The sequence below is a fragment of the Bacillus proteolyticus genome (genome assembly GCF_001884065.1).
GTDB classification, from domain to species: Bacteria; Bacillota; Bacilli; order Bacillales; family Bacillaceae_G; genus Bacillus_A; species Bacillus_A proteolyticus.
The window spans coordinates 1-57,671 of the sequence record NZ_MACH01000002.1 but is presented as its reverse complement, the minus strand read 5'-3'; the positions used below and the strand labels follow the sequence as shown (position 1 = coordinate 57,671).

Here is a 57,671-nt window from a genome sequence, read left to right as displayed (position 1 = left end):
AAAAGAAAGCAAAAGATAGCGGCATTGAATTAATTGCTGTTGATGCACAAAATGATGCAGCGAAGCAAACAAACGATGTTGAAGATTTAATTCAAAAAGGTGTCGATGTAGTTGTTATTAATCCAACCGATTCAGATGCTGTTGCTTCAGCGGTAAGTGCAGCTAATGCAGCCAATGTTCCTGTTATTACAGTAGACCGAGTTGCGAATTCAGGTAAAGTTGTTTCTCATATTGCTTCCAACAATGTAGAAGGTGGTCAAATGGCTAGTGATTACATTCGGGAATTAGTTGGTGAAGGAACAAATGTTGCTGAGTTAGAAGGAATCCCTGGATCGTCTGCTGCTCGTGAGCGTGGGAAAGGATTCCATAACGTAGCTGATAAGTCTTTAAAAGTAGTAGCAAAACAAGCAGCTGATTTCGATCGTGCAAAAGGATTATCCGTTATGGAAAATATTTTGCAAGCAAATAGCGATATAAAAGCAGTGTTTGCTCATAACGATGAAATGGCATTAGGCGCACTTGAGGCATTGAAATCTGCTGGTAAAACAGATGTGGTTGTTGTTGGATTTGATGCAACAGACGATGCTGTAAAAGCGGTTAAAGATGGGCGCATGGCAGCAACAGTCGCTCAAAAACCGGAATTAATCGGAGAGAAGGCGATGGAAACAGCGAAAGAGATAACACAAGGTAAAAAGGTGGACAAATTTATTCCGATTGAATTAGAGCTTATTAAGAAAAAATAAATAAATATAAAATGAAAATTAGGAAGGAAGAATAACAAATGAAATTTTTTATTGATACAGCAAACATTAACGAAATTAAAGAGGCAAATGCATTAGGTGTAGTAGCTGGAGTAACGACAAATCCATCACTTGTAGCAAAAGAAGGCGTAGATTTCCATGAGCGTATTCGTGAAATTTGCAGCTTTATTGAAGGACCTGTAAGCGCAGAAGTAATTAGCTTAGAAGCTGATAAAATGATTGAAGAAGGAAAAGAATTAGCAAAAATCGCTCCAAATGTAGTCGTAAAAGTTCCAATGACAACAGAAGGCTTAAAAGCAGTAAAAGCATTCTCAGATTTAGGAATTCGTACAAACGTTACATTAGTATTCTCAGCAGTGCAAGCATTACTTGCAGCTCGCGCTGGTGCGACATACGTTTCACCGTTCTTAGGTCGCCTAGATGATATCGGTCATAACGGTATGGACTTAATTCGCCAAATCGCAGAAATCTTTGAAATTCACGGCATTGAAACAGAAATCATTGCAGCATCTGTACGTCACAGTGTTCACGTAACAGAAGCAGCATTAAACGGTTCACATATTGCAACAATCCCAGCAAACGTAATCGCTTCATTAGTGAAGCATCCATTAACAGATCAAGGAATTGAGAAATTCTTAGCTGATTGGGAAAAAACACAAGAGAAATAATAGAAAATCGAGAATCCTAGTTTAATTGACTAGGATTCTTTTTGTTTTAAAGAATTTTCATGCAATTTTGCATATTGTCTTTTAAATTTGTTATATAAGCTATTTAATATATATCAAATCACTTTTTATTTTTCATATTTCGACATAAAGTGAAACTTTAATCAGTGGAGGGTTTGTTCATCCCCCACTGATTATCAGCCCTCACCAATCGGGCTTTTACGGGCAGTTACCTCCCTCTTAACTTCCTTGCATTCGCTGAATTTTGAGATGGGAGTCTTACTGCCCAGCAAATAGAGGGATAAAAAAATAGAGGGTCTGACCAGAAAACTGGAGGGCATGATTCTATAACAGAAGGTTTATCGTTTATAGAATTATGTCTTTTTTATATAAGGGAGGATAGCGGTTAGTTTATGTTCAATTATCAGAATTTTAAGATTTGTAAAAGGAGAGAAATACAATGAGAAGAAAAACACCATTTAAAGTGTTGTCGTCATTAGCAATTGCGACAATCATCGGATGCACTGCTGTAATGAGTGCTCCGTTAGCATATGCAGAAACGCCAGCGGGAGCAAAAGAAAATATGTCTACAACTCCAATTGATCATAATTTAATTCAAGAGGATCGTTTAGCGGAAGCATTGAAAGAAAGAGGAACAATTAATCCAGCTTCGTCTAAAGAAGAGACGAAAAAAGCTGTAGAGCAATATATTGAAAAGAAACAAGGGGATCAGGCAAATAAAGAAATTTTTCCAGAGGATACTGCTAAAGAAGCATCTGACTTCGTAAAAAAGGTAAAAGAGAAAAAGATGGAGGAAAAAGAGAAGGTAAAGAAAGCTGAAAAAAATGTGGGCCCTGATCAAAAGCCGGAGCCAAATAAAAAGCAATTAGATGGGAAAGTTCCAACTTCTAAGGCGAAACAAGCTCCATATAGTGGACCTGTCCGTAATGATAAAGTGTTAGTGTTACTCGTTGAGTTTAGTGATTATAAACATAATAATATTGAGCAAACACCGGGTTATATGTACTCGAAAGATTTTAGTAGGGAACATTATCAAAAAATGTTATTTGGTAATGAGCCTTACACATTATTTGATGGTTCAAAAGTAAAAACATTTAAGCAATATTATGAAGAACAGTCTGGTGGCAGTTATACGACAGATGGGTATGTAACAGAGTGGTTAACTGTTCCAGGTAAAGCTGCTGATTACGGTGCTGATGGTAGTAGCGGTCACGATAATAAAGGACCAAAAGGTGCGCGTGATTTAGTGAAAGAAGCATTAAAAGCTGCAGCGGATAAAGGATTAGATTTATCACAATTCGATCAGTTCGACCGCTATGATACAAATGGCGATGGCAATCTTAATGAACCGGACGGTGTAATTGATCATTTAATGGTAATTCATGCCGGTGTTGGTCAAGAAGCTGGCGGTGGTAAATTAGGAGATGATGCAATTTGGTCACATCGATCTAAATTAGCAAGGGATCCAGTAGCGATTGAAGGAACAACATCTAAAGTACCTTATTGGGGTGGAAAAGTAGCGGCTCATGATTACACAATTGAACCAGAAGACGGTGCAGTAGGTGTGTTTGCACATGAATTTGGACATGACCTTGGTTTACCAGATGAGTATGATACGAATTATACTGGAAATGGATCACCTGTTGAAGCTTGGTCATTAATGAGTGGAGGTAGCTGGACAGGAAAAATCGCAGGAACAGAGCCAACTAGTTTTTCACCACAAAATAAAGACTTCTTACAAAAGAATATGGGTGGAAACTGGGCGAAAATTTTAGAAGTAGATTACGATAAAATTAAGCGTGGTGTAGGCGTTCCTACATATATTGATCAAAGTGTTACAAAATCAAATCGTCCAGGTGTCGTACGTGTCAACTTACCAGGTAAGAGTATTGAAACAATTAAGCCTGGATTTGGAAAGCATGCATACTATAGTACAAGAGGCGATGATATTCATACGACATTAGAAACACCATTCTTCGATTTAACAAAAGGAACAAATGCAAAATTTGATTATAAAGCGAATTATGAACTAGAAGCAGAGTGTGATTTCATCGAAGTACATGCTGTAACTGAAGATGGAACGAAAACATTAATTGATAGATTGGGAGAAAACATAGTCCAAGAAGATAAAGATACAACAGATGGAAAATGGATTGATAAATCATACGATTTAAGTCAATTTAAAGGGAAGAAAGTTAAACTACAATTCGACTATATTACAGATCCAGCTTTAACATATAAAGGTTTTGCAATGGATAATGTAAATGTAACAGTTGATGGACAAGTAGTATTTTCAGATGACGCAGAAGGACAGTCTAAAATGAAGTTAAATGGATTCGTTGTTTCTGATGGGACAGAACAGAAACCTCATTATTATTATCTAGAGTGGAGAAACTATGCCGGATCAGATAATGGATTAAAAGCGGGAAGAGGTCCAGTGTATAATACAGGTCTTGTCGTTTGGTATGCAGATGATAGCTTCAAAGATAACTGGGTTGGGTTACATCCAGGTGAAGGCTTCCTTGGTGTTGTAGATTCTCATCCAGAAGCGATTGTTGGAAATTTAGGCGGGAAACCAGCATACGGTAATACTGGAATTCAAATTGCAGATGCTGCATTTTCATTTGATCAAACACCTTCATGGAGTGTAAATTCATTTACACGAGGACAGTTTAATTATACTGGATTACAAGGTATTACAACGTTCGATGATTCAAAGGTATACAGTAATAAGCAAATTGCTGACGCGGGACGAAAAGTTCCAAACCTTGGACTTAAATTCCAAGTTGTTGGACAAGCAGAGGATAAGTCAGCAGGCGCTGTTTGGATTAAGCGTTAATAAAATAAAAGCACATTCTTCATATGAAGAGTGTGCTTTTTAATTTGTACAGTAAGTTATTATTTTAGCTCGTGTAATACAACTGTTAATTCATGTATAGTGTATCAAATTATGTGGGGAAAGGAAATATTTCCGAGGAAATTGTCGAAGTATCGTCAGTATTTATTTAGTTTATTTTTTTAAGGGAGAAAGTAGTATTGCTTTTATACATAAGTTTATTTACAGTATTACTTGGTTATATGCAAAAGTAATATATATTAGGCGAAAAAAATCTCTATTCGATAGAGCTTTTTTTTTTGAGTAGAAAGGAGGAGTTATAAATGAAAGAAACAATTGTCTGCCCACAGTGTGAAGGAAATATTACTGCACAACATATTATCGATATCCCACATCTTTTTTCATTAAGGTGTCCACATTGTAAGGTGAAGCTGAAAGAAATAAGGATAACACCATGTTTAATATTAGCGGCAATTTGTATAATTCCACTGTTTATTATTATTGGTGAGAGTATTAAAGAATTGCTAGGAAAATATTTTTCTATTATAGACAATGTACCAACCGTACTTATTTTCTTCTTATTTTGTTATCCGTTGTATTATTTCTATGAAAAATATAATGCCAGATTGTTTATTAAGTATGGTTTATTGAAAGTGAAAAATTGAACAGGAGCTTATCATTATGTTGTGGAAAATTTATTTAGTCATTGTAGCGATATTAGCTATTACTTCATTAATAAGAGGGATGTTTCAAACACCAATTCAAAAGTTTGATTTTGTAGTGTCCATTATTACGTGGATAGGGCTATTTGGTTTTGTCTTCGATGTAGAAATATTAACCCCAATCGTTTGGCAATGCATCTTTGTGTTTAGCATTATTTGGACTTTGAGTGCAGTTTTTATTTTACGCTTATATGAAGAGAAGAATGAATCGTTGCCTTTTGTATTTAAATTAATTGGGATTATTCCAACGCTTCCGTTATATTACGGGTTATATCAATACGCATTTTAAAAAAAAGACAATGATGGAATTAACCCATCATTGTCTTTTTTACTTTGCTTCTTACAAAAATCATTCCAGCAAATGTTAACAAGAATGCAGTTCCGATAACGAAGCTAGCGCTAGGTGATGCTCCGATTGCTCCAACTGTAAAGGATCCAGCAACAACTCCTAACGAGAAGAATGCATAAAACAACCCGAATGCTTTCCCGCGATTATTATCTGTCGTATTTTCAACAAGTAGAGCATTAATTGCTGGGAAAAGGATAGCGAACCCAATTCCATAAATCATCATAACGATAAAGAGCATGCCTTTTGTTGCAAATAATCCGAGTAAAGATAATGCTAGTGCCATTACTGCAATCCCGATTAGCATTAGTTTTGAACGATTAAATCGATCGTAAATGCGATTTGTTGGCAGTAAGAAGAAGAGGATAGCGGTAATTCCGAATACACTTAACATCATGCCTGTTGTAGATGCTTTAAGTGCTAACGCCTCAACTTTTACAGGTAACATATAAGTGACAATCCCCTGTGAAAACATTAGTGTGAAAGCACCAATATATGCTTGTAATAACGGTTCGGATTTCAATAGTACAATCATATCTTCTTTGTTCATCATTTGAGTTCTTGATGTATCTTTTCTTGATACGTTATTTGGTAAGAAGAATAGAGATACGATTGTACCAAGGACCATTAAAATAGAAATAGTAATGAACACCCACTCTATACCAGCTGTTGCTTTCATAATACCGCTGAAAGCAGGTCCTACGATTGCAGCTGTTCCAACAGCAGCACCAGATAGAGCCATTGCCTTACCTTGCCTTGCTGAATTCGTTTGCTTTGATAAAAATGTAAAGGCAGCAGGAATTAAAAATCCGTCACTAAAACCGTGCATAAAGCGCACAACTAATAGTTGTTCACCACTTTGAACAACGGTGTATAACAAGACTATGAAACTCGTAATTCCCATGCTTATATAAAGGATTTTTTTTGCGCCAAATTTATCGACAGCGGCTCCAGCAATAATATTACCGATCATATTAGCGAATGAGTACATACCGACAACTAGTCCGATAACAAGAGGGGTTCCTCCAAGACTTTGAGCGAAAGTACTCATAATAGGTAATTGTGAAAATGTATCTAAAAACGCTACGATAACAATAAAGTAAATAAAATATTTCAAGCGATATTCACCTCTCCTATGCTATTATGGCATAATGCTAATTTCAACTGCAATGAAATTGAATTAACAGATGTGGAAAAAAGTACAAAGTGACAAAATATTGAACGTTATTTGTTAAAAATTAGTGGAAATGAGATTGTTTTTTTGAAATATATGGATAGAAGTACTATAATAGATTTGTAAACTTCACCAGGTTAAGTATATACATAGAGAGGGATGTTTAAAATGAAAGCATTACTTTGGCATAATCAACGTGATGTACGAGTAGAAGAAGTACCGGAACCAACTATACGACCAGGAGCAGTGAAAATTAAAGTTAAATGGTGTGGTATCTGCGGGACAGACTTGCATGAATATTTAGCAGGACCAATTTTTATTCCAACAGAAGAGCACCCATTAACACATGTGAAAGCACCAGTTATTTTAGGTCATGAGTTTAGCGGTGAGGTAGTAGAAATCGGTGAAGGCGTTACATCTCATAAAGTGGGAGACCGCGTTGTTGTAGAACCAATTTATTCTTGTGGTAAATGTGAAGCTTGTAAACATGGACATTACAATGTTTGTGAACAACTTGTTTTCCACGGTCTTGGTGGAGACGGTGGTGGTTTCTCTGAATATACAGTAGTACCAGAAGATATGGTTCATCATATTCCAGACGAAATGACGTATGAACAAGGTGCGCTTGTAGAACCAGCAGCAGTAGCAGTTCATGCAGTACGTCAAAGTAAATTAAAAGAAGGGAAAGCAGTAGCAGTATTTGGTTGTGGTCCAATTGGACTTCTTGTTATCCAAGCAGCAAAAGCAGCAGGAGCAACTCCTGTTATCGCAGTTGAACTTTCTAAAGAACGTCAAGAGTTAGCGAAATTAGCAGGTGCGGATTACGTATTAAACCCAGCAACTCAAGATGTACTAGCAGAAATTCGCAACTTAACCAATGGTTTAGGTGTAAATGTGAGCTTTGAAGTAACAGGTGTTGAAGTTGTACTTCGTCAAGCGATTGAAAGTACAAGCTTTGAAGGTCAAACAGTAATTGTTAGTGTGTGGGAAAAAGATGCGACAATTACTCCGAACAACCTTGTATTAAAAGAAAAAGAAGTTATCGGTATTCTTGGATATCGTCATATATTCCCAGCTGTTATTAAATTAATTAGCTCTGGCCAAATTCAAGCAGAGAAATTAATTACGAAAAAAATTACAGTGGACCAAGTTGTTGAAGAAGGCTTTGAAGCACTTGTAAAAGATAAAACACAAGTGAAAATTCTTGTTTCACCTAAATAATATATAATAGAAGAAAGTAGCTCTTTTCTAGAAATAGAAAAGGGCTACTTTTTTTCTATACTGAAAGGTGATAGACTTTCCTTTAACTAAAGGTATTTTTGTTTGGAAGGGGAAGTCCAATGCTTTCATTTATGTTGACATTGAAACGAATGTTAAGAGCCTGTTTACGAGCATGGAAAGATAAAGAGTTTCAAGTGTTATTCGTATTAACAATTTTGACATTAACATCGGGGACGATTTTTTATAGTACAGTTGAAGGATTACGTCCTCTTGACGCTCTATATTTTAGTGTGGTCACGTTGACGACTGTCGGTGATGGAAATTTTAGTCCGCAAACTGATTTTGGAAAGGTGTTTACGATCTTATACATATTTATCGGGATTGGATTAGTGTTTGGATTTATTCATAAATTGGCAGTTAATGTGCAACTGCCAAGTATATTATCGAAAAGAAAAAAAGAGTAAAGCGGTTAATCGCTTTACTCTTTTTTTACATTAGTTTAGACAAGTATTTGCAGTAGCTTAACAATAATTTATTACAATGTAAGTGCATTCATTCATTACGTTCACTATGTATAAAGTTATAGTGATATGAACATTTGCATATTTTGATTTAATAATAGAAATTCAATGAAAGGTGGGATATTCTAATCATAAGTTAACCGAAAGACATCGTAGGATCTTAACAAAATATTTACAATAACTTAATTATAAAATGGAGGATTTCAGATGAAAAAGAAAGTTCTTGCTTTAGCAGCAGCTATTACGTTAGCAGCTCCGTTACAAAATGTAGCTTTTGCACATGAAAATGATGGAGGGAATAGAGTACAGATTATTCAATATTGGTCCGCTGAAGATAAACACTCAGAAGGTGTAAACTCTCATTTATGGATCGTGAATCGTGCAATTGATATTATGTCCCGTAATACGACAATTGTAAAACAAGATCAAGTTGCACTATTAAATGAATGGCGCACAGATTTAGAAAATGGCATTTATTCTGCTGATTATGAAAATCCTTATTATGACAATAGTACATTTACGTCGCATTTCTATGATCCAGACAATGGAAGTACATACATTCCACTTGCAAAGCAAGCGAAGGAAACTGGAGCTAAGTATTTTAAATTAGCTGGTGAATCTTATAAAAATAAAGATATGAAACAAGCATTCTTCTATTTAGGGTTATCACTTCATTATTTAGGAGATGTAAATCAACCGATGCATGCAGCAAACTTTACGAATATTTCTTATCCACAAGGATTCCATTCTAAATATGAAAACTTTGTAGATACAATTAAAGATAATTACAAAGTAACGGACGGAAATGGATATTGGAACTGGAAAGGTACGAACCCTGAAGATTGGATTCATGGGGCGGCAGTGGCTGCGAAGCAAGATTACCCTGGCATTGTAAATAGTAATACGAAAAGTTGGTTTGTAAAAGCTGCTGTATCACAAAGTTATGCGGACAAATGGCGTGCTGAAGTTACACCAATGACCGGTAAGCGATTAACGGAAGCGCAACGTGTAACAGCTGGATATATTCAGCTTTGGTTTGATACGTACGGAAATCGTTAAGTATTGGAGAAAGGTCAAATCTCAGAATAGAGTATTTGGCCTTTTTATCACTATACAATACATGGAGGTATGACTCGTGAAAAGTAAATTGTTAAAAGGTGTACTTAGCTTTGGAATAAGTCTAGCAGCTTTATATAGTGGATCTTCCGTTCAAGCAGAAATGTCCACAAATCAAAATGATACGTTAAAAGTTATGACGCATAATGTGTACATGCTATCAACAAATCTATATCCCAACTGGGGACAAATTCAGCGTGCTGATTTAATTGGAGCGGCAGATTATATAAAGAATCAAGATGTTGTTATATTAAATGAAGTGTTTGATAATAGTGCTTCAAATCGCTTATTAGGAAATTTGAAGAAAGAATATCCAAATCAAACGGCAGTATTAGGTCGTAGTAGTGGAAGCGAGTGGGATAAGACGTTAGGAAACTATTCATCTTCGACTCCTGAAGATGGAGGTGTAGCGATTGTGAGTAAATGGCCAATTGTTGAAAAAATTCAATATGTATTCGAAAAAGGCTGTGGACCAGATAACTTATCAAATAAAGGGTTTGTATACACAAAAGTTAAGAAAAATGATCGTTTTGTACATGTGATTGGGACTCATTTACAAGCTGAAGATAGTATGTGTGGAAACACTTCGCCAGCATCTGTACGTACAAAACAGCTACAAGAAATTCAAGATTTTATTAAAAATAAAAATATACCAAATAACGAGTATGTGTTAATTGGTGGTGATATGAATGTGAATAAAATAAATGCTGAGAACAATAGTGACTCAGAGTACGCATCCATGTTCAAAACATTGCACGCTTCTATTCCATCTTATACTGGGCATACTACGACTTGGGATGCGACGACAAACAGTATTGCGAAATATAACTTCCCCGATAGCCTTGCCGAGTATTTAGATTATATTATTACAAGTAAGGACCATGCGAATCCATCGTATATAGAGAATAAGGTGTTACAGCCGAAATCGCCACAATGGACTGTTACGTCATGGTTCAAAAAATATACATATAATGATTACTCTGATCATTATCCAGTAGAGGCCACTATTTCTATGAAGTAGAGTAGTCTAAAAAAAGTTTCTTCGTGAAGAAGAAACTTTTTTTATTTGAAAACAGGAAAATCATTTTTTCTTTCCAATATGTATAAGACATATATAGAAGAGGAGAGAAAAATGTGGATAGAGGAATTTTTAAGGAAGTTCCATTACCGTGTGCATTTTTAGATGAACTGGCTTTAGAGAGAAATATTCAATCGATTATAGAGTTAAGTGGAGATAAGAAGATTCGTATAGCGAGTAAATCATTACGCTCTGTTCCAATTATGAAAAAGATTTTGGCTACAAATGATCGGTTTCAAGGTATTATGTGTTTTTCCCCTAGAGAAGCTTTGTTTTTAATTGAACAAGGATTTAATGATTTATTGCTCGGATATCCTGCTTATGATGAAAGAGCTTTATATGAAATTAGTTTGCTAACAAAGCAAGGACTCAGTATAACTTGTATGATGGATTGTGAAGAACATATTGTTTATTTAGAAAAAATTGCTGAGAAGTCTAAAGGTTGTTTTCGCGTTTGTTTGGATATTGATATGAGTAGTCGTTTTTTAAAATTTCATTTTGGTGTAAAAAGATCCCCGGTAAAAGACGTACAGAGTGCTTTGAAAATAGTAGGAAAGGTGAAGGGCTCATCATATTTAATACTAGATGGTGTAATGGGATATGAGGCCCAAATTGCTGGGGTGGGGGATCATATACCGAAGCAATGGATGAAAAGTAAAGTGGTTTCGTATTTAAAGAAGAAATCAGTATTAGAGGTTAAAGAAAGAAGAGGACGTATCGTAAAAGAAATACAAAACCTTGGTATTAAACTAAGATTTGTAAATGGGGGAGGAACAGGAAGTATAAAAACAACTGAGCAAGATAACTCAGTTTCAGAGATTACAATAGGTTCTGCTTTTTATTCCCCGAAACTATTTGATTATTATAAAGAAGTACAATTTCAGCCAGCTGTCGGATTTGCTTTACCCGTTGTGCGTAAACCAGCTCCGTGTATTTATACTTGCCTCGGTGGTGGATATATTGCTTCAGGCGCAGTTGGTAAAGATAAAGAGCCTGAGATTTGGAGGCCGGGTGGTGCAAGACTATTAGCGTTAGAAGGTGCTGGTGAAGTGCAAACGCCAATTTTTTATAACGGTGAGGAACGGGTGGATATAGGAGATTCTATCTTGTTTCGCCATAGTAAAGCTGGAGAGTTATGTGAACGCTTTCCTGTTTTGTATCGCGTTAAAAAAGGAGAGATTGCTGGGGAGTATTCAACATATCGGGGGGATGGACAATGCTTTCTATAAAGGGACAAAAATGGAGAAATTGGACAGGGAATGTAGAAGGAACGCCGCATTATACGATGTATCCAAAAAGTATACAAGATGTAGTGGAAGTTGTAGGGCTTGCACGAAAAAAGGGAAAGAAAATTCGTGTTGTCGGTTCAGGGCACTCTTTTACACCTCTCGTGCAAACGGAAGAAATTTTAGTTTCTTTAGATGAATTGAAGGGCATTGCAAATATCGATGCAGAGAAGATGGTTGCCGAAGTATGGGCAGGAACAAAGTTATATGATTTAGGGAAGTTACTTGAGGAAAAAGGTTATGCTCAAGAGAATTTAGGAGATATTGATTCACAATCTATTGCTGGAGCGATTAGTACGGGTACTCATGGGACGGGTGTTACATTTGGGAGTTTATCAACACAAGTTATAGAGATTACGGCAGTTTTATCAACAGGTGAGAGTATAGTTTGTTCAGAAACCGAAAACGTTGAATATTGGAAAGCATTTCAGGTGTCGCTTGGAATGCTAGGTATCATTGTAAAGATAAAATTGAAAGTTATCCCAGCGTATTCGCTCGTTTATGAAAGTGAAAAGCAGTCATTATCTGCTGTAATGAACAAGCTAGAAGAATATAAGAAGAATCGTCATTTTGAATTTTTCGTTTTTCCTTATTCAGATGAGGTGCAAGTGAAATTTACAAATGAAACAATGAGTAAAGAAAGTGATTTGAAATGGCATAAACTAAAGGTGGAGTTACTTGAAAATAGGATGTTCTCTTTGTTATCTAAAGGGTGTAAATGGTTTCCATCTATAAGTAAAGCAGTAAGTCGATTATCAGCTAAGGCTGTACCAAACACAAAAATAATAGGCCCGAGCTATGAAGTGTTCGCTACATCACGTACGGTTCCATTTTATGAAATGGAGTATAGTGTCCCTTCAAAGTATATGAGGGCTGTTGTAGAAGAAATTTCAAATCTTATTGAAAAGAAAAAGTATAAGGTACACTTCCCGATTGAATGCCGGTATGTGAGAGGTGATGATATATGGCTCAGTCCAGCGTACGGAAGAGATTCAGCGTATATTGCCGTTCATATGTATAAAGGTATGAAGTATGCCGCTTATTTTGGTGAGGTGGAGCAAATCTTTCGAAAGTATGAAGGACGCCCGCATTGGGGGAAAATGCATACTTTATCGTATGAGCAATTACAAGATATATATCCAGAGTTTCATTTGTTTTTACAAGTGAGGAAGTCACTAGATGAAACGGGAATGTTTTTAAATCCTTATGCAGAAAAGTTATTCATGAGTATGAAAAAAGCTGACAAATAATCATTTGTCAGCTTTTTTAAGTAGAATTGCATTTCTTGTATGACTGATATGCTCGTAAAATAGTAATTTATCCTGGCTAAATACATGCAATAAAACATGAATAATGAATAGGCCGTTAATTACGAATTGGAACAACAATGTAACCAGCAATACTAAAGGCTCTGTAATATTTAAGATAGAGCTACTAGAAAGAATATAATTGATTCCGCCTAAAATGAAATAGAATATACCGTAACGAATGAATAATTCCTTCATTGTAATACGATCTGACTTTCCTTTCACGTAAATGCGAAGCAATGCTTTCCCAATTGTTTTTCCATTCGTAAAGTATGGAATGATAATAAAGTAAATAAAAATTGAACACGTTATGAAAATGAGTTCGTATATGTTGGTGTAAGATTGAATATTAGAAATGAAGAAAGAATTTCCTTTGTTTTTAATGACAGGTACAACGATAGATAAGAAAATCCAATCAATTTGCATCGCGATAAGGCGACGAACGAATCCAACTGGTTTCGTTTCCAAATCAATATGACTATCTAACTCGCTCGCTTTTGGAAGGAAGTACGTAAATATTGGTGCAATGATAAAACCAATTACGCCACCTAGTGTGTTTAAAAACAAATCGTCGATATCGAATAAGCGATAGGCACAATTATATATACCGTACAATCCAGTCACCTGTGTTAGCTCGAAAAATAGTGAAAGACAAAAAGAAATACAAATAGTCTGTAAGAAACTACGTCGGAAATAATAACGTAAGTAAATACCGAATGGAACGGTTAGTAGAACGTTAAAAGCAACTTGTAAAAATGCAGATTCTTTTAATAACAAGAAATAAGTAGCTGGTTTTGTTAAAATTGCCGATGTATGATTACTAATCTCTTGTATGAAATAAAATGGTGATAGTTGCATGTGCTGTGTATTAGCAGGTTGTAGGCTACAAGTATCGTACGTTTGTGGTAACGGCAAAATAACAAGGAAATAGGCATTTAATAAGTAGAGTAATAATGAGTATAAAATAAATGAGCGCCATTTATTTAAGTAACCGTATTTTCGATAATTAAATATTAAAAAAGGAATTAAGAGAAACATTGCTAAAATAGGAAATAAAATAAATGCTGTTTTTACTGGAAATAAATATGCAGTCAAAATGAAGCTCCTTTCAATGAAATTTCGTTTATCATTATAGCGCTAAAAAGAATTGAAAACAAAGTTAAAATAGTTCGAAATAGAAAAAAGCAAGTCATCTCATTTGAATAGAATGACTTGCTTTAAAGAGTGTTAACTATCATTTTATAAGAAAATGATAGTTAGTACACCTACGATAATACAGTAGAAAGAGAAATATTTTAAATTTCCTTTTGCCATAATGTTCATAAACCATTTTAATGAAATATATGTCATGATGAATGTTGCGATGAAGGCAACAATATAAGGGACAAATAATGTATCTAAATTTGGATCGTTTGCAATGTCTGTAATACTTAACAATAAACCACCTAAGCTAACAGGAATGTATAGTAAGAATGAGAAGCGAAGAGCTGTTTCTTGCTTCATACCAAGTAACATTGCTGCTACGATTGTAGCACCTGATCGGCTTATACCAGGAATTAGTGCGCAAGCTTGTGCTAGACCGACAATGATTGCATCTTTCATAGAAAGATCGCCATCATTTTTACGTCCACGCAAGTTTCGAATAATCCAAAGACCGATAGCAGTAATAAGAAGAGAAATCCCAACCATTTTAACACCTTTTAAATATTGGTCGATATAATCTTTAAACAAAACTCCAATTACACCTGCTGGAATGGTTGCAATAACGAGGTAAATAATAAAGAAAAAATCTGATTTTGCATCTTCTGCTCTTGTAAATATATAAGATAGACCATTCTTTGTTAGACGAATTAAGTCATTTCTATAAATAAGTAATACAGCTAATAATGAAGCTGAATTAACAAGTAGCTCAAAGCTAAACCCTTCTATTTTTAGTCCTAGCAAATGCTGTGCTAAAACGAGGTGACCGCTTGAAGAAATCGGAATTGGTTCTGTTAGTCCTTGGAATAGACCAAGAATTAAATATTTTAAAATGTAATAAAATTGTTCCATAACATCCTCCTTGTGTATTAGTCGAAAGAAACAACTTTTTTATTATAACAAAAGAGAGAGCGAATATTGAGAAGAAAATAATATTCGAAATATATAAAAAATCCCCTACTACGTCATAGGGGATTTTTTATATTACTGAGAAATAACTATTTCTTGAATACTTTTTGATAATTGGACATCAACTTTTTCAGCATCATTAATATGATTCATAATAGTAGTATTTAACTTTTGGAACAGTAGTTGTGTATTTTCAAATTCTCGTAATATATCATCATTACAAGATTTTTGGTTCTCGATAGCTTTAATAACATTTGTAGCGCCACTTTGTAATGTTTGAATCATAATTAAAATATTTTCGATTCTAGCGTTAGTATCAGCGCTCATTTCTACACCTTCATCAACTAAATGTAAATTATCTTTTGTATTTTCATATGCTTTTTCAATTTCTTCTTGAATTTTTTTCGTTAAGTTACCGATGTTTTTTGTACTTTCAGCTGTGCTTTCTGCTAGTTTTCTTACTTCATTAGCAACAACAGCGAATCCTTTACCGTGTTCTCCAGCACGTGCAGCTTCAATACTTGCATTTAACGCTAGTAAATTTGTTTGTGCTGCAATGTTTTGAATCACTTCTACAATTTGTTCAATTTCTTTAGAGCGTTCACTTAAATGATTCATACTATTAGAAGTACGTTGAGATTGTTCACCTAACTTATTAATTACAATGAGTAAGCGATGAACGGATTCTTTTCCTTCATTAGAGCAATCGATAATTTCCTCAATAGCTTGAATTAAGTTTTTCTCTTTTTGTAGCATTTCTTTATTTAATTCGTTGGAATGTGTAGTACGCATAGAAACATTTTCAAAGCATGCGTTCAATTGTTGAATTAAATTTTGGAGTGTATGATGTTGGTTATTTACAAGTTCGTGCTCTTGCATAACGTTTTTTACACGATTATGGATATAAGATATAATTTCTTGTTTTTCCACATCTTTTTGTTTTAATTCTGTTTCTAGTTCATGTATATGAGTTTCTAGTTGATCAATTTTATGTTGGAGTGATTTCTTTTGAGTAAACATTTTATTTAATTCAACCACCTTTAGGGTTTTTAATTTTTCTATATTTGGATTCTAGCATCTTTTGTAATATTTAAATATAGTATTTTTTAAATATTTAAGAATCTATTACATTTTATTCATAATTCTCTCTTTTTTGTCATGAAAAATAAACTGTATTTAATGGTTTTGTAAACAAACTGTAAAATAAATCATGTATAACTGTATAAGAAGGGAGTCGGATTATGAACTATTTTAAGCGAATCAGTAGTCTAGTATTAGCAGGAATTATCGGTCTTTCTAGTACAGTCGCTGTAAAAGCAGAGTCAAACGACGAGAAACTTAACAACATGCAACAGCAATTGCAACAAAACGATGCAGAAATGCAAAAGAAAGAGCAAGAGAAGCAAGCTGTTAGTAAAGAAATTAAAGGTATCGAAAACGAACTACATAATTTAAATAATACAATTGCAAAAAATAAAGAGGATCAATCTGCTATTCAACGTAAAATCGATGAAACACATAAGCAGATTGAACAAAAAAAAGCAGATATTATCGTTTTAGAAGATAAAGTCCTTGCTCGTAAGGATATTATGAAAAAACGTATGGTTTCTGTTCAAAATAGCTCAAATACGAGTTTAGTAGTAGAAGTTGTTGTAGAATCAAAAAACTTTGCTGATTTCATACAACGTATGAACGCGGTATCTACAATTTTAGATGCAGATAAAGAAATTTTACGTCTACAAGAACAAGATCTTCGTCAAATTGAAGAAGATAAAAAAGCGATTGACGAAAAAGAAGCATCTTTAGTAGTAGATAAGCAAAAATTAGCAAAAGCACAAGCTGATTTGCAAGATAACTTGAAAAAACGTCAAGATAACTTACAAACGGTTCAAGCTAAATATAATGCGATTGCAAATCAAATTAATTTAGCAGCAGAAGAAAAAGCAAAAGTTGAAGCAAATATGAAAGCAGTACAAGAAACAATTGCTCGTGAACAAGAAGCAGCAAGAATTGCAGCAGAAGAGCGCGCAAAAGCGGAAGCAGCTGCAAAGGCTGAGCAAGAAGAGTTAGCAAAAGCGAAGGCAGCAGCAGCTAAGCAAAAAGAAGAACAGGCAGCTAAGCCGGCAGAGCCTGTAGCAAAAAATACAACACCAGAGTCTAAGCCAGACCCTAAACCAGCTCAAGGTGGAAAAGAATTTTATGTAACAGCAACTGCTTATACAGCTGATCCATCTGAAAATGGCTATAAACCGGGTGAAACTGTAAAATCTAAGTTAGGACATAATTTGACTGCAAATCCAAACATGAAACTAATTGCAGTAGATCCAGCTGTGATTCCATTAGGTTCTACTGTTTATGTAGAAGGCTATGGAACAGCGATTGCTGGAGATACTGGTAGTGCGATTAAAGGTCATATAATTGATTTATTAATGCCGGATTCAGCTGCAGCTAATAATTGGGGCAGAAGAAGTGTTAAAGTTACAATTTTAAACTAAAACGAAATCCAACTTTACAATACGTGAAGTTGGATTTTTTTACAAAAATAATGTTAAGTTGAGTTTACATTTTGTTAAGAGTTGCATACAATGATGGTAAGAGGTGGTAAATTTGACCATTTTAAACAGAGTGAAGGAATTAAGAGCACGCTTTAATTTTTCGCAAAGTGTATTAGCAGAAAAGGTTGGAGTAACGAGACAAACAATCGCGGCAATTGAAAAAGGAGATTACGTTCCTTCATTGTTACTAGCATTGATGATTTGTGATGTATTCGAGTTAAAGATGGAAGATGTGTTTGTTTTAAATAAGGAGGGGGAAGAGAATGAATAGAATTGGGGTTTCTTATATCTTAAATGTGCTGAGATTTATGATAGCTTTTTGGGCGTTTATTGAGCTCTATTATGCTTGGATAGAGCTAGCAAATATTATTGAAACTGAGAAATTACCGTTTGAAGTAACAATCAATATGATACCATTAGGAGTGTTAACAATTGTAGCTATTATAACGACGGTTTTTTATAAAATTCAAAAGAAGAAACATAAAGCACTTTCTTATTGGATGTACCCGTTATTATTTCCACAAGAAGACGAGCGGGAAAAGGCAATTACACAAAAGGCATGCCGGACAACATTTGTTTCATTCTGGTATGGAATAGTTATTGCTATTGGATTTTTAACACTTTCTCCTGTAGCTAATTTATATATTCCTGGATACCCATTATATATTTTATTTTTCATGCTTTTTATTCAAATGACAGTCTTTTACGTATCCCTGTACAGAAATAAATTAGTCTAAAAAAGAAACCTTCTTGCTGAAGCGAGAAGGTTTCTTTTCAGCTTACACTTGTACATATAGCAATATTGTCTTATCATTTTATATAGAGTAAGATTTTGTAACGGAAAGGAATCGTATATGAACAAGCAAAGAATTTATAGTATAGTAGCAATCCTGCTATTTGTTGTAGGTGGTGTGTTAATTGGAAAGCCGTTCTATGATGGATATAAGGCAGAAACGAAACAGACAGAAAATGTGCAAGCAGTTCAAAAGATGGCATATGAAAAGCATGAAACGGAATTTGTAGATGCTTCAAAAATTAATCAACCAGACTTGGCAGAAGTAGCGAATGCATCGTTAGATAAGACACAAGTAATCGGTCGTATTTCGATTCCAAGTGTTTCAGTAGAACTTCCCGTTTTAAAAGCTTCTACTGAGAAAAACCTATTGTCAGGTGCAGCGACAGTAAAAGAAAATCAAGTAATGGGAAAAGGGAATTACGCGCTAGCAGGACATAATATGTCTAAAAAAGGTGTTTTATTTAGTGATATAGCATCTTTGAAAAAAGGCGATAAAATTTATTTATATGATAATGAAAATGAATATGAGTACGCTGTTACTGGTGTATCTGAAGTAACTCCGGATAAATGGGAAGTTGTAGAAGATCATGGGAAAGATGAGATAACGCTTATTACATGTGTATCTGTAAAAGATAATTCTAAGCGTTATGTTGTAGCTGGTGATTTAGTAGGAACGAAGGCGAAGAAGTAAAAAAGAAGGTCAACTCTTTAAAGAGTTGACCTTCTTTTTTACTATTGTTGAGAAATAATAGAATATTTTAGTTGGTATTTAAAAATCCTTCTATTTATGTATAATAAAGTTAGAATTCTAGATTTTGGGAGGAACAAGAGTGAGACAACAGGTGAAGAAACTTCTTTTAACAACAAGTGTAGCGTTATTGGTAGCACCAATTTCTGCTTATGCACATCCAGGGCGTACAGATGCGAATGCTGGACATACGTGTCGTACAAATTGTGAAAAATGGGGATTACAGTACGGGGAATATCACTATCACAATAAACCAGCTTCTAGTAGTGGTGCAACGGATCCAGCCCCTAGTCAAAATAATAATGGTGCCGTAGAAGCTGAAAGACAAGCGGAAGTGCAGCGCAATGCTGAGGCTGAAAAACAACGTAAAGCAGAAGAAGCACGTAAAGCAGAGGAAGAGAGACAGCGTGCTGCAGAAGAACAGCGCAAAGCAGAGGAAGAGAGACAGCGAGTTGCAGAAGAACAACGCAAAGCAGAAGAACAACGCAAAGCAGAATCTGAAAAGGGACAAGCTGAAGGGCAAAAAAGCGGAGAGATAGATTTTAAAGCAGGAAAGAATAATGCAGAAGGACATGTAGCTGGAAAGTCAGATGCATATAAACAAGCATTTACAACTGCGTATGCTGCGGCATGGTCTTTAGAAGAACAGAAAAAAGCGCATTTTGAAAAAGGTAAAGAGCAAGGGTTAGCACAAGAGACAATGGACGATATTCAAATTATTCCTGAATTTAAGGTGAACTTTGCAGAAGGTTTCCAAGTAGGGAATAAAGAGAGAACAACAAAGATTGAAAAAGAGCAAGCAGAACTCGGTGAAAAGGGTGGTAAAGAGTTAGCTGAAAAGAAACCTGGGAATACTGAAAAGGATGTATATGTGAAAGCATATGAAGCTGCGTATGAAAAGGGATATAAGTCTGCTAAAAAGGCAGCGGAAAAAGCTGGATATACATATGCATTTGAAAACTACGACTTAAAAGTTCCTGCTAAATATGAAAAGAATGAAACATTAAAGAAATGGTTTACTGAAGGATTTAAATCAAATAAAAAGGCAGCGGAAATTCGAGAAGAAGGATATAAAAAAGGAGATAGCTGGCTTTCGTTCTTCTATAAGAGTTTCGTTCCAAGTGAATATAAAGAACACAAAGGCTTGTATGAACAAGCAATAGAAAAGGGAAAGAAAGCGTAAAAAAGATGAGGAAAATTCCTCATCTTTTTTTAATCCATCCATTTCACTAATTTCTTAGAAATTGATAATAAAACAAAACCTAAAATAATCGCTGCAGCTCCGATTACTGTAAATACTTCAGCATATCCAAGTGAAGTTGTGAAGCTTGCAAGTTGTCCGCCTAAAATGTTTGCGATTCCTGAGCTTGCTAGCCATACCCCCATTAATAAAGAAGCAAGTTTTACTGGAGCAAGTGCACTAACCATCGATAGTCCAACAGGCGATAAGAATAGCTCACCTAACGTATGGAAAAGATACGTAAAGACGATAAATAGTAGGTTTGCTTTTTCTGTAATGTTATGTTCATCGCTACCTGTTTTTAATGTAGCGATAACGAGAATGATATAACCGATACCGAGTAGGATCATACCAAGTCCCATTTTTGTTGGGATTTTTAAATCACCTTTTTTTCTAGTTGCAAGTTTTGCCCATAATGCTGAAATGATTGGAGCAAGTAAAATAATAAATAACGGATTGACCGATTGGAACCAAGATGTTGGAACTTCCCATCCGAACACAGAGCGGTCTACAAATTTGTTTGTATATAATGTTAACGAACTACCAGCTTGTTCAAAGCCAGCCCAGAAGAAGACAACAAAGCATGTTAAAATGACGATAACTGCGGTACGTTGTTTTTCTTTTTTTGTTAACGGTGTATTTCCTACTGTTTGTTGTCCATCTGTCGTTTGTAAATCGCGAGATGGCTTTTTACCGATATCACCAAGGAAGCGGTTAGATAGTGTTGTAAATAAAATTTGTCCAATGATCATTCCGATTGAAGCGGCTAGGAAACCGTAACGGAATCCGTAATGAACAACACCGTCCACTGTTGTTTTGAATAAATTTTCTGACAAAAATCCGCAAACGAGTGGAGCTAAAAATGAACCAACGTTAATACCCATATAGAAAATGGTAAATGCACTATCACGTTTTGGGTCGTGCTCTTCGTATAATTCTCCAACAAGTGTAGAGATATTTGGTTTGAAGAATCCATTACCGATAATAATAAGCGCTAATCCGAGGTATAGGCCGACTTGGTTTTGCAAGGCAAATAGTGTAAGGTTACCGAGCGCCATTGTGATACCACCAATTGTGATGGCTTTTCGTCTACCTAGAAAACGGTCTGTTAAGTATCCACCAATTAATGGTGTGAAATAACAAGCTCCAGTATAAAATCCGTAAATAGAGAGTGCCAAAGCTGGACTAAACCCAAGACCACCACTTACTAAAGCTGTTGTTAAATATAATGTTAATAATCCTCGTAATCCATAGTAACTAAATCTTTCCCACATTTCTGTAAAGAAGAGTAAGTACAAACCTGGAGGATGTTTCTTTTTTCTTTGTTGTTCTCTTTCTAGTTGTATCGTTGATTCCATGTGATTTTTCCTCCTGACACAAACAAAAAACAAAGTGAATAGTTTTGTATATTTAATATTTTACTTTATTAACTATTGGAAGTCAATAAAGGTTGATTTTTCAGAAGAAATTGGAAAAGGGAAGTAGCAATAGAATGGGTGTTTCTTTTATGGTAGACTATGGACTATGTTTTCTTTGTAAGGAAGCGGATTATCGCGTTTTTCCTATGTGTGGAATAGATTTCATACGAGATGGAATTGAAGAAGGAGAAAGAAATGAAATTGTTACAGAAAAAAGAAATTTTGCTTATTAGTCTTATGTTATTCTCTATGTTCTTTGGAGCGGGGAATCTTATATTTCCACCTTTCCTTGGATACGAAGCGGGAGAGCATGTGTGGATTTCATTGCTAGGTTTTATTATGTCAGCAACAGGACTTCCGATATTAGGTGTTATCGCTATTGCGAAAGCAGGGAGCTTTCAAACGTTAGCGGGCAGGGTTCATTCTTCATTTGCCATTATTTTTCCGTGTATTGTGTACGTATTTATTGGACCTGCTCTTGGTATACCGCGTGCAGGAAGTTTAGCTTTTGAAATGGGTCCAGGGCAGTTACTCCCAGAAGCGGGAAGCGTTGTATTATTGTTTTACACAGTTATTTTCTTTAGTATTGTATATTGGTTAAGTTTATCACCATCTAAATTAATGGGCTTGTTTGGAAAGGTTTTAACCCCTTTATTATTATGTATGATTGCCATTATATTTATAAAAAGTATGTTTACATCAGTAGGCAGTTTGAAAGAGCCTGCAGGAAATTATGGACAAGCTCCTATGTTCCAAGGTTTTTTAGATGGGTATTTAACGATGGATGCGCTAGCGGCTTTAATCTTTGGGATTGTGATTGCAAATGCCCTACGTGCAAAAGGTGTTGAAGATGATAAAGGTTTAGCGAAATATATGAGTATTGCTGGAATCGGGGCAGGACTATTACTATCTGTTATTTATGTCGTCCTCGGATATGTTGGTTCAATTAGTGGCTCGTTGGGGACATTTGATAACGGTGCGCAAGTGTTAGCGCAAGTTATGACGGCATTATTTGGACAAGGTGGAGTAGTTTTATTAGGTCTTATTTTTACTATCGCGTGTTTATGTGTTTCGATTGGACTCGTTACGTCTTGTAGTCAATTTTTCGCTAGTGTATTTACGAAAGTATCTTATAAAGTTTGGGCGTTTATATTAAGTCTTGTTAGTATGATCTTAGCTAATTTAGGATTAACACAAATTTTAAAAGTATCAGTACCAATTCTCGGATTTATTTATCCCGTTGCACTAACCCTTATTATTTTAGGGTTATTCCATAAGTATATTGGAAAGTATGTATATGTATATTCGGTATCGATTGGAATCGTAGCGTTATTTAGTGCGATTGATATTTTAAATAAAAATGTGATGATGAATAAGTGGACACCAGTATTGAAATACATTCCGTTTTATACAGAAGGTGTTGGATGGATTGTTCCAGCTATTTTCGGTGTTTGTATTGGTGTTATTGTTAGTATTGCTATAAATAAGAAGAAATAAGTAAGAGGTGTTTTCCTATTTCGGAAAACACCTTTCTTTTTTTGGAAAAATGGTATCGAACATGAATAGACTAATAGTATGATAAGGATAATTGGTAATATATAGGTTTAATAATGATCGGTAATGAGGGGGGAGCGTATGAAGGGAGATTTAAATAAGAAAATAGAAGCACTCGAAACGGCAATTGAAACGATGCAAGAGACACTTTATGATTTGAAAGCGAAGCAAAGGGAAATTGAAAAGGTTCAGCAAAATGTTAATAAGGAAAAGAAAGAATACATTGAGACGGTAAGTAATAAAAAGTTACAAGAAGATGTAGTTAAGACGAGGGAGCCCATACTAGAGCCAAAGGTGAAACAAGTAGATATATCTGCATTTAAGCCGGAACCATTTAATATTATAAAGTTTTGTCAAACATGGTTACCACGCATATTTGTCGGTATTATGTTACTCGGCGTTATTTGGTTATTTAAAGCAGGAGTAGATGCTGGATTATTAACACCAGCGATACGGGTTGTGTTTGGTATAGTACTATCTGCCGGTTTGTATTACGTAGGAGATATACAAATTAAAAGAGAGCGGCAAGCGTTAGGGTTAGTATTAGCTGGAGGAAGTATTACGGGAATTGTTTTAACAACGTTTGCGGCACATTATTTATATGAATTTATTCCTGCAAGTATTGCGTTTATCTGTAATATTGTATGGGTTATTTTAGGGATTTATTTAGCGAAAAGGTATAGATCGGAATACCTCGCTATTTTCGTCGCGGTAGGAGCTTTCTTCGTACCTTTCTTGTTAAATAGTACGACTCCTAATACGTATATTTTCTTTAGTTATGAGACGATATTAACAATTAGTTTATTATGGTATGCATTGAGAAACCGTTATAAGTACCTGTATATGATTTCTTATGTGGTTGCGGCAATTGTCCTATTTGTCTTCTTTGCTGTTATGTCAATATTAGTAGGAAACGTGCAAGTGCAGTTAACAGTTGTATACGGTGCCATTCATTTACTGTTATTTTGGCATATGTTTTCGGAAAGAACATTCATACAAGAAGCAAGATCGGCGATATTTAGTGCGAATGCAGTTTTCTTTATTTTAGCCATCTCCCAAATTCCTGAATTTACAACGTGGGGATTAGTTATAAGTGCATTTGTGCATGCTGTTATGTTCGTACTTGAATATAGGAAGAATAAGCAATCTATCTTTACAGATTTGTTATTTGGTTTTGCAATGGGATCATTTAGTTTAGCGATTTTATATGAGTATAGTTTGGTGAATGCAGCGATCGTATTATTGTTACAAGGTTTCCTCGGTATGGTGACTGCTATTAAAGTAAAGCAAAATATTAAATTGTATGTAAGTGCAACGATTTATGCGATTGGAATGGTACAGACGATTTTTAGCCCATTTGATGAGTTCATTTCAGCAGGGTTTGTTGCTCATATTATATTAATAGGAACGTTCTATTATTGCATGAGACAAGCGAAAGAAGTGTTAGTGAGTTTAGGTAAATATGTTTATTCTATAGCGCTCTACTCGTTAATGATCATTGTATTTATTACAATTACTAGAATCGGTGAAGTTCTTTCTACAGATGGAAGTATCATTAGCGTATCTGTATCATTATTATGGATGGTATATGCTTTATTTGCAGTTTGGTTTGGCCGTTATAGACAGATGAATGAAATATTATATGCGGGATTAGTCGTATTAGTAGTAACAGTAGGGAAGTTATTCCTTCTCGACTTACCAGAGGTGTCTATGATGATTAGGGCAGTATTATTCTTAATTGTCGGTAGTATAGGCATTGTTATCTCAAGAATGTTTTTCTCAAAAGAAGAGAAGTGAGAAGAAGGCAATCCATATGTGGATTGCCTTTTTCATTATTTTTTATTAATCGTTACAGTTTCACTAGATTTCGCTGTCGTGTTTTGACGTAGACGAAGTGTTGCTTGTCCAGTTGTATTTGGATCAAGTTGTACGTTCACAATTTTTTCAGCAGATCCTTGGTTATTTGTTATGAAAGAGAATGTACTGCTATATCCGAAAGAAGACGGCCAAGTGCCATTTGTATTTTGAACTTTTGCTACCTGTGTTCCGCCAGTTGTGAAAATACCTAAAGAATAATTATTGTACGTTGTATTTGGTAATAAGTTATTTACTTGAATCTTCATTTGGAACACTTCATTGTTTGGTAGAGTGCTAGGGTGTGTAATTACGTAATCACTCGTTGTCACTGCACCGTTATAGCCGTATGAACCTGGTTTAAAAGTATTTGTATTGAACCACTGGTAACCTTGATTTGGTGCGCTCCAAGGTTCTGGTTGTGGTTCTGTTGATAAACTTGGCTGTTCAAATGTTTGTAGAGCTGTAGGTGCATCAAGCTGTAAACCACTTACTTGATCTAAGCTTGTAAATGTTTCTTGCTTCGCTAACCAATTCACTATGTTTTTTAATAGAACAGCATCGTTTTCTTCTTTATAACCATCATAAGTTTTCTTCGTTTGACCGGAGTCTTCACGAACATATTTTGGCGATGCATCTTCAACAGGGGAAGAATCACCAATAAAGGCTGCTTTTCCAAGACCAACTTTTGAAATAGCAGCATAAGGCCCCTCTGCAACACCACCGCCGTTATAAACGCCGCTATCAACAGCGTTATTCCATTTTGATGGATTTTCTGGAAGATACACAAGACCTTTTGCTAGTTTTGGATTTGTAATCGCAAGAGTAGAGCCAGCATGCATTGCTACCGATGAAACGCCTTCTGTAATTCCGAATGATTGTGCAGGTGAGACGATATTTTTAGCTGAAACATCACCAAGTGCATTGTAACGGAAGCGAATGCCAAAATTATCGGATAGCCAATCAGAGCTTTCTACTCCTTGCATAGCTTGTGATGTTGTTTCTTCATTAGACATACCCTTTGCTGGATTATCCCATGCTCCGCGCCTATATCCATTGAACACCTCTGAGGAGTCCCAGCGGTTTTTATTACGATCTGCATTATAATGATCGGCAATGAAGAAAATACTGCCACCGTTTTTCACGTATTGTAACATTGCATCTTGCTCAGATTTTTTATAAGGAATATTTGCTTCTGGAACGATAAATACATTGTAATTTTTTAAATCGTCGTATGTAATAGATGTTGATTTACGAAGTTCTTTTACATAATATCCGTTTTGGGCAATGCCGTTTCCGAAATCAGAAAAACCGCCATCAATAACCCAGTCAGCTGTCCCAGCCGTTTGACCGTGCGTATTATCGAATAATACTTTCTTCCCATTGTTTTGGTTTACAACTTTTGCAGCAATTTCAGGAGCTGGGTCTACGGAGCTTTCGGCATAAGTAGACGGAATGTAGGAACTCCCTATACTAAGTGTGATTGCTGTTGCTAAAGAAAATTGAATCCATTTTTTATTCTTCATAGAAGAATCCCCCTAAAAATAAATATATGTGCTTTAATAATGTAATTGATTTTTCTATGGAAATAAAGATAGAAAATATTAAATAGTGCAAAGATAACGTTAATTTAATTGAGAAATATTTGCGCGAATAATGAAAAAATCTCTCCCTAGTAAATTAGGAAGAGATCGTGGACTTAACTAATTTTTGAATTAGATGATTGATCAATCTTATGAAACCCTTTCGTATAATACACGATAGCCAAGCCGATAAGCCAAATTGGACCGACGATTAATGCGATTCGTGTATCTTCTGAATAGGCCATTATACCTAGTACAAGTACAAGGAAGCCGAGTGAGAAATATGAACTTAATGGGTGTAAAGGCATTTTATATGCTAGCTTATCCTTTTTATTAGTCTGTAATCCTTTACGGAATTTAATTTGCGCGACTAATATAATTCCCCAAGTCCAAATTGCACCGAAAGTTGAAATACTAGTTAGCCATGTAAACACTTTTGCAGGAACAAGATAGTTTAATATAACGCCAACGAGTAAAACGATTGCTGTTGCGACGATTCCTTGACTTGGAATACCGTTTTTATTTAAACGGCCGAATCGTTCAGGAGCTTTCTTTTGTTGTGCTAATGTAAATAGCATACGGCCTGTACTAAACAAACCACCGTTACAAGAAGAAAGAGCAGCTGTTAAAACGACAAAGTTAATAATACCTGCTGCCTTTGCAATACCGATTTGCTCGAATGTTAATACGAATGGGCTTCCTTTCTCACCAAATTCGTTCCATGGATAAATTGCCATCATAACGAATAGAGCTCCAACGTAGAATAATAAGATTCTCCAAAATACGTTATCAATTGCTTTTGCAAGTGTTTTTTTCGGATTTTGAGCTTCACCAGCTGTAACCCCGATAAGTTCGACTCCTAAATAAGCGAATAATACCATCTGTAAGGAAAGTAGTAATCCAGAGAATCCATTTGGGAACCAGCCTCCGTGCTCCCAAAGATTTGAAATGCCAGTGGCAACGCCTCCGTTTCCAAATCCGAATAAAATAATCCCAGCACCGACTACTATCATACAGATAATTGTGACAATTTTAATGAGAGCAAACCAAAACTCAAGTTCTCCAAATACTTTTACAGATAAGAAGTTGAAAGCACTCATTAATAAAAGAGCTAGTAACGCCCAGATCCAACGCGGGATATCTGGGAACCAGTACTGCATGTAAATTCCTGCCGCTGTAATTTCCGCCATACAAGTAACAACCCATAAAAACCAATAATTCCAGCCTGTAATATACCCGGCTAGTGGGCTGATGTAATCATTTGCATATTTACTAAAAGAGCCAGCAACCGGTTGTTCAATTGCCATTTCTCCGAGTGCGCGCATAATGAAAAAAATAACGAGTCCGGCAATCATGTAACCTAGTAAAATGGATGGTCCAGCTAGTTTAATAGCGGAAGCTGATCCTAAAAATAGTCCAACGCCAATTGCTGAACCGAGAGACATTAAAGTAATATGGCGCTGTTTTAAACCACGGTTTAAAGTTTCAGATTTGTTTGTTTGCTGCATAAGAAGAATACCCCCTGTAGAGTGAACGATATTTGAATGCGTTTACTAAATATTTAACTATTTCAAATTATAAAACATTTCTATCTGTTATGCTACAAAAATAATCATAATACACTGTACTACATCTGAGCTTGTCAGACTTAAACTTAAAATTCTAACTATTAGAGAATATATTGACTCTTCTTTTTATTGATTGTTAAGATTAAGTATTACATTTTCTCACATACTAATAAGAAAAGAATGTGTGATAATAATTCAGGTGTAGGAAGGGTACATAAGTATGTTTCAATTACAAAAGTATAACACTTCTGTGAAGCAAGAAATTTTGGCTGGCATCACAACTTTTTTTACATTTGCGTATATTCTTGTCATCAATCCGAAAATATTATCTGATGCAGGTGTACCATTTGATCAAGCATTTACGGCAACTATTATTGCGACAGTTGTTGGAACGCTATGTATGGCGTTTTTAGCTAACTATCCAATTGTTATTGCTCCAGCTATGGGAATGAATGCGTATTTTGCTTATTCTGTTGTTCAACAGGCAGAGGGGATTACATATGTCATTGCGTTTTCGGCAGTATTTGTAACAGGTATCATTTTTCTTTTATTATCGTTCACTTCATTTAGGCAAAAGCTAATTGTCGCAATTCCTGACAGTTTAAAACATGCGATTGCAGGTGGAATTGGGTTATTTATTGCTTTTATTGGATTACGTCTATCTGGAATTATCGTTGATCATCCATCTAACTTAGTTACGATTGGTGACTTCCATTCTCCAGCCGTTATTTTAACTCTAATTGGTTTAATATTAGCGGCGGTATTAATGGTATTACGTGTTAGTGGTGCATTGTTTATTAGTATGATTGTGACAGGGATTATTGCTTTCTTTACAGGGCAATTAAAGTTTGAAAATAACATTGTCGCAATGCCACATTTACCAGAAGGCATCATTGTTTCAAACCCTATCAATGCATTTTCGGATGTAATTCAATACGGGTTATATGGAGTTATTTTTTCATTCTTACTTGTACTTTTATTTGATACAACAGGTGCTTTACTCGGTTTAATTAAACAAGCAGGTTTAAATACAGATAACACCGAAAAGCGCTTTGGTAAGGCGTTCATTGCGGATGCAATTGGCGGGACGACAGGTTCTATCTTTGGGACAAGCCCGACAGCAGCGACAATTGAATCGTCAGCAGGAATTGCTGCAGGTGGTAAAACTGGATTGACAGGTATTGTGGTCGTTTGTTTAACGATTATAACGGCATTCTTTAGCCCTGTTATTGCCTCTTTATCAAGTGTAGCAGCTATTACAGCTCCTTCTTTAATTATAGTAGGTAGTTTAATGGCACAAAGCATTCGTGATATTAATTGGAATGAATTCGAAGATGCATTACCGGCATTTTTAATTTTCGTTGGTATTCCGTTAACATCTAGTATTGCGAATGGAATTGCAATCGGATTTTTAGTGTATCCAATTTTAAAAATTGCGAAGGGAAAAGGGATGGAAGTACATCCGTTACTATACTTATTTACAATTTTATTTGGATGTCATTTATTCTTATAATATAGATATAGAAAGGGGGCTTCTTATGAGAGGCCCTTTTTTGTGTATAATAAAGTGAAACTATAAACGGTGGGGCTTTTGTTCATTCCCACTGCTTATCAGCCCTCACCAATCGGGTGTTTTACTATCCGTTAATGTAGGGTAAGGTGAAAATTAAATCAGTTACGTAAAATATAAATTACTTAATGGAATATATATGTTACAATAAAGGTAGAGGAGGAACATGAATGGCTGTAAGTAAAATAAAAGTCGCGCGTGTTCAGTTAGATTTAACACAGCAACAATTAGCAGAAAAAGTAGGCGTTACAAGGCAAACGATTAGTTTAATTGAGAAGGGGAAATACAATCCGTCTTTAGATTTATGTTTGAAAATTTGTTATGCAGTAGATAAAACATTGAATGATTTGTTCTGGGAGGAAAAGGAGTGATAGGGTGAAAATCGTGAAAGATGAACGTTTAATGATTGAGGGGTTAAAACATATTAGACTAGCTTTCATCTTACAAAATATCGTCATACTAGGTATTGTTTTTTATCGCTATGTTTTGCAAGGTGCAGGATATGAAAGTGTTTCAGATTTATTAATGGTATTTATGGGCGGGATAGTAGTTATTAACTTTTTAAACTTAAAAAATTCGGTGGAAGTGTATGAGCATACAGGGGGAGTATCGCGTAGTTATTTTATGAAGCTATTATTAATTCCAGTAGGTATTGTTATTGGAATTTTAGCTATTTGTATCGTGGCAACACCTGATATTTCGATAAAGGAAATTAGTTTGACAGCACTTATTATGTTTGCTTGTTTTTTAGTTCCTAGTTTGTTTATATACATATATATGAAAAAGATAAAAAGTGAAGATTGAAATATAAGAAAGGCTTTCCCATATTAGGAAAAGCCTTTCTTATATTTCTTTATACATTACTTTATGTAGTCCAAGTGTATCAATTTCAAAGATTTCACCATGCTCATGGAAACCTAATCGTTTGTAATAGTCTGTTACAGTGATTCGGCCATTACACCATAAAGTGCTTGCACCACGTTCTTGGAGGATTTGTTCAGCTTTACGGATTAAAGAAGTGCCAGCACGCTGGTTTCGGAAGTTAGGTAATGTTGCCATTCCTCGTAGGCGATAATGGATACCAGTTTGTAAGTCTGGGTATAGTTCTTTTGAAAAGGAAGCGATACTAATAAGTTTATCGTTTAGAAACGCACCTAAGTGGAAGGAGTCTATTTCGTAGTCGGAAAGGTATTTACAATTTTTTAATGACTGATTAGGACGTAAAATTTTTTGGCGTAATAAGTATGTTTCAGATGCATCAATATGTTTCACTGTAATCATAATATCATCCTTTCTTATAGGCCCTTTTCTATAAGTTGTAAGAAGAAATATGCGGGTGCAATGAGAAGGCCTAGTATGCTAGCAGTTCCGAGAAGAAGCGAAAGTAAGAGACAAGTGTATTTGACTCCATTTGATTTTTTCCAGCCATAACTACAAATTTCAATGCTAACACCGATAAGAATAATGGCAATGAGTACTTCCGCTAATAATAAGAGAGCTAAAGTTACAATAGACATAATGTGATTCATCCCCATAATATATGATAGTAACATTTTACCATATGGAAATGAAAAAATGCCCCTCAATTATGTGAGGGGCATTTTCTATTCTAATATGCTTTTCATTGTATCAATATGTTCTTTTGAACCTGTTACAAGTAAAGTATCGCCATGCTGTAACTTCGTATCACCATGTGGAATTAATGCTTTATTACCACGGTAAATTTGAATAACAAGTACATCACCTAAAAACGGAAGGCGCCGAAGTGCTAAGCCGTTATATTTATTGCTTCGTAGTTCAACTTCACGTACCGTTTCATTTGCTGTTGTAATTAAGCGAACGAGACTTGGTTTATCAATAAGTGCACGTAATAAAATACGTGTAGAGTTAATAGTCGAGAATACAGCGATATGTTCTTGAGTCGCTTTTTCTTGTAGAAGCGGATCTTCTACACTTGCGATGACGTGTTCAACACCGAATTCTTTGGCGTGTTCTGCTAATGATAAGTTTTGTTCATCATCACTTGTCGCAACAACAACACGGTCTGCTTCGAAAGCTTTTTGTTCCATTAAAGATTGAATAGTAATCTCATCTAATTTTACAATAGGAAAGTCATGAGATTTCGCTTCATCATCATTTATTTTATTTTGACGCATCATATATAGTGTTACGTCATAATCTTCACGTTTTAAATCAAGTGATAACGGAAGGGTAATTCTGCTTGCGCCAATAATAGATACTCTAGGTTTTGGTGTTTCCACTTTTGGAAACATCTTGTTAAATAATATAGGTGCAAAAATACAAGTAATAACTGCACTTAAAATAAGGGATGCTGATAAACTTGGGCTAATGATGCCTAGCTTTTCACCGATTTGTGCAGCCGCAATAACTAAAGAAAGTGTTGATGTTAACAAAATAGCACTTCCGAGTACGATATTGCGTGGGTACCATTTTCGTAAGACGAGTGATGGTAACAGTTTTGAGATAAATAGTCCCACAATTAAAATTGGGATCATTAGCATGCTAGAAGGCTCTTTAAAAATAGACCATACTTCTAGATTTACACCAACCATTACGAAGAAAATAGGGATGAAGAAACCATATCCGATGGAATCAAGTTTTTCAACCATATCTTCATTTGGTGATAATAAAGATACGAGTACACCTGCTAAAAAGGCTCCTAAAATGTTTTCTGCCCCAACAGATTCAGATAATCCAACTAATATTAAGATGAGTGCGAAAACAGCTCGTGTATCAATTTGTACACTACCGGCTTTTAAGCTTTCTAGGTATGGAATATTTTTAAAGCGTCTTGCGACAAAGTAAATTACAATACCAGCACCGAATAGAAGAAGTAGAAGCCACATGCTTTGGCCACTTTCGGAATTTAATCCGACGAATACAGCGAGTAAAATCATTGTAACTAAGTCTGCGATAACAGCGACTAATAAAATGATTTGCCCGATTGCAGTCTTTCCTAAGTTATTTTCTTTTAATGTTGGTACGACAACACCTAAAGAAATAGTTGAAATAATTAAAGTCATGAACATTGCATTGTCTACAAATCCTAGCCATACGAATATTAATGATAGGGCATAAGATAATATGAAAATAAATAAGAAGATAATGCTTGCTGCTTGGAATGTGTTTGGTTCGTTTGTCGTATTCTTTTTCCCTTTTTGTTTAAAAATAGAAAAGTCAATTTCTAACCCACTTAAAAACATTAGGAAGATAAATCCTAGTGTCGATAAGACTTGAAGCCACATATCTGGCTCAATGATGTTAAACCCACTTTTACCTACAAAGATTCCTGCAATAATTTCTGCAACAACGACAGGAAGTGCTTTTAATTTAAAGCGTTGTAACAAAAGGGGAACGAAAAACGCGATTGCAACGACAACCATAAGTGATAGAACAGAAGTATGATGTTCCATTGCGTTCTCTCCCTTCGAATAAATATAGTACCTATTTAGCCATATAATAGGAAGAAAATCAACGCATATGGATTCGATTTCATAAAGAAAGAGTTTTCTTAACATTTGTCATAATAAGTATATTTTTCATGATTCTGTTGTGAATTCCGTAATGTGGATGTAATAGGGGAGGGGCATAAAAAAAGACTGCTGAGGAATCTCAGCAGTCTTTTTCATGCAAATTACATTGAGAAGAAGATCCATACAGTTAAACCAACTGTTGCTGCTGCAACGAAGAAACTGTATATCATTGTAAGAACTTGAATTCTTCCTTCTCCTTCTTTTAAGTGCATGAACATAATTAATTGTAATAATGCTTGCGCAACTGCCATTATGATGATAGTTGTTAATATCGTTGAAAGAGGCAGGCTTGTGTAAAGTGCCACGTATAACGCTAGAAACGTTAGTGCAAGCGATAAAATAAATCCGAAAACGTGTGACCATGGGAATCCGCTATGGGCATGCCCGTTTGCTTGATTGTTATTTTGAGCCATTTACGCCACCATCCCGTTCAAGTAAACTAGTGTGTAAATAAAGACCCAAACAAGATCAAGGAAATGCCAGTATAAGCTGATAATGAATACTTTACGAGCTGTAACTGGTGTCAAACCTCGTTTTAAAATTTGGATAATAACACAAGTTGCCCAAATGATACCACCTGTTACGTGGGCTCCGTGCGTTCCAAGAAGAACGAAGAATCCAGATAAGAAAGCACTTGTTTGAATTGTTGCGCCTTCACCAACGTACATAATGAACTCTTCGATCTCGAAGAATAGGAAACCTGCACCTAAAAGTAATGTAAAGATGAACCATCCAAGCATTGCTTTTTGGTTGTGTTTACGCATTTCATGAATTGCGATACCACATGTGAAACTACTTGTTAAAAGTAATAGCGTTTGAATTAAAAGTGTTTTAACTTCAAACAGTTGCGCTGGTGTTGGGCCATCTGCCGTACGACCAGCAAGGACTAGATAAGAGGCGAAAAGTGTTGCGAACAGCATAATTTCAGCCCCAAGAAAAATCCAGAATCCTAGGATATTCAATCTGCTTTGCTCGGATTGATATTCCAAAGGTAAGCTTTTATCTAAAGCCGCCATGTCATTTCACCTCTCATGCTATATGTTCTGTTTCTTTAATTTCATCAACACTTACATAGTAACCATCGTCATAATCGAATGAACGATAGATTAAGCAAGCTAAAATACCAACTCCACCGATTGCTGCAAGCCAGAACCAGCTAAATACTAATGCAAAACCTGCAAGACCGAAGAATCCAGACGCAATAATAGGCACACCAGAATTACTTGGCATGTGAATTGGTTTGATGTCTTCTGCAGCTGGTGTAACTGTTTCTCCGCGTTGTTTCATGTACCAGAAAGCATCAGCTTCTTTAATTTCAGGAAGTTTCGCGAAGTTGTAATGTTGTACAGGAGATTGAGTTGCCCATTCAAGTGTACGGCCGTCCCATGGATCTCCAGTAACGTCACGTTCACCATGACGTGCACTCCAAATTACGTTGTAACAAAGAAGTACGAATCCGATACCCATCATTACTGCGCCGACAGATGCGATTTGGTTCAACCAACCCCATCCAAGGCTTTCAGAGTAAGTGTACATACGACGAGTCATACCGTCTAATCCTAAGAAGTACATTGGGAAGAAACAGATGTTAAATCCGCTCATAAAGATCCAGAATGTCCATTTACCTAGACGTTCATTTAGCATATGACCTGTCATTTTTGGATACCAGAATGTGAATCCAGCAAGCATAGCGAATACTGTACCTGCAATTAATACGTAGTGGAAGTGAGCGACTAGGAAGTAGCTGTTATGGTATTGATAATCAGCTGCTGCCATTCCAAGCATAACCCCTGTAACTCCACCAACTACGAAGTTTGGAATAAATGCCAATGACCAAAGCATTGGAACTGTAAAACGAATACGTCCTTTATACAGTGTAAACAACCAGTTAAAGATCTTAACCCCGGTTGGAATCGAAATCGCCATTGTCGAGATCGAGAAGAATGAGTTAACCGCTGGACCTGCACCCATCGTGAAGAAGTGGTGAAGCCATACGACGAAACTTAGTAAAGAAATTGCAACCATTGAGTATACCATCGCACTGTAACCGAATAGACGTTTACGTGAGAATGTACTAATGATTTCAGAGAAAATACCGAATGCCGGTAAAATAACGATATATACTTCAGGGTGACCCCATACCCAGAATAGGTTGGCCCACAACATTGGCATACCGCCGCTCGCCATCGTAAAGAAGTGAGCATCGAATAGACGGTCAAATGTCATTAATGCAAGAGCAACTGTTAATACTGGGAAAGCGAAAATAATGATAATTGTTGTAATTAAGATTGACCAAGTAAACATTGGCATTTTCATTAATTTCATACCAGGTGTACGCATTTTTAAGATCGTAACTAGGAAGTTAATACCTGTCATTAACGTACCAAGACCTGAAATCTGTAAGGCTATTGCATAGAAGTTATTTCCTACACCAGGAGAAAACTCTGTACCCGCCATTGGGAAGTAAGAAGTCCACCCAGCGTCTGGAGAACCACCGATTACGAAAGCGATGTTGAATAACATTGCTCCGATAAAGAATAACCAGAAACTTAAAGCGTTTAAGAACGGATATGCAACGTCACGAGCACCAATTTGTAATGGTACTACAAGGTTCATTAATCCCATAACGAATGGCATCGCCATGAAAAGAATCATTACTGTACCATGTGTTGTAAAGATTCCGTTATAGTGTTCAGCGTTTAAATATGTTGTATCTGGGAATGTTAACTGGGCACGAATCATTAAACCATCCATACCACCACGGAATAACATTATAACGGCAGAAATAATATACATGGCCCCTATTTTTTTATGGTCAACAGTTGTTAACCATTCATCCCAAAGCCATCTCCATTTTTTGTACTTTGTTAGTACGAAAAGAATCGCTAATGTCACAAGAACGATAGATGCGTCAGCTCCGTAAATAATCGGGTCACCTGTGACAAAAAATTCATCAAGCTTCACTGTGTTCACTCCAATCTGTTGGAATAATAGCTATTATTTTTTGTTTTTGTAGTAGTTGTAATCACAATATTCAAGTGATTTTGGATCTACATAACTTAAGTGGTGGCTAGAGAATGTCATACGACCAACTACACCAGGTTTAACAATTTCGTTGTACTTATCTTCTGTTAGTTTAGGAGCAGTTTGTTGTACTTCTTTTACCCACTTGTCATACTTTTCTTTTGTTTTTGCTTCAACTTCGAATTCCATGTGAGTAAATCCTTCACCTGAGAAGTTCGAGCTACGACCTAGGTAAGAACCTGGTTTGTCAGCTTGTAAATATAAGTCCATGATCATGCCATCCATTGTATACTTCATACCACCAAGTTCTGGTACCCAGAAAGCATTCATTGGACCTACAGAAGTAAGCTTAAATTGAATTGGTACACCAGCTGGGATGTTTAAATAGTTAACGGTTTCAATTTTTTCCTCCGGGTAACTAAATAACCATTTCCAGTTTGCAGATGTAACATAAATTTCAACTGGTTTAATATGTTTGGACTCTTGCGGAACCTCTTCCGAAGCATAAGTTGCTTTAACTGTTGGAATCGATAATGCGATAACGATAATAACAGGAATAATCGTCCAAATGATTTCTAATAATGTGTTACCGTGTTGATCAGGTGGCTCATAGTCCATATTCTCTGGTTTTTCACGATAACGAATCAAGATGACTGTAAACAAAATGAATACAATTGCGATAATTAATGACATAAGCAAGAATGACCAAACAATTAAATCATACTGTGCTTTTGCAACAGGTCCTTGCGGATTTAATACTGCGAGTTTTTTATCACAGCCACCGAGGAACAGAAGTAATGATAACGGAAGAAGTGAAGCCAACTTCCAAAACGTTTTCTTTAGTTGCACGATTGAAAATCTCCTTTCTCCTTGGATTGAAACTATGCCAATAAAACAATATAAACCTATTAATTTATAGAAGGCAATAGTTTTTGTCATATTGTTAAAAAATAGACACAAATGCACACTTTTTAAGGTGAATATCATTTGTAACTTGATAACATTGTAAACTATTTTCCAGAGAAAAACATGATTGTGGAAATTTTAAGATAAATAAAGTTATACCAAGATATCCAAGAAATAGAAAAAAGCTATCTTATTATAAGAAAGATAGCTGAATATTTTGTATATTTAGTTTATTCTCTGAGTTATATTTTTTTTCTGTTCAAATGTGACAGCTTTTTTATATTTCACTTGGTATAAAATGTAACAAATAATCATAAATGGAATCCCACAATAAAGAGCAATTCTCTGATCTGGAATGAAAGCTAAACTAACAAATGTAATGAAATTGAGTGAGAAAGCTACGATTGGAACTATTGGATAAAGTGGTGTACGGTATTTTAAATCATTTATGTCGCCGCCGTTTTTCACGAAATTTCTACGGAAGAAAAACTGTGAAGCTGCAATCGACATCCAAACAACAACAGCAGCCATTGCTGCAATAGAAGTTAAAATTAAAAAGACAGTATCTGCTGCAAATATACTTGTTAATAAAGAAAGGCTTGCGAAAATCAGACTGAAAATTAACGCATTTAGTGGTACACCTCTTTTAGTTAACTTCGTAAAAGCTGGACTAGCCATTCCTTGTTTTGCCATCGCCCAAAGCATACGAGAATTTGCGTATAGACCAGAGTTAGCTACGGATAATACAGCTGTAATAATAACAAAGTTCATAATGTCTGCTGCATAAGGGATACCAGCCACATCAAATACAAGTACAAATGGACTTTCAACTAGATTAGCCTCTTGCCATGGGAGTAAGCCGACAACAACTGAAATTGCTAAGACGAAAAAGAATAGAGTACGCCAAATTGTATTTTTGATTGCTTTTGGAATTGTTTTTTCAGGATTTTCACTTTCTCCTGAAGCAATTCCGATAAGCTCTGTTCCCTGGAATGAGTAATTAACTGTAATCATCGTAAGAAGAACAGCTAATGCACCGTTTGGAAATAGCCCGCCATTTTCAGTGAAATTGTGAAGCATTGGAGCTGGCTTTCCATTAAAATCGAGGAGACCAAACATAACCGCTCCTCCAAGAACGATAAAGATAACAATCGTTGCCACTTTTACGCTAGCGAACCAAAATTCAGTCTCTGCATATGCTTTTGCTGATAGAGCGTTTACAAGAAAGAGTGCTGCTGCAAATGTAACACACCAAATCCAAGAAGAAACGTCTGGAAACCACCGTTTCATTAAAATGCTAACAGTCGTTAACTCTACTCCAACTGTAACAGCCCAATTTAACCAATACATCCAACCGACAACAAATCCAAAACCAGGTGAAATAAATTTGCTTGCGTAACTTTGGAAGGAACCCGCTTCTGGCATAGCTACTGATAATTCGCCAAGACATAACATCGTTAAATACATAACGAAACCACCGACTAAAAATGCGAGAATAGCTCCGCCTGGTCCTGCATTATGGACGATTTGTCCAGAACCCATAAATAATCCCGTTCCAATGACTCCACCAAGTGCGATCATGAATAGGTGTCTACTTTTCATTGTTCGTTTTAAATCTGTTTGTTCTACTTGTTGGTTCATATGCCCTCACCCCGTTAGTTTCTTGTATGTGTTAACTGGTTTTCATTCTGAGTTTTAATCATTAGTGGGGGATGTGACACATACTCAGTTTATTTGTTGTGAAATGAATGGAGTATGTAAAAAACGAACTATGACTAAATACTCTAAGAATGTTTATTAACAAGGTGATATCTTCACCATGTTAATAATTTTGATTTTAGCAAAATATTTTGAAAAAGTATATTGTTTTTTCTTTTTATTAAAAATAATTAGAATTTTAAAACGATATTTGTGAATAATAATTCACAGAATCTTTCTAGCAAACTAGTAAGAAGAAAGGTACAATGATAAGAGTTGTGTCTGTAAAATAATAATTAATGGAGTTTTGTTTATAATGAAAAAGCTAAAATATCTTTTTGTTTTTGGAATTATACTAGCTGCCGCGTTTTTTATAGGGAAAGATAAAATTATACAAAAGGCGCAAGTGCTACGCTTAGATTTTCTATCTGAAATGAAAGAAGCGGCTATGATTGAAGATGTTCCATTTATAAAACAATTACCAGAATTACCCCGTGGATGTGAAGTGACCAGTTTAGCTATGTTGCTGCAATATAAAGGTGTACAAGTAGATAAGATGCAGCTTGCTAGTGAAATTCATCGTGTTCCATTTGAACAAAATGGTTTGCGTGGAAATCCTTACGAGGGATTTGTTGGAAATATTTATACGAAAAACGAGCGAGGATACGGTGTATATAATCAACCGATCTTTAATTTAGCAGAAAAGTATGTTCCTGAAAAAGTAATTAATTTAACAGGTAGAGACGTACAAGATATATATAAAGTAATTAGTTCTGGTTCTCCGGTATGGGTCATTATTAATACAACGTTTAAACCATTAGCCGAAAGTAGTTTTGAAACATGGAATACAAACTCAGGTAAAGTGAAAATTACATATTATGAACATAGTGCAGTAGTAATTGGATATGATCAAAACTTTGTATATGTAAATGATCCTCTTAAAAATAATCCACGTTTCGCTGTTCCGCGAGCAGAATTTGAGAAAGCTTGGGAGCAAATGGGGAAACAAGCAATTACTATTTTGTAATAATGAAAAAGTCATCTTTTGGATGGCTTTTTATTTTTAAGTTTATAATATAGAAAATTCAGAAGATTCTTTTAAAAGTTAACAATTCACGTTATAATGACATTTAACTTGATGAAGAAGGGGAGTAGAAAAATGGATGTCGCAAAGGAACTTGTTTTATCAAAGAATCAGTTGATTGAGTGGAGAAGGCATTTTCATAAGTATCCAGAGTTATCTTTTCAAGAGGAAAAAACATCTCAATTTGTATTCGACATACTTCGGAAAATCCCGTATTTAGAAGTTTCGCGACCTACTAAATATAGTGTAATGGCAAGGTTAATTGGTAAGCAGCCTGGTAAAACCATCGCGGTTCGTGCTGATATGGATGCTCTTCCTATTCATGAAGAAAATAAATTTGATTTTATTTCTACATATCCAGGTGTGATGCATGCGTGTGGTCATGATGGTCACATGGCAATATTGCTTGGTGTAGTACATAAGTTGGTAGAGGAAAGAGAGAAAGTTAAAGGAGAGATTCGCTTTTTATTTCAACATGCAGAAGAAAACTTTCCGGGTGGTGCAGAAGAAATGGTCGCAGTGGGAGTGATGGAAGGTGTGGATTACATTATTGGTGCTCATCTGTGGGCGTCATTAGAGGTTGGGAAAATAGGTGTAATTTATGGTCCTGCGATGGCGGCACCGGACGTTTTTAAAATTACGATAGAGGGAAAAGGTGGGCATGCTGGAATTCCGCACGAAACAGTTGATAGTATCGCCATTGGTGCACAAGTTGTTTCGCAAATCCAGCAAATTGTATCTCGCCTCACGAACCCGTTAGATTCTCTTGTAGTATCTGTTACGCAATTTCATTCTGGGACAACCCATAATGTTATCCCGGAACAAGCGGAGATTGAGGGGACAGTGAGAAGTTTAAGGCATGAATTAAGAGAGGAAACAAAGGAGAAGCTTGAACGGATTGTCAAACATATTACAGAATCTTATGGTGCTAAGTATACATTTTTTTATGAGTATGGATATCGCCCAGTTGTGAACGATTATGAAGTTACAGAGCTTATTGAACATACGGCATTACAGCTGTATGGAAGAGAAGGAGTTGTTCGTTTACAACCAACGATGGCAGGAGAAGATTTTTCGGCATTTTTACAAAAGGCACCAGGGACGTTCTTTTTTATAGGGGCAGGCAATGAAGAGAAGGGAATTATATATCCGCATCACCATCCTCGCTTTACAATTGACGAAGATGCATTACCAATTGGAATGGAAGTCTTTGTATCATCCATTATGAATTTTATAAGTAAAGGAGAATGAGATGAAGAAAATACACGTGCTAGCACTTATTCCAGTTCTTTGTTTAGTGATTGGACCAGTATTTGCAAATTCGGTCACTCCTTACGTACTTGGGATGCCATTTCTATTATTTTGGGTATTATTATCAGTGCTCATTACGTCTCTTTGTATGGGGCTTGTGTACGTATTCGATCCTGCTAATAAGGGGGATGTGAAATGATAGCATTACTTATCATTATTTTATTCTTATTTTTAGCACTATTTTTAGGGATTCGAGCACAACGTGGAAAAGATATGAATTTAGAGCAATGGTCAGTTGGAGGAAGAGGGTTTGGAACTATTTTCGTTTTTCTCCTTATGGCAGGCGAAATTTATACGACATTCACATTTTTAGGAGGAAGTGGCTGGGCGTATAGTAAAGGAGCCCCTACTTTTTATATTTTAGGGTATGGTGCATTAGCTTATATTTTATCGTATTTCTTATTGCCCCCAATTTGGAAATATGCAAAAGAGCATAACCTCGTTTCGCAGTCCGATTTTTTTGCGAAAAAATATAGTAGTAAGACGCTTGGGATAATTGTTTCAATTATTGGTGTAATTTCTATCATCCCATATCTCGTTTTGCAGCTAAAGGGATTAGGGATCATCGTTTCGGAAGCATCTTATGGAAGAGTATCGCCAGTTATTGCGGTATGGATTGGTGCTATTGTTATAACTATATATGTAATGGTTTCAGGTATACATGGATCGGCTTGGACAGCTGCTTTGAAGGATATTATGATACTATTTATCGTTATGTTTTTAGGTATATATTTACCGTACCATTATTACGGGGGATTGCAGCCGATGTTCGAAGCTGTAGAAGCAGCGAAACCAGGTTTTTTATCTTTATCTGAAGAAGGAATGAGTATTTCTTGGTTTGTTTCTACTATTATATTAACGGCTCTTGGTTTCTATATGTGGCCCCATACATTCGCCTCGGCCTTCTCTGCAAAAAATGAAAAAGTATTTAGGAAAAACGCGGCGATTATGCCTCTTTATTCTTTAGTGTTGCTTTTCGTATTCTTTGCAGGGTTTGCTGCTATCTTGCAAGTTCCAGGGTTAAAGGGAGCGGATGTAGATCTTTCATTATTCCGTCTGGCTCTTCAAACGTTTGATCCATGGTTTATTGGTATTATTGGTAGTGCAGGAGTGTTAACGGCATTAGTTCCAGGTTCCATGCTTGTTATGGCGGCATCTACGTTGTTAGCAAAAAATATTTACCGAACAATGGTGCCATCTGCTTCAGATAGACAAGTTGCAAAAGTAGCTAAGTTATTTGTACCTGTTGTAACGCTTGTTGCAGTATTGTTTACATTTAAAGGGGGAGAAACGATAGGGGCTCTTCTTTTAATGGGATACAGTATAGTTACGCAACTTTTCCCTGCGCTTGTATGTAGTTTGTTTCCTCGTCAAATTATTACGAAACAAGGTGCGATCGCGGGGATGGGGATTGGGTTGTTAATTGTCGCATATATCACCTTATCTGGTTCTACTATAGCTACGATGTTCCCGGGTGTCCCGCAGTATATGAAAGATTTGAATGTAGGTATAGTCGCGTTGTTAGTTAACATTATTGTGATGTTTGTAGTTAGTGGATTCACAAGAAATGTATCTGTAAAGACCGACAATATAATAGTAGAAAAGTAATTCGTGTGTTAGAGCTATCTTCGAAAAGAGATAGCTCTTTTTTGTATATATTTTCTTCTATTAGCGGAATCTAACTAAAAACTTGTTGAAAAGGAAGTTAGGTGGGGAAATTGTTAGAGCTAAAAGGTAACTTGTTTGAAGTTATGAAGGAAATTAGAGATGAGTTAGGTTCACCTAATGATTTAACAATTAGAGAAGTTGCTCTTGCTGGTAGTTTTACACGCTGCGCTGTCATTTTTTTATGTGGGTTAACAGATAAGGATAATGTTTATAAATATGTAGTTCGTACGCTTCAATATGAAGAAATAGAAAAAGAAGCGGCTGTTGTTCAAACGTTATTGGATCGTTTTATTTCTATCGCAGAAGTCGGCATGAAGACAACGTTTCCGGATATTATAAATGCGATTCTAGCGGGAGACACAGTTATATTAATTGATAATATTCAAACGGCTATTGTTGTTAACAGTAGGGCTTGGGAGAAAAGAAGTCTAGAACCGCCAGTGACAGAAGATTTAATTCGTGGACCGAGGGTTGGATTAAATGAAGATGTTAATGTGAATAAAATGTTAATTCGCCGTGGTTTACGTGATCCGAAGTTACGGTTTCAATCTTATATTATGGGGAAGCGATCGCAGAAAGAAGTAACCCTAGTATATATAGAGGATATTATTAACCCTTACATCGTAAAAGAGCTAGATCGGCGTCTTCAATCAATAGTGACAGATGTCATTTTTGAGACAGGAACGATTGAGCAATTAATTCAAGATAATAATTTATCGCCGTTTCCGCAGTTTTTAAATACGGAAAGACCAGATAATATAGTGGCTGCATTGGCGAAAGGGAAAGCGGCCATTTTAGTAGATGGGTCACCATTTGCTCTTATAGCTCCACTAGTGTTTGTTGATATTTTTCAATCTGTAGAAGATCATTATGAGCGTTGGCTAATTGGAACGTTACTAAGAATTTTACGTATGGGATCAGGTATCGCTGCTGTTTTATTACCTGCCATGTACGTAGCGCTTGTATCGTATCATCAAGGGCTTATTCCATCTAAACTAGCTTATTCCATTGCGGGAGCGAGAGAAGGGGTGCCGTTTCCTGCTTATATAGAAACGTTAATGATGGCATTAACGATGGAATTAATACGAGAAGCCGGGATTAGGCTTCCGAAACCGATGGGACAAACAATTGGCATTGTAGGTGGTCTTGTAATTGGAGAAGCGGCAGTAAATGCAGGGATTGTAAATCCGTTTTTAGTAATTATTATTGCAGTTACTGCAATTGCTACATTCTCACTGCCTGTATATAGTATTACGATTACGTTTCGGATTTTACTTTTCGTCTTTGTGTTAGCGGCAACTTCTTTTGGGCTGTATGGAATTATTTTAGCTCTTATTGCACTTGCGGTTCATATTACGAATTTGAAGAGTGTTGGTGTGCCATATACAACGCCTATTGCTCCTGCATTTTATAAAGATTGGAAAGAAGAACTTATTCGTATGCCAAAATCGATGTTGAAAGAGAGACCGGAATATTTACAAACGGAAGACTCTACATTACGTCCAAAGGAGCGAAAATAATTGAAACCATTTGAGTATGGGGATGAAGAAATTGGATCTCGGGAACTTGGTTTTGCGGTATCGTCAACAATTATCGGTATAGGTGCATTATCTATGCCTCGAGATATTGCTATGCAAACTTTATTCTCAGACGGTTGGATTATTTTGCTTTTGGGTGGATTGATATGTGCGGTTTTAGGTTGGTTTGTAACGAGGATAGCTATTTTATTCCCAAAGCAAAACTTTGTTCAATATACAAGTGCACATTTGACGAAGCCTGTTGCATACACAATTAGTAGCATTTTAGTATTAACATTTGCTGCTTTGACCGCATATGAATCGCGAATGATTGCAATTATTTCACAAACATATTTATTTAGTGATACACCAATACAGCTACTCTCTTTCTTCTTCTTATTAGTTGTTATTTATGGAGTAGCGGGATCGAGAGCAGCTTTAGTAAGGTTAAATGTTCTATTCTTACCTATCGTGTTCATTGCGATAGTGTTGCTTTCTTTATTGAATGTGAATTTAATGGAAATAAACAATTTACTACCGGCTTTTCAAACGAACGCAAGTCAATATGCTGTAGGAGTTAAAAATTCTATTTTCACATTTATCGGATTTGAGGTAGCTCTGTTTTATGCTGTGATGTTGAACGATAAGACAGCGAAAAAAGCGCCAATGGCAGTTGCAAAAGCAGTGATGGTAAATGTGTTGTCATACATTTTAATTTATGTAACTTGTATTAGCGTTTTTACGTATATGACAACCCGTGGATTGACGTATCCAACAATTGAATTGGGTAAAGAAATTGAAATTGGTGGAGGTTTTTTAGAAAGATTTGATGCCATTTTTTTTACTACTTGGATTATTACTATTTATAACACTACAGCAATGTATTATGACGTCGCATCTTTATTATTTTGTGCTATGTTTCCGAAAGTGAAGAAACATATTTTCATTTTTGTAAGTGCCCCGATTATTTTTATGGTGAACATGATACCCAGTAATTTGAATACTTTGTCAAGTTATGGGACTTATTTAGCTTGGATAGATATGGGGTTTGTCGTGCTAGCGCCTTTGTTAGTTTTTATTGTATATAAAATAAAAAGAAGGAATGGTAGAAATGAAACACCTTCTTAAAATTATAATGGTGATGGTTTTAGCTGGATCTATAAGTGGGTGCTCTGAGCTAGAAGAAATAGAAGAAAGAGGATTTGTAGTAGGCGCAGCTTACGATATTGTGAAGGCAAAGAAATCAAATCCAATTATGAAAGGGACGTATCAGATGGTACTTCCTAGTAAGTTAGCGCAACAAGGTGGCCAAGGCAGTGGAGATAGTGAAAATTATATTAATGTTAGTGCGAAAGCAGATAGTGTCTTTGAGCAAATACGAATTATTGCTAAAAAAGTTAGTCGCTCATTATTCTTTCCACATATACAAGTGATAATTTTTTCTAAAGATTTACTAGCGAATCCATATGTTTTACAAAATACGTTAGATGTATATATTCGTGATCACGAGATGAGAAGAAATATTCGTTTGTTCGTTTCTAAGAAAAATGCAGAAGCTATTTTAAAGCAGAGCGCCAAGCCTGAGAACTTACCGGCACAGTATATTGATATGTTAGCAGAGCATCCTCCGAAAAATGCTCAAATGATTGAAGCTGCAAGAATTGGTGAGGTACAGCAAAAAATGATTTCTAACCAAAGTTTCGTATTACCTATTCTCGAACTAACAAAGCAGGGGGTACAAATGAACGGGGCAGCGTTGTTTCGTGGAAAAGATAATAAGTGTGTAGGCAGTTTGAATGGAGAAGAAACATTAGGAATGAATTATGTAATAGGTAAAAAAATTGGAGGGTTCTTTACTATCCGTAAACAAGGTCAGCTTGTTACATACGAAATTCATAAGATGCGCCGAAAGATTAAAGTATCTACGGAAAATGCTACAAAACCGAAGTTTGATATCCATTTATATTTGGAAGGGACCTTAGCGGAGTTGCATTTTAGTGATCATAAACAAATTATGAATGAAAAGCGATTAAAGAAAACCATTGCGGAGGAAATGGAGAAGCGTATCCAAAAATCGATTAAGCTTGTTCAAAAAAAATATAAGGTAGATGTATTAGCATTAGGAGAAGTATATAAGCGGCATAATTATAAAGAATGGAAGAAGATAGATAAGAATTGGGATCAAGGTGAAAATTATTTTAGTAATGCTGAGGTTACTGTCCATGTTCATCCGACAATTGAGCATTCAGGTTCAGCTTTACCAAAGAGAGTGAAATAAGGTGATTTAAGTTGTTTACTGGACTAGGAATTAGTTGCACGATATTAATGGCGGTTCTTCCAGGAGTTATATACTTTATCCATAAAAAAATTACGACGTATGGAGCGCAGCCATGGAAAGAAAAAAAGAAACCTTAATAATTTAAGGTTTCTTTCGCGCAAAGCATATGTGAAGGAGGATACCTTCTATATATGCTTTGTTTTTATCCCACGTTAACGGGCAGTAAGAATCCTACCTAAAAAATTCGGTGGAAACAAGGTAGTTAGATAGGAAGTCAACTGCCCGTACACGCCCGATTGGTGAGGGCTAATACTCAGTAGGAAAGAGCCCTCTACTGAGTAAATTTTCACTTTATACAAGCCCTAACCAATGTACTAATTGTGTAGAGAGGAATGTAACAACAATGGCGATAACGGTAGGGATTGCAAACGATAAGAATGTCCATTTTGCACTTTTGGTTTCTTTATATATGTTAACTAGTGTTGTACCGCACGGGAAATGAAGAAGTGAGAACAACATTGTATTTAACGCAGTTAACCAAGTCCAACCGTGTTCTAAGAATAGATTTTTAATTTGATTAAAATCATCTATTTCAGTTAAAGCACCAGTTGATAAGTAAGACATTAATAAAATAGGTATAACAATTTCATTAGCTGGTAGTCCAAGAATGAATGCAGCTAGAATAAAGCCGTCAAGCCCTAACATTTTAGCGAATGGATCTAGGAAGTTTACAAAATACATAAGTAAGCTTGTGTCACCGATGAAAATGTTAGCAAGTAACCAAGTTAATGCAGCCGCAGGGGCAGCTACAACGACAGCTCGTTTTAAAACATAAATAGATTTATCGAGTGTTGCACGTACAATTGTATTCCAAACTTTTGGCTTACGGTACGGTGGTAACTCAAGGGTGTAGTGAGTTGGCACACCTTTTAAAGCTGTTTTTGATAGTACCCAAGAAACAGTTAATGTCATAATAACACCAATTACAACCATCCCAACTACAACGCCAGCAGTAACTAATGTTTGCATACTACCTGTATAACCAGCAGCCATAAATAATGAAGCCATTAAAATTAACATAGGCCAACGACCATTACAAGGAACGAAGTTGTTTGTTAAGATTGCAAGCATACGTTCACGTGGTGATTCAATAATACGTGTTGACATAATAGCGGCTGCATTACAACCAAAGCCCATTGCCATTGTTAAAGATTGTTTGCCATGTGCACCGGAGCGTTTGAATAAGCGGTCCATATTAAATGCAACACGTGGTAAGTATCCGTAGTTTTCTAATAGTGCGAACATAGGGAAGAAGATTGCCATAGGTGGTAACATAACGCTAATAACAGCACCGATACCACGGAATAAACCAAGTATTAAAATGCCATGTAACCATTCAGGTGCATGCGCTGCTTGGAACCAAGATGTTAAATATCCCTCGGTCCATCCGAAGAATTCAGCAATCATATCAGACGGTACGTTAGCGCCTGCAATTGTAAGATAAAAAATGATAGATAAAATACCGAGCATAATTGGGAATCCCCAGATGGGAGATGTGAAAATTTTATCTAGCTTTTCGGAACGATACAATTTGTCTGTATTTGTATATTGAACGGATTCTTTACATATGCTTGCAGATGTTCGATAAATATCTCCGACAATATCATCTCGTATATCTTCTTTTGAGAGTGTTTGTGCATGTTGAATAATATAGTCTAATGGAAGAGCTTTACTGGCTGAGTGAGATTCCATTAATTACGACCTCCCTTACAAGTGGTTCATTATGGTGTTTTTGAAGTGTAGTTAAGAAATTTTTATCTCCATCTAATATACGTAACGCAATCCAACGTGCTGGATACGTATCACCGAACACTTTATAAATTTGTGGTTCTAATTCCTGAATCATACTTTCAATTTTTTCGCTGTAAGTAATTTTAATTGGTGCTGGAATGAGTTTTTTAGTTGCTACTTTAGCAATGACGCTTAGTAAATGTCCGATACCAACTCGGTTTCGGGCTGAAATTTTAACTACCGGTACACCAAGTGATTTTGCTAATTTCTTTTCGTCGATAACAATGCCTTTTTTCTCCGCTTCATCAATTAAGTTAATACAAATGACTACATCATTTGTCATTTCCATTACTTGGAGTGCTAAATTTAAATTTCTTTCCATGGCAGTTGCGTCTATAACAACTACAGTTACTTCGGGCTTTTCAAATATAATATAATCTCTTGCTACTTCCTCATCCGCAGAATTTGAATACAGTGAGTAGGTTCCAGGTAAATCTATTAATGTATATTTACTTCCGTTATGTTCATATTCCCCTTCAGCTTTTAAAACAGTTTTTCCCGTCCAGTTTCCAGTATGTTGTTTTAAGCCTGTTAAAGTATTAAATAATGTACTTTTCCCGGTATTCGGGTTGCCAGCTAAAGCAATGCGATGTTTGCTCATCTGAAATCATCTCCTATTAATACCCCGAAAATAAGGGAACTTTCTTCCTTACGTAGTGCAATAGTTGTGTTGCTTACTTGATAAGCGACCGGATCTCCAAGTGGGCTGCGTTGTAATACTTTAATCGTTGCCCCAGGGATAAATCCTAAGTCTAATAAACGTCGTTTCATAGTTCCTTCTAATTGTATCTTCTCAATTTGTACAAACTCTCCTGTTTTAAATTCAGAAAGTGGTTTTGTATTAGCCGATACCATAAAAGTTACCTCATCTCTATATTGTTAGTTTAAGTTTAAAAAGTTTCCTAAGGTAAACTTTTTGTTAGTAATATAGTAGACCACATTGGATGATGCTGTCAATTAGTACTTTAAAAATATTCAATTATTTTTAGAATTGTTCCAATTTATTTAGTTGTACTAAAAAATATTACTAAAATTCTTTTTAATGTAAATAAAGTAAGAGCGTAAAAGTTAAAAAAGATAGTGGAATTGTAAATGTAGTTTTAAGCTAAAGGGCAAAACGTAGAAATTTATTTACATTGGATTTACATTATTAAGATTAAATTTACAATACTTCGTGTTTAATGTGGAGTTTGTTGGCTTTTTTAACTATAAATGTTGGAATGTCTAGCTTTTACGGGATGTTATCTCTATTTACTTAAACTTAAAAATTGCTTAACACTCACATAATATTGTTGTCCTACAATGAATTTGTGTTCGAAAGAAAATGAATTCGAAAAGCGATAATCCAAATGGGGGTACAAGACATGGTTATGAAAAAGGGTATTAAATTTTCTTTAGCAGCTTTAGTTATGGCAGGTGCATTAGTTGGATGTGGAAAAGCAGAAAGTACGGATAAAGAGGCTGCTAAAGGAAGCGATAATGCAAAACAAGAATTATCAGGTACGATTGCAGCGGCTGGTTCTACAGCTCTTCTACCTCTTGCGGAGGAAGCTGGAAAGAAATTCATGGAGAAAAACTCGAAAGTTTCTATTCAAGTTCAAGGTGGCGGTAGTGGAACTGGGATTAACCAAGTAGCATCGGGTGCAGTACAAATTGGTAATTCAGATGTTCCGTCTGGAGATAAAATAAAAGATGCTGAAAAGGCGAAAGAATTAGTAGATAACAAGGTAGCGGGTATTGCATTCGCACTTGTCGTAAATAAAGATGTAAAAGTTGATAACCTAACAGTAAAACAAGTACAAGATATCTTCACTGGAAAAGTAACGAACTGGAAAGAGGTAGGCGGGAAAGATGAAAAAATCAACGTAATTAACCGTCCAGCTTCATCTGGTACACGTGCTACATTTGAAAAAACAGTTATGAAAGACGCAAAAATTAATGATGGAACTGGTACAACACAAGATTCTAACGGTGCAGTAGAGCAAGCGATTAATTCTACGCCAGGCTCAGTGAGTTATTTAGCAATGTCTTACATGGTTGGTGATAAAAAAGGTGCGCTACAAACAGTAAAAATTGATGGCGCTGAACCGAAAGTTGAAAATATTTCGTCTGGTAAATATCCATTCTGGTCTTACGAATACATGGTAACGAAAGGTGAAGCGAAAGAAGCAACAAAAGCTTACATTGATTATGTAAAAGGTAAAGACTTTGAAAAACAAGTAGAAGATATGGGTTACATTCCAATGTCTAAATTAAATAAGTAATCAAATTTATGGGGCTGGCTGCAAGGCCAGTCCTGTTCATTTCAATCTGTGAAGTGGGGTCTGTCCTGTGATGAAGGGGAAAAAACAAATAAATTACGTAAAGAGTGAATATATAGGAAGATCACTTGTTACGTTTTGTGGTATTTTAATTGTTTTAATTACATTAGCTATTATTGCGTTTATTTGCGGTAAAGGAATTCAATCTTTTACGCAAAGTGGTATCTCATTTACTGAGATGTTAACATCGACAAAATGGAATCCAAATGCTGACGAAGGAAGCTTCGGGGCTTTGATTTTTATTGTAGGTTCAACAGTGGTTTCGTTGGGTGCGGTTATTATTAGTGCGCCGATTGCTATAGCTCTTGCTATATTCATGAATTTAATTTCGCCGAAGTTTGGAAATAGAGTATTGAAGCCTGTATTAGAATTATTAGTTGGTATTCCTTCAGTTGTATACGGATTATTAGGGGTTACAATTTTAGTTCCGTTATTACGTGATTCGTTTGGGGGAGTAGGTTTTAGTTTAATTGCAGGTATTGTTGTACTAAGTATTATGATTTTACCTACTATTGCTAGTATCGCTTCTGATGCAATACGTTCTGTTCCGTTTGATTATTTAGAAGCTTCTTATGGACTAGGATCAACGAAATGGCAAGCGGTTAGCCGCGTAATTGTTCCTGCTGCTAAAAAAGGGATTTTAACAGGCATTGTTTTAGGTTTAGCGCGTGCTTTTGGTGAAGCGTTAGCGGTTCAAATGGTAATCGGAAATACGATTAAATTACCAGAAGGAATATATAGTCCGACAGCAACGTTAACAGGTATTTTGACAATGGATATGACAAATACATTGAACGGAACTGCTTGGAACAATGCGCTATGGACTTTAGCGATGATTTTACTTGTTATTTCATTCCTGTTTATTTTAGTAATTCGAGCGATTGGACAAAGAGGTGAGCGATAATAATGAATGCAAGAACGGTAAATAAAATTTGGACGGGTATCTTTTATGCAGTTGCGGCTTTAGTTGTAGCGCTGCTAGTGTTCTTAGTGTTTGAAATTTTACAAAAGGGATGGGGATTTTGGGATCCTAATTTCTTGTTTGGAGAACCAAGCAATACAAGAGCTGGTGGTGGAATTGGTCCGCAGTTATTCAATTCCTTCTACATGCTTGTTATAACGCTTGTTATATCTATTCCTCTTGGATTAGGTGCTGGAATATATTTAGCTGAGTATGCAAAACAAGGGCGTTTTTTAAGTTTTGTACGTTTATGCATTGAGACAATGGCATCCTTACCTTCTATTGTTGTTGGGTTATTCGGTTTGTTAGTGTTCGTTACAATGACAGGTTGGGGATACACAGTAATGGGTGGTGCTCTTGCTTTAACTATTTTAAACTTACCAGGTTTAACACGTGTTTGTGAAAATGCGATTTCAGAAGTTCCTCCTAATGTAAAAGAGGCAAGCCTTGGATTAGGTGCAACGAAGTGGCAAACGATCGCTCGTATTATTATTCCTTCATCCTTACCACAAATTATTACAGGGATTATTTTAGCGGCGGGTCGTATATTCGGGGAAGCGGCAGCGTTAATTTACACAGCGGGTTTAACATCTCCAATTTTAAATTCAGCAGTGGAATTATCCAGTCCTTCGCACCCTTTAAATCCATTTAGACCAGCTGAAACGTTGGCGGTTCACATTTGGAAGTTAAATTCTGAAGGGGTTATCCCAGATGCAAAGTTAATTGCGACAAAATCAGCAGCTGTATTAATTATTATGGTACTACTATTCAATGTTATTTCACGCTTTATAGCATCTGTATTACACAAGCGTTTTACAGGAACGAAAAGAAAAAGTAAAACGACGAAGAAGGTAAAAGCGGCATAAGTTGAAGATGAAAACTCTCTGTTTATAAAACAGGGAGTTTTTTTACGGTCATTTTGTTGTTGGTAGGAAAAGAAGAAGGGTGGCTGAATAGGTAACTTGATATATGGAAATCCGGATAGAAATAGGGAGGGGATTTGAAAGTGTTTTTTTTTGCAAATGTCGGGATTTCCTGTATCTGGGAAATGGACATTTTCTAAGTATATCGCTAAATTAACAGGTGCTGTTATTGTAGATCATGACGTTGCGAAATCAGCTTTATTAAAATCATTAAAGGAAAAAGGTGTTGAATCAACAGTGGTTGGGGGAATCTCCTATGATATTGAGTGGGAACTGATTGTTTTTTTGTTGGAGTAAAAGCACAGTGTGATATTAGATAGTCCATGTCTCTACGAAAGGATGATTAAAAAAGGAATAGATTTATGTCAGAAAAATGGTGCTACATTTAAATATATTGAATGTTATCTTAATAATATAGAAGAAATTAATCGTAGGTTACAAACGCGCGAACGTAAGGTAAATCAAATTACAAAAGTAGAATCAGAAGTAGCATTTAAAAAATGTCTGTCTGGCAGTAATAGGCCTTTACATGGTGAATATCTTATTGTGGATTTTGGAGAACCACTAGAGAAGTATGGTAAAAAAGTGATGGACTATATTTATCCCGCTATTTGTGGGTGGTAAAACTCCCACCTCAAAATTCAGCTGGAGCAAAGAAGTTAGACGGGAGCTAAACTGGCAGTAAACGCCCGATTGGTGCGGGCTAATAATCAGTGGGGGGGTGGACAAAACCCTGCTGATTAAAGTTTCACTTTATGGATAGGTAGAGGAATACAAAAGGCGTTATCTTCAATTATGAAGATAACGCCTTTTGGTTTAAATATCAGGTGTTTCTGTTGAAGTACTTATTTTTCTGCGGGAGCGTCTTTTTCTCCCGATTTTATCTAATAGTTCATACATAACAGGAACAACTACTAATGTAAGAATGGTTGAAACGGCTAAGCCGCCAATTACAACGACAGCTAGACTTTTTGATACCATGCTGCCAGCTTGAGATTGGCCGAATAGAAGTGGTAGCATAGCGACGATTGTTGTTATGGCTGTCATAATAATTGGGCGTAATCGAGTGGAGCCGGCTTCTAATAATGCTTCTCTTGTTTCCATACCGTTTTCTCGATTTTGTTGGACTCTTTCTATTAATACAATAGCATTTGTAACGACAATTCCGATTAACATTAATGCGCCAATCAAGGAATTTACATCAACTGGTGTTCTGGAAATGATTAATCCTAAAATGCCTCCGACAGCAGCTAATGGCAAGGAGAATAAAATTGCAAAAGGAGCGCGCGCCTGCCCGAATGTGATAACCATAATTAAATATACAATCCCGATTGCAATCCCCATAATTTTAAATAAATCAGCGAAGTTCTCTTGCATAGATTCGGTAGCACCTGCGATATTTACTTTTGCCCCGTTAGGTAAATCTAAGTCAGCTATTGCTTTGTTTACTTCTGCGCTTACTTTACTTAAATCTTCACTTGAAGCTTCTGCAGTAATTTGAATCGTTTCTTTCCCATCTTTATGGAAGATTTCCGTTTGAAGTTGTTTTTCTGAAATAGTTGCAATGTCTTTTAAAGGAATTGGTCCGTTAATAGGTGATAGTATGTTTGTGTTTAAAATATCTTCTTGCTTGTTAATGGATGCCTTTTTGTGTTCTATCATAATAGTTGTTTTTTCATTATTGATTGAGATTTCCCCAATAGGAGATTTCTTCATAAGGAATGATACTTGTTGTGCTGCTAATTCTGGTGTTAAACCTAGTTGCTCGGCCTTTGTTTGATCGATATGAATTTGCCATTCTTTTTTAGATTCTTCTATATTTGTTTTTACTTTGGAAAGAGAATCCATGCTTTTTAGTTTTGTTTCGACGATGTTAGCGGCCTTTTGTAAATTTGTTTCGTTAGTAGCTGTTACATTAAATTGTAAGTTGTTTCCGCCGCCGGAGTCAGAGTAACTCGTTTTTATATAATCAAGTTCAGCTGGTTCGAAAGCTGTATGTTCCTTTTTTAATTCTTTAATATATTGGTCGATGTCAGATCCTTTTTTAAAGACTACAAATATAGTTGCAAGATTGTTTTGAGTTGTCTGTCCCCATTGTGCATCTTCTGCGCTAGATCCCATTCGCAAAATAACATCTGTTACATCAGAATTAGAGAGGAGTTTCTTTTCGAAATCAAAGGCTTTTTGTTTTTTAGCTTCAGAATCATAATCAGCTGGAAATGTCATGTTAACGGAAAGCATTGTATCGTCCTCAGACTTTATGTTCGCTTTCGGAAGTAGTATGTAGGCTGCAATTGATCCTGCAAATAATAAAAAAGAAGTGAGTAGAATGATAAACTTATGAGAAAGAGCCCACTTTAATGTAGCGACATATCGCGGTGAAGAATGCGAATTGCGACGTTTTGTTTTTTTGAGCAGTAAAAAAGCCATAAGTGGAACGACTGTTAATGCCACAATTAAGGAAGAAAGTATAGAATACACAACTGCTAACACCATAGGTAACATTAGTTTTCCGATTACTCCCGATACGAGACCGATAGGTAAAAAAACGGCGACTGTTGTTAAAGTAGAAGAGGTAATTGCGACGGCGACCTCTTTTGTTGCATCGAGAATAATATCTTTAGAGAAAGATTCTTTTTGTAAACGACGGAAAATATTCTCGATGACAACGATACTATCATCGACGAGACGTCCAACTGCAACGGCTAAGCCACCTAGAGTTAAAATGTTAAGTGTGATGTTAGATTGGTGGAGTAAAAATAGTGTTAATAGGATAGATAATGGGATACTGACGACAGCGATGAGTGTTGTTCGAAAGCTACGTAAAAAGATTAAGATAATGAGAGTTGCGGCAATGGCCCCAAGGATTACTTCTTTTCCCATACTAGTAACAGCATTTTCAACTTGCTCATGAGTTGAAGCTAAAAGTTTAATAGAATATTGATCTTTATATTCCTTACTTATATCTTTAATCTTTTTATCAATCTCTTTTCCAATTGCAACCGCGTTTTTACTCGGCTCTTTCATGATGACTAATCCTGTTCCTTCTTCTCCGTTTATGTGTGAGATTGTATCGTAATGTTGTTTTAGTTCAATTTGAGCGACATCTTGTAATTTCACTTGAGGTGTAACGGTGATGTTTTTTATGTCATTTACATTTTTTATATCTCCGATGACACGAAGAGTGTATTCTTCCTTATTAACGGTAACTGCTCCGGCTGGAGTGGAGGTTTCTTTTCCTTGTAAAACTGTTAATACTTGCTGTGATGTTACGTTTTTATCTTTTAGTTGGTTAGGATCAAGTACGATTGATAATTCGGAAGTTGATTTTCCGAAAAACATAACATTGGCAACACCATCAATGCTTTCGAGTTGTGGTACGATTTCTTTCTCGATTTGTTTTTCGTCAGCTTTTGAAAATCCGTTTTGCTTCTGGATGGTGATTTGAGCGAGTGGAATCATAGAAGTATTTAATTGACTAACTACAGGCTTAGTTACATCTTTAGGTAATTTAATTGTATTAATTGCTTTCTCGACTTCGCGTGCCGCGTCTTTCATATTTGCCTTGGATGTATATGCGATGTCGATGCGTGATAACCCTTCATGTGTAGAAGAAGTAATGCCATCGATATGTTCTAAATTACGAAATTGTTTTTCGAGAGGATCAGTCACGTCTTTGGTCAGCGTTTCAGCATCGAGCCCTTGAGACAATGTCGTAACAGTTATTGCGGGGTTATCGATGCTTGGTAAAAACTCCATAGGTAATTTAGATCCGGAATAAACGCCGAGTATGGAAATGAGAAAAACCATGATGATAATAGCGGCTCGGTTTTTTAATGAAAACTTTGTTAACCTATCCATAAGATAATTCCTCCATTAGTTTATTTATAGTTGTGTGGGCACTTTCTTACTATATAACAAAAAATGGATATTTTTCATTAAATAAATGTAAAAAAATTCTAACAATAATCTTAAGTTAATATTTTGAAGGGAAGTTCGTTATTTCTGCAAGTGAAATTCCTGATTGTTGAAGAGAAGCATTAATTAAAGTTTTGCTCTAGTATAGTGGACTCATTTTTTGTTACTCTACATTTAAATGAGGATTTGTCCTTCTTGAGTAGAGTTATGGTTATTGTAAAATTTAAAAGGAAGAGGGCTAAGGATTAGGAATTCATGTGGGATACTGTCTGGTTGATGATAGTGTATAGTAAGTTGTCTGCAAGCAAAATGAATGTTTTCAGTAGAAAGGATAATGGTTCTTTCTATAGAAGAAAGTAGGCTAGATAATTTTTTGTGTTTTTTTATAAAAAACACTTGTTATTTAAAAACCATGATGGTATATTAATAAACGTCGCTGATGCGGAAACGCAGAAAACGACAAAAAGAAATTAAAAAACATAGTTGACATCGAAAAATGAAGATGTTAATATGATGAAGTCGCTTCTGAAGCGGCGGACAAGTTCTTTGAAAACTGAACGAAACAAACAACGTGAACGTCAATTTTTATTTTTAGATGCTAGACAAAC

At 35.8% G+C, this 57,671-nt stretch carries 50 protein-coding genes and 2 pseudogenes (1 of these 52 running past the window's edge); 33 read left to right on the top strand and 19 right to left on the bottom strand.

What is annotated here, in order from left to right; all coding sequences use genetic code 11:
- The 5 genes from rbsB to BAQ49_RS00355 form a co-directional block, all read left to right on the top strand.
- Window positions 1-743: the 3' portion of a ribose ABC transporter substrate-binding protein RbsB gene (gene rbsB, locus BAQ49_RS00375; RefSeq protein WP_002204435.1), read on the top strand. Its footprint begins 181 nt before the window's first position; 743 of the gene's 924 nt are visible here — the last part of the coding sequence; its start codon lies off the left edge, out of view; the stop codon is at window positions 741-743.
- A 38-nt stretch (window positions 744-781) separates the two neighbouring features.
- On the top strand, window positions 782-1,429 hold the full coding sequence (gene fsa, locus BAQ49_RS00370; RefSeq protein ID WP_071743752.1) for a fructose-6-phosphate aldolase: 648 nt from the start codon (window positions 782-784) through the stop codon (window positions 1,427-1,429).
- Window positions 1,430-1,886: 457 nt separating this feature from the next.
- Complete coding sequence (inhA2, locus tag BAQ49_RS00365) at window positions 1,887-4,286, top strand: M6 family metalloprotease immune inhibitor InhA2 (protein WP_071743751.1); 2,400 nt, start codon at window positions 1,887-1,889, stop codon at window positions 4,284-4,286.
- Window positions 4,287-4,606: 320 nt separating this feature from the next.
- A complete protein-coding gene (locus tag BAQ49_RS00360) occupies window positions 4,607-4,948 on the top strand; it encodes a YcnL family membrane protein (protein ID WP_071743750.1) in 342 nt (113 codons plus the stop codon).
- 16 nt (window positions 4,949-4,964) lie between these two features.
- The gene (locus BAQ49_RS00355) at window positions 4,965-5,294 is read left to right on the top strand and encodes a hypothetical protein (protein WP_071743749.1); all 330 of its coding nucleotides are present in this window, start codon (window positions 4,965-4,967) and stop codon (window positions 5,292-5,294) included.
- Between the two features lie 19 nt (window positions 5,295-5,313).
- On the opposite strand, the gene BAQ49_RS00350 is transcribed toward BAQ49_RS00355, so the two are convergent.
- On the bottom strand, window positions 5,314-6,468 hold the full coding sequence (locus BAQ49_RS00350; RefSeq protein ID WP_071743748.1) for an MFS transporter: 1,155 nt from the start codon (window positions 6,466-6,468) through the stop codon (window positions 5,314-5,316).
- A gap of 225 nt (window positions 6,469-6,693) precedes the next feature.
- Between BAQ49_RS00350 and bdhA the strand changes: the two genes are divergently transcribed.
- The 6 genes from bdhA (at window position 6,694) to BAQ49_RS00320 (ending at window position 12,997) form a co-directional block, all read left to right on the top strand.
- Entirely contained in the window at window positions 6,694-7,746 is a 1,053-nt protein-coding gene (gene bdhA / locus BAQ49_RS00345; RefSeq protein ID WP_071743747.1) for a (R,R)-butanediol dehydrogenase, read from the top strand.
- A gap of 119 nt (window positions 7,747-7,865) precedes the next feature.
- Window positions 7,866-8,210 carry a potassium channel family protein gene (locus BAQ49_RS00340; protein ID WP_002114144.1) on the top strand — a complete coding sequence of 115 codons (345 nt, stop codon included), beginning with the start codon at window positions 7,866-7,868 and terminating at the stop codon, window positions 8,208-8,210.
- Between the two features lie 264 nt (window positions 8,211-8,474).
- The gene (gene cerA / locus BAQ49_RS00335) at window positions 8,475-9,326 is read left to right on the top strand and encodes a phospholipase CerA (protein ID WP_071743746.1); all 852 of its coding nucleotides are present in this window, start codon (window positions 8,475-8,477) and stop codon (window positions 9,324-9,326) included.
- A 76-nt stretch (window positions 9,327-9,402) separates the two neighbouring features.
- Complete coding sequence (sph, locus tag BAQ49_RS00330) at window positions 9,403-10,404, top strand: sphingomyelinase C (protein ID WP_071743745.1); 1,002 nt, start codon at window positions 9,403-9,405, stop codon at window positions 10,402-10,404.
- 113 nt (window positions 10,405-10,517) lie between these two features.
- Window positions 10,518-11,690, top strand: coding sequence for an amino acid deaminase/aldolase (locus BAQ49_RS00325; protein WP_071743744.1), 1,173 nt, complete (start codon window positions 10,518-10,520; stop codon window positions 11,688-11,690).
- A complete protein-coding gene (locus tag BAQ49_RS00320; protein ID WP_071743743.1) occupies window positions 11,678-12,997 on the top strand; it encodes a D-arabinono-1,4-lactone oxidase in 1,320 nt (439 codons plus the stop codon). The genes BAQ49_RS00325 and BAQ49_RS00320 overlap by 13 nt, the downstream gene beginning before the upstream one ends.
- Here BAQ49_RS00320 and BAQ49_RS00315 read toward each other — a convergent pair whose 3' ends face one another.
- The 3 genes and pseudogenes from BAQ49_RS00315 to BAQ49_RS34195 all read right to left on the bottom strand — a co-directional run.
- Window positions 12,998-14,149 carry a VanZ family protein gene (locus tag BAQ49_RS00315; protein WP_071743742.1) on the bottom strand — a complete coding sequence of 384 codons (1,152 nt, stop codon included), beginning with the start codon at window positions 14,147-14,149 and terminating at the stop codon, window positions 12,998-13,000. It abuts the gene before it with no gap.
- A 144-nt stretch (window positions 14,150-14,293) separates the two neighbouring features.
- Entirely contained in the window at window positions 14,294-15,106 is an 813-nt protein-coding gene (locus tag BAQ49_RS00310) for an undecaprenyl-diphosphate phosphatase (RefSeq protein WP_071743741.1), read from the bottom strand.
- Window positions 15,107-15,238: 132 nt separating this feature from the next.
- Window positions 15,239-15,757 (bottom strand): annotated as a pseudogene (locus tag BAQ49_RS34195) (methyl-accepting chemotaxis protein); the annotation flags it as partial.
- Window positions 15,758-16,404: 647 nt separating this feature from the next.
- On the opposite strand from BAQ49_RS34195, the gene BAQ49_RS00300 reads away from it, so the two are divergent.
- The 5 genes from BAQ49_RS00300 to BAQ49_RS00280 all read left to right on the top strand — a co-directional run bounded on the left by BAQ49_RS00300 (window position 16,405) and on the right by BAQ49_RS00280 (window position 20,445).
- Entirely contained in the window at window positions 16,405-17,658 is a 1,254-nt protein-coding gene (locus BAQ49_RS00300) for a 3D domain-containing protein (protein ID WP_071743739.1), read from the top strand.
- Window positions 17,659-17,770: 112 nt separating this feature from the next.
- Window positions 17,771-17,989, top strand: a complete 219-nt coding sequence (locus BAQ49_RS00295; RefSeq protein ID WP_071743738.1) for a helix-turn-helix transcriptional regulator — start codon at window positions 17,771-17,773, stop codon at window positions 17,987-17,989.
- Window positions 17,982-18,455: a DUF2178 domain-containing protein gene (locus BAQ49_RS00290; protein ID WP_071743737.1), complete on the top strand. Its 474-nt coding sequence runs from the start codon at window positions 17,982-17,984 to the stop codon at window positions 18,453-18,455. Before BAQ49_RS00295 ends, BAQ49_RS00290 begins: the two co-directional genes overlap by 8 nt.
- Window positions 18,456-18,572: 117 nt before the next feature.
- Window positions 18,573-19,205 carry a class A sortase gene (locus tag BAQ49_RS00285; protein ID WP_071743736.1) on the top strand — a complete coding sequence of 211 codons (633 nt, stop codon included), beginning with the start codon at window positions 18,573-18,575 and terminating at the stop codon, window positions 19,203-19,205.
- A 139-nt stretch (window positions 19,206-19,344) separates the two neighbouring features.
- Window positions 19,345-20,445 carry a YHYH domain-containing protein gene (locus BAQ49_RS00280; protein ID WP_071743735.1) on the top strand — a complete coding sequence of 367 codons (1,101 nt, stop codon included), beginning with the start codon at window positions 19,345-19,347 and terminating at the stop codon, window positions 20,443-20,445.
- A 29-nt stretch (window positions 20,446-20,474) separates the two neighbouring features.
- Here BAQ49_RS00280 and BAQ49_RS00275 read toward each other — a convergent pair whose 3' ends face one another.
- Window positions 20,475-21,860 (bottom strand): peptide MFS transporter, encoded by a 1,386-nt coding sequence (locus BAQ49_RS00275; RefSeq protein ID WP_071743734.1) that lies wholly within the window; start codon window positions 21,858-21,860, stop codon window positions 20,475-20,477.
- 255 nt (window positions 21,861-22,115) lie between these two features.
- Here BAQ49_RS00275 and brnQ1 point away from each other — a divergent pair, with 255 nt between their 5' ends.
- Both brnQ1 and BAQ49_RS00260 read left to right on the top strand, forming a co-directional pair.
- Window positions 22,116-23,417, top strand: a complete 1,302-nt coding sequence (gene brnQ1, locus BAQ49_RS00265; RefSeq protein WP_084667290.1) for a branched-chain amino acid transport system II carrier protein BrnQ1 — start codon at window positions 22,116-22,118, stop codon at window positions 23,415-23,417.
- Between the two features lie 138 nt (window positions 23,418-23,555).
- Window positions 23,556-25,271, top strand: a complete 1,716-nt coding sequence (locus BAQ49_RS00260; protein WP_071743731.1) for a DUF2339 domain-containing protein — start codon at window positions 23,556-23,558, stop codon at window positions 25,269-25,271.
- Between the two features lie 35 nt (window positions 25,272-25,306).
- Here the strand turns inward: BAQ49_RS00260 and BAQ49_RS00255 are convergent, their stop codons facing one another.
- Complete coding sequence (locus tag BAQ49_RS00255; RefSeq protein WP_071743730.1) at window positions 25,307-26,854, bottom strand: DNA-binding protein; 1,548 nt, start codon at window positions 26,852-26,854, stop codon at window positions 25,307-25,309.
- A gap of 173 nt (window positions 26,855-27,027) precedes the next feature.
- Window positions 27,028-28,419 carry an amino acid permease gene (locus BAQ49_RS00250; protein ID WP_071743729.1) on the bottom strand — a complete coding sequence of 464 codons (1,392 nt, stop codon included), beginning with the start codon at window positions 28,417-28,419 and terminating at the stop codon, window positions 27,028-27,030.
- Window positions 28,420-28,699: 280 nt separating this feature from the next.
- On the opposite strand from BAQ49_RS00250, the gene BAQ49_RS00245 reads away from it, so the two are divergent.
- From BAQ49_RS00245 to BAQ49_RS00235, 3 genes are all read left to right on the top strand, one after another.
- Complete coding sequence (locus tag BAQ49_RS00245) at window positions 28,700-29,992, top strand: NCS2 family permease (protein ID WP_071743728.1); 1,293 nt, start codon at window positions 28,700-28,702, stop codon at window positions 29,990-29,992.
- Between the two features lie 227 nt (window positions 29,993-30,219).
- Window positions 30,220-30,420: a helix-turn-helix transcriptional regulator gene (locus BAQ49_RS00240; RefSeq protein WP_000301182.1), complete on the top strand. Its 201-nt coding sequence runs from the start codon at window positions 30,220-30,222 to the stop codon at window positions 30,418-30,420.
- A gap of 4 nt (window positions 30,421-30,424) precedes the next feature.
- Window positions 30,425-30,853 carry a hypothetical protein gene (locus BAQ49_RS00235; protein ID WP_071743727.1) on the top strand — a complete coding sequence of 143 codons (429 nt, stop codon included), beginning with the start codon at window positions 30,425-30,427 and terminating at the stop codon, window positions 30,851-30,853.
- Between the two features lie 39 nt (window positions 30,854-30,892).
- On the opposite strand, the gene BAQ49_RS00230 is transcribed toward BAQ49_RS00235, so the two are convergent.
- From BAQ49_RS00230 to BAQ49_RS00195, 8 genes are all read right to left on the bottom strand, one after another.
- Complete coding sequence (locus BAQ49_RS00230; RefSeq protein ID WP_071743726.1) at window positions 30,893-31,330, bottom strand: GNAT family N-acetyltransferase; 438 nt, start codon at window positions 31,328-31,330, stop codon at window positions 30,893-30,895.
- A 14-nt stretch (window positions 31,331-31,344) separates the two neighbouring features.
- Window positions 31,345-31,602, bottom strand: coding sequence for a DUF4022 family protein (locus BAQ49_RS00225; protein WP_071743725.1), 258 nt, complete (start codon window positions 31,600-31,602; stop codon window positions 31,345-31,347).
- Window positions 31,603-31,653: 51 nt separating this feature from the next.
- Window positions 31,654-33,483: a monovalent cation:proton antiporter family protein gene (locus tag BAQ49_RS00220; RefSeq protein WP_071743724.1), complete on the bottom strand. Its 1,830-nt coding sequence runs from the start codon at window positions 33,481-33,483 to the stop codon at window positions 31,654-31,656.
- Window positions 33,484-33,704: 221 nt separating this feature from the next.
- Window positions 33,705-34,016 (bottom strand): cytochrome aa3 quinol oxidase subunit IV, encoded by a 312-nt coding sequence (gene qoxD / locus BAQ49_RS00215; RefSeq protein WP_071743723.1) that lies wholly within the window; start codon window positions 34,014-34,016, stop codon window positions 33,705-33,707.
- Entirely contained in the window at window positions 34,017-34,619 is a 603-nt protein-coding gene (gene qoxC / locus BAQ49_RS00210; RefSeq protein ID WP_002174913.1) for a cytochrome aa3 quinol oxidase subunit III, read from the bottom strand.
- Between the two features lie 13 nt (window positions 34,620-34,632).
- On the bottom strand, window positions 34,633-36,567 hold the full coding sequence (qoxB, locus tag BAQ49_RS00205) for a cytochrome aa3 quinol oxidase subunit I (RefSeq protein WP_071743722.1): 1,935 nt from the start codon (window positions 36,565-36,567) through the stop codon (window positions 34,633-34,635).
- Between the two features lie 33 nt (window positions 36,568-36,600).
- Window positions 36,601-37,476, bottom strand: coding sequence for a cytochrome aa3 quinol oxidase subunit II (locus BAQ49_RS00200; RefSeq protein WP_071743721.1), 876 nt, complete (start codon window positions 37,474-37,476; stop codon window positions 36,601-36,603).
- 282 nt (window positions 37,477-37,758) lie between these two features.
- Window positions 37,759-39,174: an amino acid permease gene (locus tag BAQ49_RS00195; protein WP_071743720.1), complete on the bottom strand. Its 1,416-nt coding sequence runs from the start codon at window positions 39,172-39,174 to the stop codon at window positions 37,759-37,761.
- Window positions 39,175-39,547: 373 nt separating this feature from the next.
- On the opposite strand from BAQ49_RS00195, the gene BAQ49_RS00190 reads away from it, so the two are divergent.
- The 8 genes from BAQ49_RS00190 to BAQ49_RS33825 all read left to right on the top strand — a co-directional run bounded on the left by BAQ49_RS00190 (window position 39,548) and on the right by BAQ49_RS33825 (window position 47,226).
- Complete coding sequence (locus BAQ49_RS00190) at window positions 39,548-40,258, top strand: C39 family peptidase (protein ID WP_071743719.1); 711 nt, start codon at window positions 39,548-39,550, stop codon at window positions 40,256-40,258.
- Between the two features lie 132 nt (window positions 40,259-40,390).
- Entirely contained in the window at window positions 40,391-41,566 is a 1,176-nt protein-coding gene (locus tag BAQ49_RS00185; RefSeq protein WP_071743718.1) for an amidohydrolase, read from the top strand.
- 1 nt (window position 41,567) lies between these two features.
- On the top strand, window positions 41,568-41,765 hold the full coding sequence (locus BAQ49_RS00180) for a DUF3311 domain-containing protein (RefSeq protein WP_000719864.1): 198 nt from the start codon (window positions 41,568-41,570) through the stop codon (window positions 41,763-41,765).
- On the top strand, window positions 41,762-43,234 hold the full coding sequence (locus BAQ49_RS00175) for a sodium:solute symporter family protein (protein WP_071743717.1): 1,473 nt from the start codon (window positions 41,762-41,764) through the stop codon (window positions 43,232-43,234). The genes BAQ49_RS00180 and BAQ49_RS00175 overlap by 4 nt, the downstream gene beginning before the upstream one ends.
- Before the next feature lie 101 nt (window positions 43,235-43,335).
- Window positions 43,336-44,814 carry a spore germination protein GerLA gene (gene gerLA / locus BAQ49_RS00170; protein ID WP_131802701.1) on the top strand — a complete coding sequence of 493 codons (1,479 nt, stop codon included), beginning with the start codon at window positions 43,336-43,338 and terminating at the stop codon, window positions 44,812-44,814.
- On the top strand, window positions 44,815-45,939 hold the full coding sequence (gene gerLB, locus BAQ49_RS00165) for a spore germination protein GerLB (RefSeq protein WP_071743715.1): 1,125 nt from the start codon (window positions 44,815-44,817) through the stop codon (window positions 45,937-45,939).
- On the top strand, window positions 45,923-47,089 hold the full coding sequence (locus BAQ49_RS00160) for a Ger(x)C family spore germination protein (RefSeq protein WP_071743714.1): 1,167 nt from the start codon (window positions 45,923-45,925) through the stop codon (window positions 47,087-47,089). Before gerLB ends, BAQ49_RS00160 begins: the two co-directional genes overlap by 17 nt.
- An 11-nt stretch (window positions 47,090-47,100) precedes the next feature.
- Entirely contained in the window at window positions 47,101-47,226 is a 126-nt protein-coding gene (locus BAQ49_RS33825; RefSeq protein ID WP_084667288.1) for a hypothetical protein, read from the top strand.
- A gap of 214 nt (window positions 47,227-47,440) precedes the next feature.
- Here the strand turns inward: BAQ49_RS33825 and BAQ49_RS00155 are convergent, their stop codons facing one another.
- From BAQ49_RS00155 to BAQ49_RS00145, 3 genes are read right to left on the bottom strand one after another with little or no spacing between them, the layout of a single operon-like run.
- On the bottom strand, window positions 47,441-48,841 hold the full coding sequence (locus BAQ49_RS00155) for a nucleoside recognition domain-containing protein (RefSeq protein ID WP_071743713.1): 1,401 nt from the start codon (window positions 48,839-48,841) through the stop codon (window positions 47,441-47,443).
- On the bottom strand, window positions 48,819-49,541 hold the full coding sequence (locus BAQ49_RS00150) for a FeoB small GTPase domain-containing protein (protein ID WP_071743712.1): 723 nt from the start codon (window positions 49,539-49,541) through the stop codon (window positions 48,819-48,821). The genes BAQ49_RS00155 and BAQ49_RS00150 overlap by 23 nt, the downstream gene beginning before the upstream one ends.
- Complete coding sequence (locus tag BAQ49_RS00145) at window positions 49,538-49,795, bottom strand: FeoA family protein (protein WP_000252989.1); 258 nt, start codon at window positions 49,793-49,795, stop codon at window positions 49,538-49,540. The genes BAQ49_RS00150 and BAQ49_RS00145 overlap by 4 nt, the downstream gene beginning before the upstream one ends.
- A gap of 509 nt (window positions 49,796-50,304) precedes the next feature.
- Between BAQ49_RS00145 and BAQ49_RS00140 the strand changes: the two genes are divergently transcribed.
- The 4 genes and pseudogenes from BAQ49_RS00140 (at window position 50,305) to BAQ49_RS33375 (ending at window position 53,769) form a co-directional block, all read left to right on the top strand.
- Complete coding sequence (locus BAQ49_RS00140; RefSeq protein ID WP_071743711.1) at window positions 50,305-51,204, top strand: phosphate ABC transporter substrate-binding protein PstS family protein; 900 nt, start codon at window positions 50,305-50,307, stop codon at window positions 51,202-51,204.
- 70 nt (window positions 51,205-51,274) lie between these two features.
- Window positions 51,275-52,165 carry a phosphate ABC transporter permease subunit PstC gene (pstC, locus tag BAQ49_RS00135; RefSeq protein WP_071743861.1) on the top strand — a complete coding sequence of 297 codons (891 nt, stop codon included), beginning with the start codon at window positions 51,275-51,277 and terminating at the stop codon, window positions 52,163-52,165.
- A 2-nt stretch (window positions 52,166-52,167) separates the two neighbouring features.
- The gene (gene pstA / locus BAQ49_RS00130) at window positions 52,168-53,088 is read left to right on the top strand and encodes a phosphate ABC transporter permease PstA (RefSeq protein ID WP_071743710.1); all 921 of its coding nucleotides are present in this window, start codon (window positions 52,168-52,170) and stop codon (window positions 53,086-53,088) included.
- Between the two features lie 156 nt (window positions 53,089-53,244).
- A pseudogene (locus BAQ49_RS33375) lies at window positions 53,245-53,769 on the top strand (P-loop nucleotide/nucleoside kinase family protein).
- Window positions 53,770-53,961: 192 nt separating this feature from the next.
- On the opposite strand, the gene BAQ49_RS00115 reads toward BAQ49_RS33375, so the two are convergent.
- The gene (locus BAQ49_RS00115) at window positions 53,962-57,006 is read right to left on the bottom strand and encodes an efflux RND transporter permease subunit (protein WP_071743707.1); all 3,045 of its coding nucleotides are present in this window, start codon (window positions 57,004-57,006) and stop codon (window positions 53,962-53,964) included.
- Window positions 57,007-57,671: the final 665 nt, after the last annotated feature.

Excerpts from the sequence above, each read along its gene's own strand:
- BAQ49_RS00160 (WP_071743714.1), top strand. The coding sequence starts at position 45,923 with ATGAAACACCTTCTTAAAATTATAATGGTGATGGTTTTAGCTGGATCT.
- BAQ49_RS00230 (WP_071743726.1), bottom strand. The coding sequence starts at position 31,330 with ATGATTACAGTGAAACATATTGATGCATCTGAAACATACTTATTACGC.
- BAQ49_RS00310 (WP_071743741.1), bottom strand. The coding sequence starts at position 15,106 with ATGGAACAATTTTATTACATTTTAAAATATTTAATTCTTGGTCTATTC.
- qoxD (WP_071743723.1), bottom strand. The coding sequence starts at position 34,016 with ATGGCTCAAAATAACAATCAAGCAAACGGGCATGCCCATAGCGGATTC.
- BAQ49_RS00145 (WP_000252989.1), bottom strand. The coding sequence starts at position 49,795 with ATGGTATCGGCTAATACAAAACCACTTTCTGAATTTAAAACAGGAGAG.
- cerA (WP_071743746.1), top strand. The coding sequence starts at position 8,475 with ATGAAAAAGAAAGTTCTTGCTTTAGCAGCAGCTATTACGTTAGCAGCT.
- BAQ49_RS00260 (WP_071743731.1), top strand. The coding sequence starts at position 23,556 with ATGAAGGGAGATTTAAATAAGAAAATAGAAGCACTCGAAACGGCAATT.
- brnQ1 (WP_084667290.1), top strand. The coding sequence starts at position 22,116 with ATGAAATTGTTACAGAAAAAAGAAATTTTGCTTATTAGTCTTATGTTA.
- BAQ49_RS00290 (WP_071743737.1), top strand. The coding sequence starts at position 17,982 with ATGAATAGAATTGGGGTTTCTTATATCTTAAATGTGCTGAGATTTATG.
- pstA (WP_071743710.1), top strand. The coding sequence starts at position 52,168 with ATGAATGCAAGAACGGTAAATAAAATTTGGACGGGTATCTTTTATGCA.
- BAQ49_RS00140 (WP_071743711.1), top strand. The coding sequence starts at position 50,305 with ATGGTTATGAAAAAGGGTATTAAATTTTCTTTAGCAGCTTTAGTTATG.
- BAQ49_RS00155 (WP_071743713.1), bottom strand. The coding sequence starts at position 48,841 with ATGGAATCTCACTCAGCCAGTAAAGCTCTTCCATTAGACTATATTATT.
- BAQ49_RS00195 (WP_071743720.1), bottom strand. The coding sequence starts at position 39,174 with ATGAACCAACAAGTAGAACAAACAGATTTAAAACGAACAATGAAAAGT.
- BAQ49_RS00355 (WP_071743749.1), top strand. The coding sequence starts at position 4,965 with ATGTTGTGGAAAATTTATTTAGTCATTGTAGCGATATTAGCTATTACT.
- BAQ49_RS00245 (WP_071743728.1), top strand. The coding sequence starts at position 28,700 with ATGTTTCAATTACAAAAGTATAACACTTCTGTGAAGCAAGAAATTTTG.
- bdhA (WP_071743747.1), top strand. The coding sequence starts at position 6,694 with ATGAAAGCATTACTTTGGCATAATCAACGTGATGTACGAGTAGAAGAA.
- BAQ49_RS00185 (WP_071743718.1), top strand. The coding sequence starts at position 40,391 with ATGGATGTCGCAAAGGAACTTGTTTTATCAAAGAATCAGTTGATTGAG.
- qoxC (WP_002174913.1), bottom strand. The coding sequence starts at position 34,619 with ATGGCGGCTTTAGATAAAAGCTTACCTTTGGAATATCAATCCGAGCAA.
- inhA2 (WP_071743751.1), top strand. The coding sequence starts at position 1,887 with ATGAGAAGAAAAACACCATTTAAAGTGTTGTCGTCATTAGCAATTGCG.
- fsa (WP_071743752.1), top strand. The coding sequence starts at position 782 with ATGAAATTTTTTATTGATACAGCAAACATTAACGAAATTAAAGAGGCA.
- BAQ49_RS00190 (WP_071743719.1), top strand. The coding sequence starts at position 39,548 with ATGAAAAAGCTAAAATATCTTTTTGTTTTTGGAATTATACTAGCTGCC.
- BAQ49_RS00360 (WP_071743750.1), top strand. The coding sequence starts at position 4,607 with ATGAAAGAAACAATTGTCTGCCCACAGTGTGAAGGAAATATTACTGCA.
- BAQ49_RS00250 (WP_071743729.1), bottom strand. The coding sequence starts at position 28,419 with ATGCAGCAAACAAACAAATCTGAAACTTTAAACCGTGGTTTAAAACAG.
- BAQ49_RS00225 (WP_071743725.1), bottom strand. The coding sequence starts at position 31,602 with ATGTTACTATCATATATTATGGGGATGAATCACATTATGTCTATTGTA.
- BAQ49_RS00285 (WP_071743736.1), top strand. The coding sequence starts at position 18,573 with ATGAACAAGCAAAGAATTTATAGTATAGTAGCAATCCTGCTATTTGTT.
- BAQ49_RS00320 (WP_071743743.1), top strand. The coding sequence starts at position 11,678 with ATGCTTTCTATAAAGGGACAAAAATGGAGAAATTGGACAGGGAATGTA.
- pstC (WP_071743861.1), top strand. The coding sequence starts at position 51,275 with ATGAAGGGGAAAAAACAAATAAATTACGTAAAGAGTGAATATATAGGA.
- BAQ49_RS00220 (WP_071743724.1), bottom strand. The coding sequence starts at position 33,483 with ATGGAACATCATACTTCTGTTCTATCACTTATGGTTGTCGTTGCAATC.
- BAQ49_RS00115 (WP_071743707.1), bottom strand. The coding sequence starts at position 57,006 with ATGGATAGGTTAACAAAGTTTTCATTAAAAAACCGAGCCGCTATTATC.
- BAQ49_RS00275 (WP_071743734.1), bottom strand. The coding sequence starts at position 21,860 with ATGGAATCAACGATACAACTAGAAAGAGAACAACAAAGAAAAAAGAAA.
- BAQ49_RS00300 (WP_071743739.1), top strand. The coding sequence starts at position 16,405 with ATGAACTATTTTAAGCGAATCAGTAGTCTAGTATTAGCAGGAATTATC.
- BAQ49_RS00180 (WP_000719864.1), top strand. The coding sequence starts at position 41,568 with ATGAAGAAAATACACGTGCTAGCACTTATTCCAGTTCTTTGTTTAGTG.
- BAQ49_RS00340 (WP_002114144.1), top strand. The coding sequence starts at position 7,866 with ATGCTTTCATTTATGTTGACATTGAAACGAATGTTAAGAGCCTGTTTA.
- BAQ49_RS00240 (WP_000301182.1), top strand. The coding sequence starts at position 30,220 with ATGGCTGTAAGTAAAATAAAAGTCGCGCGTGTTCAGTTAGATTTAACA.
- BAQ49_RS00255 (WP_071743730.1), bottom strand. The coding sequence starts at position 26,854 with ATGAAGAATAAAAAATGGATTCAATTTTCTTTAGCAACAGCAATCACA.
- BAQ49_RS00150 (WP_071743712.1), bottom strand. The coding sequence starts at position 49,541 with ATGAGCAAACATCGCATTGCTTTAGCTGGCAACCCGAATACCGGGAAA.
- BAQ49_RS00175 (WP_071743717.1), top strand. The coding sequence starts at position 41,762 with ATGATAGCATTACTTATCATTATTTTATTCTTATTTTTAGCACTATTT.